Raw genomic sequence first — 55,306 nt, forward strand, 5'->3', positions numbered from 1 at the left:
ATCAAAACTGACATTCAATCAATCAAATAAACCAAAGGAATCCAACACCCAACCAAAAACGATCAGGCGCCGGGAATTGGCATTGACAATGTGCACGCTGTTGAGTTCTCAAAGACCGTACGCACCCAGACTCGACCGGCCGGAAAACCGACCGGATTCATTCCGGGGCAACTTCTCTATCTTAGCACCTCGTTGCACTCGCCCCAAACCGGAGCGGGCTTCGAAGGCTCGAGATCATCTCCGCTTGAGGCCGGCGAGCTGAGCAGCTCAGCCGCACCTTTGGGGTGACGAGTTATTACTTTAGGAGGCGCGTGACGCGAGCTACAAATCATGCCTGCCAGCCGGGCGTGTCGCGCCGAATCGCGCGGAGACGCCCGGCCCGATCGAGCTCAGCGAGCAGTGCTGATGGCCTCCTGCAAGCGCTGGAGATCGGTGCCGTCTTCACGAATCCCCACCTGGCGACCGCCCACGAGGACCGTCGGCACATACTGGAGCACCACACCGGTCGACCCGATCTCACGGCCTATCGCAGCATCGTTCGCCTGCTGCACCCATGAGTTCCATCGGCCGGCGACTACGGCCTCTCTGACGGGGTCTGGAATCTGCGCCCCGGCAGACTCCGCAATCGCGAGCAGGCGGTGGTTATCGGGCAATGGGGCTGCCTCGTCCGCGGGCTGCGCTGCGAGCACCGCGGAGTAGACCGCCGGCACACGGGCGAGTTGCCCGCTGTCGGCAATCGCAGCGAGCAGATTCATGACACGCGTCGAGAATTCGGTCGCGTCGCCGTGCTTGCCGCTCACGTAGTTCATCGGATGCAGGCGGAGGGTGATCTCGTCGGCATCGATGCGCGCCTGGAGCTCGTGGGACGCTGCGAGATCGAAGCGCTTGCAATAGGGACACGACGCGTCGGTGAAGAGGTCGACGACAACGCCGCCCGTGCCGAGCTGGAATGCGTTGTCGATCACGCCACGAGGCGCAAGAATCTGCTCAGAGACAGAGTCGTCGGGGGCGTCGGCGTGCGGCGTCGGCGTGCAGGCGCTCAACCCGACTGCGACAGCAAGGACGGCCGTCGCAGCAGCCGCCTTTCCCCAGCGAGATCGCAGCGATATAGACATGTCTTGTATCTAAGCATGCCGAACTGGGTGTTCCCCGCGACCCGCCCGGACGGACGACGAAGGGCCCGCCGATGGCGGGCCCTTCGAAGGATGAGAGTGCTGCCTAGAGTGCGTTCACGTCGAGCGGGATGCCCGGGCCGAAGGTCGTCGAGACGGCGCCCTTCTGGATGTAGCGGCCCTTGGCTGCGGCCGGCTTGAGGCGCTGGACCTCGTCGATCGCGACCTTGAAGTTCTCGGCGAGCTGGTCGGCGCTGAAGCCGGCCTTGCCCACGACGAAGTGAACGTTGGCATGCTTGTCGACGCGGAACTCGATCTTGCCGCCCTTGATGTCCTCGACGGCCTTCGCCGGGTTCGGGGTCACGGTGCCGGTCTTGGGGTTCGGCATCAGGCCGCGCGGGCCGAGCACCTTGCCGAGACGGCCGACCTTGCCCATGAGCTCGGGGGTCGCGACCGCGGAGTCGAAGGCGGTGTAACCGCCGGCGACCTTCTCGATCAGCTCGTCGCCGCCGACCTCGTCGGCACCGGCCGCGATCGCGGCCTCAGCCGCGGGGCCCGTCGCGAAGACGATGACGCGGGCGGTCTTGCCCGTGCCGTGCGGGAGGATGACGGTGCCGCGCACCATCTGGTCGGCCTTGCGCGGGTCGACGCCGAGCTTCAGCGCGACCTCGACGGTCGAGTTGAACTTCGCGGAGCCGGTCTCCTTCGCGAGGGTGACGGCCTCGTTCGGGGTGTAGAACTTGCCGGCCTCGATCTTGTCGGCCGCGGCCCGGTAGGCCTTGGACTTCTGTGCCATGTCTGGTTCTCCTTGAGAGAGGGTGGTCGTCGCGCCTGGCCGGCGCTGCCACGAGATGTGTTGAGGATGGTTTCGAGACGCGCGCTACGCGCGCTCCTCAACCATCGGAAGAGTGTTACGCGTCGACGGTGATGCCCATGGAGCGGGCGGTGCCGGCGATGATCTTCTCGGCGGCGTCGAGGTCGTTCGCGTTCAGGTCGACGAGCTTCTCCTGTGCGATGGCACGGACCTGCTCGCGGGTGATCTTGCCGACCTTGTTGGTGTGCGGCACACCCGAGCCCTTGGGAACGCCCGCGGCCTTCTTGATGAGCTCGGCGGCCGGCGGGGTCTTGAGGACGAACGTGAACGAGCGGTCCTCGTAGACGGTGATCTCGACCGGGATGACGTTGCCGCGCTGCGCCTCGGTGGCAGCGTTGTACGCCTTGCAGAACTCCATGATGTTCACGCCGTGCTGACCCAGCGCGGGGCCGATCGGCGGGGCAGGGTTCGCAGCGCCGGCCTTGATCTGAAGCTTGATCAGACCAGTGACCTTCTTCTTGGGAGCCATTGGTTTCCTTCTTTCTGTTCGAGTGCGCTGGCTGCTCGGTGAGCAGAGCGCGCGCTCTCCCGCGCGGCGGACGCCGGCGGTGGACCGTGGAATCTTAGTCGAAGAAGCTGACGGCTTCTTACAGCTTGGTGACCTGGTCGAAGCTGAGCTCGACCGGGGTCTCGCGCTCGAACAGCGAGACGAGGACCGTGAGCTTGCCGCTCTGCGGGTTGATCTCGCTGATGGAGCCGGGCAGGCCCGCGAAGGAGCCCTCCTTGATGGTGATCGTCTCGCCGATCTCGAAGTCGACCTCGGCGGGGATCGCACGGGCCGCAGCCTTCTGGCCCTTCGCGCCGGTGCGGCCGGCCGGGGCGGCCTCGACCTGGACCAGGCTCTTCAGCATGTCGAAGGCCTCGTTGAAGCGCAGCGGCGTCGGGTTGTGGGCGTTGCCCACGAATCCGGTCACACCGGGGGTGTGGCGCACGACCGACCAGCTGTCCTCGTTCAGATCCATACGGACGAGGACGTAGCCGGGGATGCGCACGCGGGTGACCATCTTGCGCTGGCCGTTCTTGATCTCGACCACATCTTCCATGGGGACCTCGATCTGGAAGATGTAGTCCTGCATGTCCATCGACTGGATGCGGTTCTCGAGGTTCGACTTCACGCGGCGCTCGAAGCCGGCGTAGGAGTGGATGACGTACCACTTGCCCGGCTTCATGCGCAGCTCGGTCTTGAATGCCTCGTACGGGTCGACCTCGGCCTCGGCCGCGGCCTCGTCGTCGGCATCCTCAAGGGCGTTGACCACAGCCTCCGCGTCCTCGGAGGTCGGCACCTCGAGTGCCTCGTCGACGACGTGGTCGGCCTCGGGGTCTGACGCCTCAGCGATCGCATCGAGCACCGCGTTCAGGTCGACGTCGTCGCCGTCGGTACCGGTCTCGTGCAGGGCACCGTGCTCAGCGGCATCCACATCGGCCTCATCGACCGCGTTGATGCTGCCCGTCTGCGCCTCGTCGTCTTCGGCCGACTGCTCTGCGGCGGTCGCCCAATCGACGTCTTCGCGCTCACTCTTAGCCACTGCTCACCAATCCATTTCTGTTACTCGGCCTGTCACGTACGGCCGGCAGACCGTCTCACCCGTGGAGGTCAGGAAGCGGGACCCGACCCGAAGGCGAGGAGGACGAGCCACCCGAACAGCTGGTCGAGACCGAACACCAGCGCCATCATGATGATCACGAAGATCAGCACGACGCCGGTGTAGCTGAACAGCTCGCCACGGGTCGGGGTGACGACCTTGCGCAGTTCCCCCATCACCTGACGGAAGAACAGAGCAACGCGCGCGAAGGGGTTACGGCGCTCAGCGCGCTGTCTCTTCGCAATCGCTACGACGTCCTCGCTGGGCTCGTCGATAACTTTTCGGGCCACTCAGCTCACCTTTCACGGGCCGACGCATCGCGCCGGCTTGCAGGGCGGACAGGACTCGAACCTGCAACCTGCGGTTTTGGAGACCGCTGCTCTACCAATTGAGCCACCGCCCTATGGACTGAAATCTGGGCATGGAAAAGCTTGGCAGATTTCAACCACCTCGAACAGTTTAGGTGAGGGGGAAGAGGGGCGCAAAACGAGACGGGTCTCACAGCAGCCTGCGCTCGAGCGCCCACGCGGTGAGCTCGTGCCGCGAGGACAGCTGGAGTTTGCGCAGCACGGCGGACACGTGGGTCTCGACGGTCTTGATAGAGATGTAGAGCTCGGCGGCGACCTCTTTATAGGAGTAGCCGCGTGCGATCAGGCGCATGACCTCGCGCTCGCGGGCGGAGAGCCGGTCGAGCTCCTCATCGGTCTGCGCCTGCTCGCCGGCCGCCGCGCCGAAAGCATCGAGGACAAAGCCGGCCAGGCGAGGCGAGAAGACCGCGTCGCCGCCGGCGACGGTCGCGACGGCGCGGCTGACCTCCGCCCCCGAGCTGCCTTTCGTGATGTAGCCGCGGGCGCCCGCGCGGATCACTCCGACGACGTCTTCGGCCGAGTCGCTCACGCTGAGTGCGAGGAAACGGCTCCCGGGAGCCGTGGGGGCGGCACGGCGGATGACCTCGGCGCCGCCCCCGCCCTGACCGCCCGGCAGGTGCACGTCGAGGAGCACGACCTGTGGCTGGTGCCGGGTCACCGCGGCGACCGCGCCGTCGACGTCGCCCGCTTCGCCGATGACGTGCACATAGTCCTCGAGATCGGCGCGCAATCCGGAGCGGAAGATGGAGTGATCGTCGACGACCACGACGGTGATGGCTTCGGTCACGACTCGTCCCTCCGTCCGACGTCGAAATGCAGGTGCACCTCGGTGCCTGTGCCGCCGGCGCCGCACCCGACGGTCGCAGAGCCCCCGGCGCGGCGCATGCGCCCGATGATCGACTCTCGCACTCCGAGGCGGTGTTCCGGAACCTGCGCGGGGTCGAAACCCGGGCCGCGGTCGCGGATGAAGATGTCGACGGCCGCAGCCGAGCCCTCGATATAGACGGACACGTCACCGCCCGCGTGCCGCGCGGCATTGAGCATCGCCTCACGGGAGGATGCCGCGAGCTCGCCGCTCGAACGCTCGGTGCTCTGCCCGACGGCGACCACGTCGAAGCGGACCGGATAGTCGAGCTCGAGCGCGGCCGCGTAGTCCTTGAGGTCGGTGGCGAGGTCGCTGTCTGCGGTGCCGACGCCTGCATAGAGCCACTCGCGCAGCTCGCGCTCCTGCGCGCGGGCGATCCGGGCGACCTCGCTCGAGGCGCCCGCGCGGTTCTGGATGAGCGCGAGGGTCTGGAGCACCGAGTCATGCAGGTGGGCCGCCATCTCGGCGCGTTCCTCCTCCCGGACGCGCTTGGTGCGCTCGGCCATCAGCTCATGCCACAGCCGGATCGCCCACGGCCCGAAGACCCCGATCGCCGCGAGCAGCACCATGAGGGTGAAGACGAGACCGGCGACCACTCCCCCCGTGCGCTCCCACGAGAGGAGCAGGACCAGCGCGGCGACCAGGCACGCGACGACCCCGACCCAGCGCAGGGGGATGCGGTGCCTGACGGGAGGAGTCGCCGTGCCGGCATCCGTCACCGGGTCCTCGACCGGCACCGTCGCCCACAGCCACGCGTACAGAAGGACGCCCGCTCCGCCGAGCAGGCTCGTGCCGACGAACAGCCAGCGCACCGTGCCGACCTCCCAGCCGAGGTGCCGCGCGAGGCCGACGCTGACCCCGCCGACGACGCAGTCGCGCGGGCGCAGCAGCGGCACGCGACGTGGGGCGGCGGGAAGGGAGCTCATGCTGGAATCAAACCATTGCGCGTGCGACCCTGACCCCTCCGCGCGCGGCTTTTCAGGGTCGGATCAGGGCACCCCCTCATGGCGCCTGGGACCTGCCTGACGGGACCATCGAAGTGTGACGAACCAGACTTCCACCCCCACCTCGCCGCCGAACGCACCCCGGCCGGCCTCCAACCGCTTCTTCACGTGGCTGCGCAGTCTCGGCGTGGTCCGCGCGGACGGCTGGATCGGCGGCGTGTGCGGCGGCATCGCCCTGCGCACCGGGCTCGACCCGCTGATCGTCCGCGGCATCGCCGTGGTGATCGCCATCCTGGGCGGCCCCGCTCTCTTCTTCTATGCGGCCGCATGGCTGCTGCTGCCGGACGCGCAGGGCGAGATCCACCTTGAGCGGATGCTGCGCGGGATCTTCGACGCGCCGCTCATCGGCATCGGCATCCTGGTCGTCCTGACCTTCGTCCCGTTCACGAACGGCGTGTGGTGGTGGGGCGACCACATCACCGCGTCGGCGTGGTGGATCGCGGCGCCCGCGGTCGTGCTGCGCGTGCTGTGGAACCTCGCCGTCCTCGGTGCGATCGTGTGGTTCATCGTGTGGTTGGTGCGGCGGTACCGCAGCACGCCGCCCGGGCAGCGGCCGTTCGCCGCGTCGCAGGCGCCGCAGCCGGACCCCGCTGCCGGGGCTCCGTTCACCGCGACACCTCAGGCCCCAGCGCAGACGGCGTCGGCCGCGCCCCAGGGCGAGGCGACGGCGAGCGCGCCGGAGACGCCGGCCCAGGCATCCGATCAGAAATCGGGCGAGCAGCCGCCGGACGCCCCCTCAGCCCCGGGGGCCGGAGCGACGAAGGACGACCTCAGCGAGTGGCGCGAGCGGTACGACGCCTGGCGTCAGCAGCACCAGGCATGGCAGGAGCAGCAGCGGGCGCAGACGCGTGCGGTGCGCGATGCGCGCAGCGCCGAGGTGCGCGCGCAGTCGCAGGCGCTCGCCGCGCAGCTCGAGCAGAATCGACTCGCGCGGCGCGCGGCGAACCCCCGCCTGGCGGGCTGGGGCGTCGCACTCGTGATCGGCGTCGCGCTCGTCGCCGGCGGCATCGCGGGAGTCATCGCCACGGGCGACGCGGACATCAGCCGCTATGCCGCGCCCATCGGCATGGCCGTCGCGCTCATGGCGATCGGCCTCGGCATGGTCGTCGCCGGGGCGGCGCGACGCCGCAGCGGCTTCCTGGCGTTCCTCGCGATCGCGACCATGGTGATCGGGCTCGGCTCGTTCGGCTGGCCGGTGCACAACGCTCCGGTCGGCTACACCCAGCTGCGCGCAGACCGGGACATCACGTACACGCAGTTCGCCGGCCAGGTCGAGATCGACGCGGCGGCGGCGGATCTCGGCTCGAGCGGCACGCGCGAGGTCGAGATCGACCAGACCTTCGGCGCCGTCGCCGTGTACCTCGGCGATGGGGTGAAGGCGCGCGTCGACGTGACGAGCACGGACTCTGAGGTGCACCCGTACCAGCGCGAGGACGGCGAGATGGAGCCGCAACCCGTGCTGCACCTCGACGCCGCGGACGGCGCGAAGGCCGTGCAGCGCAGCTGGGACAACACCGACGGCGGCACGGCCGACCTCGTGATCGATGTCACGCAGGGGCACGGCGGCGTCTACATCTACCAGGGCGGCGAGCGCCCCGACAGCGGCTTCGGCTACCTCGACTGAAGGACACGAACATGAGCGACAAGAACACCGCACCCACCGCGAAGCTCGATGAGCTGTTCGCGAGCGAGACGGATGCCGGGGCGGAAGGCGCGGCGGTCGGAGATGGCTCTGCGGCACCCGCGCCCACGGCCTCGCTGCCGGCAGCCGAACCCGCGTGGCTCAGCCCGCGGCCGGAGCGGCCTGTGCGGACGACTCCGCGCGTGCGCTGGGCGGGGATCATCTGGGGCCTCGTATTCGCGGCCGCTGGATGGTTCACCGTGTGGACTCTCCTTGCGGAGGATCGCCGGGCGGCGTTCAGCGACTGGATCCTGTCGCTCAGCGGCGGCGGCTGGGCGATCGTCGGTGCGCTGGGGCTCGGGGCGCTGCTGCTGATCATCGGTCTGACCCAAGGGCTCAAGGCGGCCACGCGGCAGCGGAGCTGACGGGTCGGGGACGGGTCTCGACACGCACGCGCTTCGCACGCGCTGCCGATCAAGGGAGGAGAGAGACGGGTGCCTGGTGCCAGGCATCCGTCTCTCCCTTCGCTATGCGTCGCGGCGGAAGGTGCGCGTGCCCACCCACAGCCCCGCGATCACGAAGACCACGGCCCAGAACACCGCCCACATCGTCGGGCCGGTGAAGATGTCGCCGGTGAACGCGGTGCGCAGACCGTTGACGATGTACTTCGTCGGGATCACGTCGGAGAGCGTCACGAGCCACTGCGGAGCACCGGTCGCGGTGCTGATCGGCAGCATGATGCCAGAGAGCAGCATCACCGGAAGGGCGATGCTGTTGAGGATCGGGGCAAGGGCGTCCTCGCTCTTGGTCGACAGCGCGAGTGCGTAGGACGCCGAGGAGCACGCGCCGCCGAGCAGCATCGTGATGACGACGCCGAGGATCATTCCGGGGATCGACCCGTCGAGCCCGAAGGCGAACGCCAGCGCGATCAGGATGACGGACTGGACGCCGACGAGCGAGACGTCCCGAAGGACGCGGCCGAGGAGCAGCGTGGTCCGCGGCGCAGGGGTCACGCGCTCGGCCTCGACGACGCCCTCGCGCCATTCGGAGACGAGGCCGAAGCCCGCGAAGAGGGCGCCGAAGAGTCCGAGCTGCAGCAGCAGGCCGGGGACGAAGAAGGTATAGGCGTTCGTCGTGCCGATCTGCGCGGCGAGCGGCTTGAGCAAGGGGCCGAAGAGGACGAGGTACAGCACCGGCTGGGCGAGGCCGATGATGATCCAGACCGGATTGCGCAGATTCTGACGCAACTGACGGCGGTAGACGATGGCGGTGGTGGCGAGGGCAGACATGTGTGGTCCTTAGGCGTCGCGGAGGGAGCGGCCGGTCATGGTGAGGAAGACGTCGTCGAGGGTCGGGCGGCGCACCTCGATGGAGGCGAGCGCGACACCGGCGGCGTCGAGGGAGCGCAGCAGCCCGGGCAGCTCCTCGCCCGCACTCGGCACACGGCCCGTGACCACGCCGCCGTTGACATCGGTCGCGGCATCCGACGTGATGCGCGCCAGCTGCTGTGCGGCGATCGTGACGTGCGAGGGGTCGCCCAGCACGAGCTCGATCAGGTCGCCGGCGACCTGGCGTTTGAGCGCGTCGGGGGTGTCGGAGGCGACGATCTCGCCGTGGTCGATGACGAGGACGCGGTCGCAGAGCGCGTCGGCCTCGTCGAGGTAGTGCGTCGTGAGGAAGACGGTGGTGCCCAGGCGGTCGCGCAGGCCCGCGATGTGCACCCAGAGGTTGGCGCGGGCCTGCGGGTCGAGCCCCGTCGTCGGCTCGTCGAGGAAGACGAGCCCGGGGTCGTGGACGAGGCCCATGGCGATGTCGAGGCGGCGGCGCTGGCCGCCGGAGAGCGTCTTCGGCTCGCGGTGCCAGAGCCCGTCGAGGTCGAGCTGCTCGAACAGCTCGCGGCCGCGGGCCTCGACGCGGGTGCGGTCGAGGCCGTACATGGCGCCATGGTCGACGATCTCCTCGCCGGCTTTGACGCCGGACATCGCGGTCGAGCCACTCTGGCTGACGTAGCCGATCGAGCGGCGCACGCCGACGGGGTCGCTCTTGAGATCGTGGCCGGCGACCGTCGCGGTGCCGTGCGTCGGGGTGAGCAGGGTCGTCAGCATGCGCAGGGTCGTCGTCTTGCCGGCGCCGTTCGGGCCGAGGAATCCGACGATCTCACCGGACTCGACGTCGAGGTTGACGCCTTTGACGGCTTCGACCTGCACGCGCTCGCGGCCGCGTCGGGTGGTGAAGGTGCGGGCCAGGCCGCGGGCGTGGATCATGGGGCATCCTTTCGCTATATCGCGATATATCGCGTTTAAGATAGCGAGGCGAGGGCTGGGGCGCAAGAGGATACGCGGCGCCCGCTGGTCGCGAACGGCCCGCTTTCCGAGAGAGGGCGCGCCATATGCGACCACGCAGGGGGCCATTCGCGACCAATCGGCGCGGTGAGGGAGGGCGATGAGGAAAAGGACGATGGGGAAAGGACGATGGGGAAAAGGGTGGTAGGGAAAGGGCGGTGGTGAGAAGGGCGGTGGGCGGAACCGGACGAGGGCGCGTCAGAGGATGACGGGCTCTGGCTGCAGGTTGATGCCGAAGTCGTTCGAGACGCGCGCCTGGATGAAGGTGGCGAGCTGGACGATCTCGCGCGCGGTCGCTCCCCCGCGGTTGGTGAGGGCGAGGGTGTGCTTGCTCGAGACGGCAGCACGCGAGCCGGGCAGCGCGAAACCCCGGCCGATGCCGCTGTGCTCGATGAGCCACGCGGCGCTGAGCTTCACGAGCACCGGCCCGTCGTCGGGCTGATCGGCCACGGGCCAGCGGGGCGCATCACCCGGCAGTGCGCGCGCGAACGACTCGGGCACGATCGGGTTGGTGAAGAAGGACCCCGCGCTGAAGGTGTCGGCATCGGATGGGTCGAGCACCATGCCCTTCGAGCGGCGCAGCGCGATGACCGCGTCGCGCGCCGCGCCGAGCGAGACGCGGGTGCCGAGGTCGACTCCGAGGGCTGCCGCGAGTTGGGCGTAGGCGATCGGGGCGCCCTCGGCCGAGGCATCCGTGCCCGCCTGCATCAACTTCAGCTCGACGGCCGTGATCAGGCCCTGGTAGCCGTGCTTGAAGATCGAATCGCGATAGCCGAGGGAGAGAGCGGATGCCTCGAGCCGGCGCACCTCGAGGGACTCGGCGTCGAGCACCTCGACGGCGATGAGCGACGTGCCGACCTCCTGCCCGTAGGCTCCGACGTTCTGCACCGGGACGGCGCCCGTCGAGCCGGGGATGCCGCTCAGGGTCTCGATGCCCGCCCAGCCGTTGTCGACAGCGACGCTCACGACGTAGTCCCACGGCTCACCCGCCTGAATGCGCAGGCGCACCTCGCCTGTAGGCGCGTCGAGGCGCTCGATGCCGCGGGTCGCTACGCGCAGCACCGCACCCGCGTAGCCCTCGTCGGGGGCGACCGTGTTGGAGCCGCCGCCGAGGATCAGCCACGGCTCGTCCTGCGACCAGAGTTCGCGGGCCACATCGATCAGCTCGGCCTCGGCCTCGGGCGCGAAGAACGCGGCCGGCACCCCGCCGACGTGCAGGGTAGTGAGCTCGGAGAGCGCAGGGGTCGCGTCGGTCACAGGCGGACGACGACCTGGGACTTGCCGAGCACCGTCTGCTCGCCGACGGTCACCGTCAGGTCGATGCGCGCCTGGCCGGCCTCCTCGTCGAGCTTGCCGACCTTCGCGACGACGAGGATCTCGGCACCGTTCTCGGGGTCGACGACGACGGGGCGGGTGAAGCGGACCTGGTAGTCGAGGATGCGGCCCGGGTCGCCCAGCCAGTCGGAGACCGGCTGCACCGCGAGGCCCATCGTCAGCATGCCGTGGGCGAGCACGCCCGGCAGACCGACCGATGCCGCGACGTCATCGCGGTAGTGGATCGCGTTGAAGTCGCCCGAGGCGCCGGCGTAGCGCACGAGCGAGTCTCGCGTCAGGGGGAAGGCCGCCTGGGCGACGACGTCGCCGACGGTCAGGGTGCTGATGCTGTCGCTCATGTCAGTCCTCCGCTCGCACGACGAGGGTGGAGATCGCGGTGACGACGTGGCCCCCGGCGGCATCCGTCACCACCGTGTCAGCCGTGATCATCGCATTGCCGCCGAGACTCTTGACGCTCGTGACCGTGAGGCGCCCCGTGAGCTCGTCGCCGGCGACGATCGGGCGCGTGTAGCTGAAGCGCTGGTCGCCGTGGACGACGCGGCTGAAGTCGATGCCCGCGTCGGGCTCGGCGAGCAGCTGGTCGAGGGTGAGCTGCTGGATCACGATGGGGAAGGTCGGCGGGGCGACGACGTCCGCATAGCCCGCGGCCTGCGCCGCCGCCGGGTCGAGGTTCACGGGATTCGTCGCGAAGACGGCACGGGAGAACTCGCGGATCTTCTCGCGGCCCACCAGATAGGGCGCGGTCGGCTCGAGCGTGCGGCCCTGGATGTCGGGATTGATCGGCACCTGGAAAGCCTAACGAGGGTTCTATGAGATCTTTCCGGACAGCTGGGCGCCCTTTCACGCGAAGAGCCCCCTGCCAGGCAGGGGGCTCTTGTCGGGCGAGGCGGGCTCAGGCCGCGGCATCCATCGGGTCCCAGCCCTCTGGTAGCGGGGCGATCGACTCGATGGCCGAGGCGATCTCGACGGCCGTGCCGGTCTCAGCGGCATCGCGGATGCCGAGCAGCACGTCGAGGACATGCGCGGCCACCGCGCCCGATGCGCGCTCGGGAACACCCGCGCGGATCGCACGCAGCAGCTCGACGACACCCGTGCCGCGCCCGTACGCAGCACCCTGCGCCGGGATCGTCTCGGGCTCTGCCTGCCCATAGCGCCACAGTGTGCTGTCGCCGTCGAACATGTTCGGGTCGGGCAGGCTGATGGTGCCCTCCGTGCCGTTGATCTCGACGAACCCCATGCGGGGCAGCGCGTGCTGGAACGAGAACGTCGACTGCGCGGAGCGGCCGGCCCCGAACTCGATCAGCGCCGCATGGTGCGTGGGCACCTCGACCGGGAAGCTCTCGCCCGCGCGCGGACCGCTGCCGATCGTGCGCGTCTCGCGCGACTTCGACGAGACGGCCTGCACGCGAGTCGCCGAGCCGAAGACGTGCACGAGGGTGGTCACGTAATACGGGCCCATGTCGAACAACGGCCCCGCGCCCGTGGCGAACAGGAAATCGGGGTTCGGATGCCACGCCTCCGGCCCCGGCACGTGGAACATCGTCGTCGCGGTCAGCGGCTCACCGATGTCGCCGCGGGCGATCGCCCGCAGTCCGGTCTGGATGCCGGCGCCGAGTACCGTGTCCGGGGCACAGGCCACGCGCACGCCGGCTGCCGCGGCCGCGGCGAGCAGCTCCGCCGCCGAGGCGTGGTCGAGCGCGACGGGCTTCTCGCTCCAGACGTGCTTGCCTGCGGCCACGATGCAGTGCCCGATCTCGGTGTGCACGGCCGGGATCGTGAGGTTCACGACCAGCTCGACATCCTCACGGGCCAGCAGCTCGTCGACCGTGCCCGAGTGCGGCACCCCGTACTTCTCGGCCTGTGCGGCGGCGCGGTCCAGCAGGACGTCGGCGATGAACTTCACCTCGACCTCGGGGAACCGGGTGAGGTTCTGGAGGTACTGGTCGGAGATGACTCCAGCGCCGATGATGCCGACGCCGGCGCGCTCGGACGTGCTCACGCGGTCACCTCGGCGTCGTTCGCCGCGAGCCACGCGAAGGACTCGGCGATCCCGTCGAACACGTCGCCCCGGTAGGCGTCGAACTCGACCACGCGCAGCGCCTGCGGAGCGGCGGCGAGGATCGCCGCGACGTCGAGGTCGCCCTGACCGGCCGGGGTCTGGTTCTCGAACGCCGCCTTCAGCGCGTCGGGCACGATCAGCGCGCTCTCGCTGCTGGGCAGCACGTCGCGGATCGCGTCATCGATCTTGCCGTCCTTGACGTGGATGGCCGCCACCCGGCCCCCGAGGGAGCGCAGCAGCGCGGGGACGTCCGCACCGCCGACGGTCGCCCAGAAGGTGTCGACCTCGAGCTTGACGGCAGGCTCGAGCTGCTCGACGAACAGCTCGTAGACGGGGCGGCCGTCGACCTTGTTCGTGAACTCCCACTGGTGGTTGTGGTAGCCGAAGGCGAGGCCGCGGGCGGATGCCTGCTCGCTCAGCTCGTTGACGCGCTCGGCGATGCGGCGCACGTCGTCGGCGGTCTGCCAGCGGTCGGTCGGGATGAAGGGGTCGATGACGAGCGACATGCCGAGCTCGGCGGCCGCGTCGAAGATCGCGGACGCGTCCTCGGCGTCGATCACTGGGGCGTGGCCGGTCGGGGCCGTGACACCCGCGGCGCCGAAGGCGCGCGTGAAGTCGGCGGTGCGCTCGTGGAACGCATACGGCTCGACGTGGGTGAAGCCGATCTCGGCCAGGCGTGCGACGGCGGCGTCGACGTTCTCGGCGACGGCGTCGCGCACTGAGTACAGCTGGACGGACGTAGGGGACACGGTTGCTCCTTTACGGTGTTTCTTGCGGTGACGTGAGGCGGCGGGGGCTCGATCCCCCACGACCTCGAGAACGGGGTGGGCCGATGCCTGAGCGTCGCCGCCCTACGATGGCGGCATGAGCGACGGCGACCCCAGCGGCGGAAAGCACGCGCGCGGACCGTACTCGAAGGGCATCGCCCGCCGCCACCAGATCATTCGCAACGCTATCGAGGAGTTCGCCGAACGCGGGGTCGACGGCACCTCGCTGCGCACCCTCGGCGAGGCGATCGGCGTGTCGCACGCCACGTTGCGCCACTACTTCGCCTCGCGCGACGAGCTGCTCGTCGAGGTCTATCGGGAGCACGAGGAGCGTGTGACGGCCGGAGCCGGCTTCGAGGGCGGGGCTGTGGAGACGATCGCCGCCAGCGCCGAGCGCAACCGCGCGATCCCCGGACTGGTGCGCCTCTATGCGACGCTCGCGACCGATGCGCTGCAGGAGGCGCATCCGATCTCCACGGAATTCATCGGCGCCCGCTTCCGGCAGCTGCGCGCAAGCCTCGCCGACAGCATTCGGGAGGGGCAGGATGCCGGGAGGATCGCGCCGGACATCGACCCGGTCGACGCCGCGGCCCTGATCATCGCGGCTTCCGACGGCCTGCAGGTCCAGTGGCTCCTCGCGCCGGACGAGGTCGACGTGCGTCGCTCCCTGACGCTGCTCGAACGGCTCTTTCCCGGATCCTCGGACACCAGCCGCTGAACGGCCCCGCGCCCCTGTAGCGCGGGCGGCGGCGCCAACACGCATCCATCCCGCCGACACCGGGGAGGCGTGCATCGGATTCCCTTTCGCTGCGCTGCGTCTCCGCGGCGCTGAGGCGCGCACCGGGATGGACATGACCTCACGGTCAGGTACGATCATAGCCGCAAACCCTGCCACTGTATGGTTTTTCCCTGACTCAAGGAGGCGTCATGACTTCGCCCGGACCCATCTCGCCGTCGGATCCCCTTCCGGCCGCCGCTCCCCTCACCCAGCCCATCGCGACCACCCTGGTCGGTCCGAGGTATCAGGTCGGCCTGTTCCTCGCCCAGTTCGGCCTGTTCGCCGCCCTGCTCACGCCGGTCATGGTGAGCATGCAGCTCAAGGCGCAGCAGATCGACCCGGCCCACCCCGCCACCGTGATCGGCACCGTGCTGCCGATCGGCGCCTTCGGGGCCCTGCTCGCGAATCCGCTCGCCGGCGCGCTGTCCGACCGCACCCGCACCCGCTGGGGCCGGCGACGCCCCTGGATGATCGGCGGCATCGTGGTCTTCCTCGGAGCCCTCGCGTGGATCGCGTTCGCGGACAGCACCATCGAGCTGATCTTCGCGTGGCTGCTCGGCCAGGTGGCGGCGAACGCCGCGTTCGCCGCGCTCACGGCGAGCTTCGCCGACAACGTTCCGGAGATCCAGCGCGCCCGCTCCTCCAGCGTCATCGCCCTGGCACAGAACATCGCCATCCTCGCCGGCACCTACCTGTCGGTGTTCCTCGTCTCCCAGCTGCCGCTGCTCTTCATCATCCCCGGCATCGTGGCGGTCATCTTCATCGTCGTGTACGCCGCTGTCTGCCGCGACGAGCTGCCGGAGTACCCGCTCAAGCGCTTCACTCTGGTGAACATCGTGAGCTCGTTCTGGACCAACCCGTTCAAGAACCCCGACTTCGGCTTCGCCTGGTGGTCGCGGTTCCTCATCATCTTCGCGACCTTCATGTTCACCACCTACCGGCTGCTGTACATGGAGGACCACATCGGCCTCAGCACCGCGAAGGCGACCTCGGCGATCGCCTTCGGCGTGCTGCTCTACACGATCGTGCTGATGGCCGCAGCCGCGGTATCCGGCTGGCTCTCCGACAAGCTGGGGCGCCGCAAGATCTTCGTCGGCGGATCGACCGCACTCACCGCGCTCGGCCTCATCGTGCTCGCGCACAGCTCGACGGTCGGCTCCTTCTACGTCGCCGAGGTGATCATGGGCGCCGCCTATGGCATCTACTCGGCCGTCGACACCGCCCTCGTCGTCGACGTGCTGCCCAACGCCGACCGCCCGGGCAAGGACCTCGGCGTGCTCAACATCGCGAACGCGCTGCCGCAGTCGCTCGCACCTGCATTAGCGGCCTTCCTGCTGGGCGTCGGCTCCGCCACCCAGCAGAACTACACGCTCATGCTCTGGGGCGCGGGCGTCGCCGCCATTCTCGGCGCGCTCGCGATCATCCCGGTCAAGAAGGTGCGCTGAGCCGCAGGACTTCAGCTTAAAAGATGAGGGGCCCCGGTCGCATGACCGGGGCCCCTCAGGAAGTTGTGGTGCCTACTGGCAGCTGTCGCACTGCAGCAGGTCCATCGGGTCGACGGGAACCGCGTAACCGCCGACGGTGTCGTTGCTCTCGTAGTCCATGGTTGCCCCCTCGAATCGAAGCTTATGTGGTGAACACTCGGGGCTGCGAGCCCCTTCCGCGTGTGCGGTAGGAACACTATATATCCGGAATTACACGAATGTCATGCCACTAGATGTGGTGTTTCCAGGATTTTTTCTTCCACAGTGTTCAACACAGCTTGCCCACACTTTCATCCACAACCAGGATCCGCGGAACCACTGACATTCAGCGGGGTTCTGCACAGGGAGAGGGTCTCGATACGCGGCCTTCGGCCGCTACTCGACCAGCAGGCTCGTCGGCGTGTCGGGAGGACTACTCCGCGGAGAAACCGCCCGTCACCGAGAACGAGCCGTCGAGTGCGAACGGGTCGCTGATCCGGCTGGAGCGGTCGGTGACGGCGACGCGGGCGGCGAACTCCCGGCCGGCGCGCGCGATGCGGTCGGGGAGGGTGGGCAGTGAGGCATCCGTCTGGCCCGCCCAGTCCTCAGTCGCGGCGTACACACCGGTCGGCAGCACGTCGGCATGCATATAGGTGAGGACCGGGCGCATGGCGTAGTCGAGCACCTGCGAGTGCCGCGGCGAGCCGCCGGTCGCGCCGATCAGCGTCGGCAGGCCGGTCAGCGCGCTCGGCTCGATCACGTCGAGGAACGACTTGAAGAGGCCGTTGAACGACGCGTTGAAGACCGGCGTCACGATGATGAGGCCGTCGGCGCCCGCGACCGTCTCGATCACCTCGGCGAGCTTCGGGCTGGGGAATCCGGTCACCAGGTTGTTGGTGACGTCCTTCGCGGTGTCACGGAGTTCGAAGACGGATGCCTGGGCATCGGTCTCGAACTCGTCATGAAGCGCCTCGATCGCGGCCGCCGCGAGGCGGTCGGCGAGCATGCGCGTCGAAGAGGGGGCGCCGACGCCGGAGGCGACGACGGCGAGCTTGCGGGTGGGCATTGGTGTCCTTTCGGGAAGAAGGGTCTCGATACGCGCTGCGCGCTACTCGACCGACGGGGGCGCTGCGCGCTACTCGACCAGCGAGGCGGGGGCGTTCTGGTAGGGGGAGCCATCGGTGAGGTTGTCGCCGCGGTTCGCGCCGGGGCGGAACTCGCGCGGGCCGCCGTTCGCCTCGACGAGCGACCCGTGGGTCGGCACGTCAGGCACGCCGGGGGCGCGGCGGGCGTCGAGCTCGCGGCGCAGCACGGGGATGACCTCCTCACCGAGCAGGTCGAGCTGCTTGAGCACGGCCGAGAGCGGCAGGCCGGCGTGGTCCATCAGGAAGAGCTGGCGCTGGTAGTCGCCGACGTACTCACGGAAGCCGAGCACCTTGTCGATGATCTCCTGCGGGCTGCCGACGGCGAGCGGCGTCTGCTCCGTGAACTCCTCGAGGGTCGGGCCGTGGCCGTAGACCGGTGCGTTGTCGAAGTACGGCCGGAACTCGCGCTTCGCGTCCTGCGAGTTCTTCGCGAGGTACAGCTGGCCGCCGAGGCCGACGATCGCGTCCCTCTCCTCGCCGTGGCCGTAGTGCGCGAAGCGCTGGCGGTACAGCGCGATCATGCGCTGGGTGTGGGATGCCGGCCAGAAGATGTGATTCGCGAAGAATCCGTCGCCGTAATATGCCGCCTGCTCGGCGATCTCCGGGCTGCGGATCGAGCCGTGCCACACGAAGGGCGGCACGCCATCGAGCGGGCGCGGCGTCGAGGTGAAGCCCTGCAGCGGGGTGCGGAAGTGACCCTCCCAGTCGACGACGTCCTCACGCCACAGCCGGTGCAGCAGCGCGTAGTTCTCGATCGCGAGCTGGATGCCGGAGCGGATGTCCTTGCCGAACCACGGGTAGACGGGGCCCGTGTTGCCACGGCCCAGCATCAGGTCGACGCGCCCGTCGGACACGTGCTGCAGCATCGCGAAGTCCTCGGCGATCTTCACCGGGTCGTTCGTCGTGATGAGCGTCGTCGCCGTCGAGACGACGAGGCGCTCGGTCTGGGCCGCGATCGCCGCGAGCAGCGTGGTCGGCGACGACGAGAAGAACGGAGGATTGTGGTGCTCGCCGATGGCATAGACATCCATGCCCACCTCCTCGGTCTTCTTCGCGATCGCGATCGCGGCCTTGATGCGCTCGGCCTCGCTCGGCGTCACGCCCGTCGTCGGGTCGGGCGTGATGTCGCTGACCGAGAAGAGCCCGAACTGCATTGATGAAGAGGACATTGCCCGCTGCTTCCGTTTCGTCTGTGGGGCCGGTTCCCGGCCGGCCATTTCCATACGTTTGCATAGAACTGCGAGTACGGCAGTGATATTCCCACCCCGGCGCCCGACCTCGGTGTCGGATTGCGACGTCCCCCGATGCGGCGGCTTGCCCCGCGCCGCTTGGTCTGTTGTGCTGAGAAGGCGAGCGATCCTCGCGCCCCCTCCTGACGGGCGTCCCACTGCCAACCCCCGCGGCGGGACGTTCCGACGGAGGCGGATTCCCACCACCCGTTGAGTTCCTGCCATCTGTCAGTTAGCCTGCCCCTGATCCGTCACGTTCAGGGGGGAATGGGAATGGAATCCGATCGGCGCGCACCGTCGTGGCTCAAAGCCACGATTCGCGGTGCCCTGATCGCGGCCGCCGTCGGCGGCGGATTCTTCGTTCTCTCCCAGGTGCTGGCGCCGTCTGCGGCGCACGCGGACACCGTTTCGGTCTCGGCCCCGTCCGGCACCGACGACTCGCTGCTCGGCCCCGTCCTGCAGGGCGTCGGGTCGACGCTCGGAGCGGTCACGAGCACCGCAGACGCAGCGGTCGGCAGCGTGAGCCCGGTCGTTCCGGCCGCGACGTCGACCGTCTCGGCCGTCGTCTCGACGGCGGTGAACGCCCTTCCCGCGCCCGTGCAGGCGCCCGTGAAGCAGATCACCGCCCCGGTCGCCGCGACCGTCACGCAGGTCACCGCACCGGTGACGAAGACGACCTCGGCCGTTGCTGCGGCGAAGCCGGTCTCGTCGGTTCTCGGCGCGGTCTCCGGCACCGTCGACGGCGTCGTCGGCGACGTCGAGACAGTCCCGATCGTCGGCGGAGTCGTGAACGAAATCGCCGGTCAGAAGCCGATTTCAACCGTCACCGCGCCCGCGGGCGCAGGACTTGACGACACGGTCTCCACGGTGTCCGGCGTGGTCGGCACGACCCTGACCCAGACCGGCGACGCGCTTGGCAGCAATCTCAGCGGGGATGGCTCTGGCGGGGCATCCGTGCCCGTCGTCAGCGGTGCGCTGCCGAGCAGCGCCGACCCGAGTTCACTCGACGAGGCGACCATGCCCTCGAGTGCGAGCGCGCCTGCGCCTGCGACCGCGCCCACCACGCCTCAGGCGACGAGTCCGTTCGGCCCGCTGCGGGGCGCTGCGCCGGATCGGTACAGCGCTGTCGCGTCGCCGGGTGAGCTCGCACAGGCATCCGTCACCCCGGCATCCGTCAGCGGCGCTGTGCCGTCCGGCCTGCCCGCCGGGCCGCTGTCGCCTCTCTCGGGGCTGAGCGGCTCCGGGGCGAGCGCCTCGGCCGGCGGGTCCTCAGGTGGCGGCGGGCCGACGCAGCTTGCCGGCGCGCTCAGCGCCTTCGACTTCTCCGCAGTCGGTGCGGGGCTCTCCTCCCTCGTCGACGGTGATGCCCTGCCGGCATCCCCCGTCTTCGAGCACGACTCCTCACCTGACTAGGTAGGGCGCAGTCTGCCCGCTTGCCCTCGCGGCGAGCGCGTGGCGGACAGACGCGTCCTTTGGAGCGCCGTCTCTAGCGGTGCTCCCTCCTACCCAGTCAAGGAGTTCTTCCATGAAAGCCAATGCCGTGAGGGCGCTGTGGTTCGCAGTCGCCCTCGGGGGTCTGACCCTCATAGGGGCCGCAGCGGCGAATGCCGCAACAGACGACCCGACCACCTCAACTTCAGATGCGTCCAACGCGTCGGGCACCGATCTGGTCTCGTCGCTCGTGGACAACAACGGGCCGGTCGATGCGACCGCGGGCGACACCGTGCTCGACAGCGTCGTCGGCGCCGACACCGCCATCGCTCCGGTGACCAGCGCGGTCGACCAGGCGACCGCAGGCACCGCGATCCCGACCGTCGTGGACAGCGCCGTGGGTGCGGATTCCGCAGCAGCAGACGTTCCCGGTGACGGCAGCCTCGTGGACGGCGGCACGGTCGGCGACGCCGCCACCAACGTCGACAGCGTGCTGAACGCGGCCACCTCGGGCGGGGACGTCGCCGGCGCCGTGACCGACACCGTGTCGGATGCGGTCTCGGACGTCAACACGACGCTGAACGACGCGCAGGCCGACAGCTCGCAGCTGCTCGGCGACACGGGCGTCGTGCCCACCGCGACCGACAACGTCTCGAACGTGGTCGGCGATGTGCTGGCGGGCGACCCGGCTTCGGCTGGGGACGACCTCGGCACCACGGTGAACGACGCGCTCACGGGCACGGCGGATGCCATCGACAGCACCGGCCTCGCCGACGACGCCCTCGCCGACACGCTCGGCACGACGACCGCGACGAGTTCGGACCCCGGCACCGACACGGTCGCGGGCGACGACGTCGCGAATGCGCTCGCCCCGGTCACGGACACGGGCCTCACGGACGCCACCTCTGCGCTGCTCGGCGGCGCCGACACGACGCCGCTCGAAGACCTCACCGGCCCGGACAGCCCCGTCGACACCCTCGCCGGCGACGACGTGCTGGACCCGCTGCTCGGCTCGGACAGCGAGCTGCCCGCCACGCTCTCCCCGGTGACCGACACCGCTGACACCCTGACCGGCACGACGGCCACCACGGACATCGTGGATGCCGCGCTCGGGCAGGACGGCGGGCTGAACGACGTCGCCGGTGACGGCACGCTGGTCGAGGGGGGCCTCGTCGGCGACGCGGCCGCCAACACCGACGCCGTCATCAGCGACCTCGCGAACGGCGACCCGGTCGCCGACGATCTCGGCACCGACGTCGACGGCGTGGTGAACGACCTCACCGCCACCGGGCAGGATGCCGCGGCGAACGTCACCGATCAGGTGTCGAACGGCCTGGTGTCGAACGCTCTGGGTGACACCGCCCAGACGCTCAACGACCTGCTCACCGGCGGCGATGTCGCCGGCGATGTGTCGCAGACGGTTCAGGACGCTGGCAGCAACACCGCTGATGCCCTCGACTCGACCGGCCTGACGGACGACGCGGCCACCGACCTGCTCGGTGACAGCGACACCGCCGGCGGGACGACGGCTCCGGCCGGCGGCGCCTCTGCCGTGACGGCCCCGGTGACCTCGGCGCTGGGCCTCGACGACGGCGTCGTCGACTCGCTGCTCGGCGACGACAACGTCGTTGACCAGCTCACGGACAACGGCAATGTCCTGGAGGATCTGACCGACCCGGGCACCGTGCTCGACCAGGTCGTCGGTGACCCCGTGGTCGACCCGATCCTCGGCTCGGACAGCCCGCTCGACCCGCTGACCGGCGACGACTCGCCGATCGCGGACGTGACCGGCGACGATTCGGCGCTCAACGACATCGCCGGTGACGGCGCGCTCGTCGAGGGGGGCCTCGTCGGCGACACGGCCGCGGACACCGACGACATCCTCACTGACGTCGAGTCGGGCGGAAACCTCGTCGGTGACCTGACCGACGCGGGCGGCCTGCTCGACGACGTGGTCACCGACACGGTCGGAACGGTGAACGATGCTCTCGCGGGCGCCGATCAGACCCTCACCGATGCCGCGGCGGCGCTGCAGTCCGACGATCCGGTCGCCGCTCTGCAGGACGTCGTGAACTCGGACGTGACCACTCGGTCGGGCCTGCTCGACCCGGTGCTCACCGACGTTCTCGGCGACTCTGACGCCGGGACCACGCCGGGCGGCGGCACCAACCCCGGCGGCGGGACCGACCCGGGCACCGGAACCAACCCCGGTGGCGGCACGAACCCGGGCACCGGAACCAACCCCGGTGGCGGCACGAACCCGGGCACCGGAACCAACCCCGGTGGCGGCACTGGAGGTAACGGCGGCACCGGCGGCACCGAGACGACCGGTCTGATCACCGGCGCCGGCGCTCTCGCGGCGCCGCTCACGCTCGACCAGGCCGCAGCCGCGGTCGCGGCGGGCAACCTCGCCACCACCGGCACGAACATCGGCGGCGCACTTGCGTCCGCGCTCGCGCTGCTGATGATCGGTGCAGTCGCACTGCTGCTGCGCCGGAAGGAGCGGACCGCCGGCACTCCCCGCCGGTAACCGCGTCCCTTGACTGGGGCCGACGCGGTCAGGCACACCCCGCCTGACCGCGTTGGCCCCAGCGCGCTCCCGCGAGGGCGACGTCGATGACGGCGGTCAGGATTGCAGGATCGAGATGATGTTGCCGGACGGGTCGCGGAACCATCCGATATCCGGCCCCTGGTTTGCCTCTTTGCCGCGGACGATGCCGTTTTCGTCGTGCGGCAGTCCCTCATAGCGCTCGAGCTCGATGCCGGCCGCCTTGAGCTCGGCCGCCGCGGCCGTGATGTCATCGACCTCGAAGTTGAGCGCGGTATATCCGGCCGGCGTGAACGCCGGCGACTCGTAGACGAACAGCGTGCCGCCGCCTGGCAGCTCGAGGGTGAGCCCAGCGGGGCTCTCGTCGATGGTCAGGCCGAGCTTGCCGCCGTAGAACTCCCTCGCTGCGGCGAGGTCGTCGACGCCGAGGCCGCTGAATGCGGCCGTGGATGTCAGCATGATGCTCCCTTCCGCCGGTCAGTTTGCCGTGCGGCGGGAGTTGCCGGAAGAGGGAGGGGTCTCGATACGCCGCTTCGCGGCTACTCGACCACCGGAGCGGGACGAGCGCTTCTTGTCGACGCTGCGGCGCAGCGCCTCCATCAGGTCGACGACCTCGGCGCCTTCCCCTTCGTCCTCCTCCGGCTCCTCGCCGAACGTCGCCGCGGTGTCGATGTCGTCGCCCTTCTTGAGCTTCGCGTCGATGAGCTTCTGCAGTTCCTCCTGGTATTCGTCCTTGTAGTCGGCGGGGCGGAAGTCGCTCTCGAGCGACTTCACGAGGGAATCCGCCAGCTCCTGCTCTTTCGGGGTGACGCGCGGCGGCTTCGCGAGCACCGAGAAATCGGCATCCCGCACCTCGTCGCCCCAGAGCAGCGACTGCAGCACCATGACGCCGTCCTCGTGCACGCGCAGTGCGCCGAGATGCGTCTTGTTGCGCAGCGCGAAGCGCACGATCGCCGTGCGGTCGGTGCGCTCAAGCGTGCGCCGCAGCAGCACGTATGCCTTGACGCCGCCCTTCTCGGGTTCGAGATAGTAGCTGCGCTCGAAGGTGATCGGGTCGAGCTGATCCGAGGGCACGAACTCGACCACCTCGACGTCGTCGCGGCTCGCCTCTGGCAGCGACTCGAGATCGTCCTCGTCGAGCAGCACCGTACGGTCGCCCGAGTCGTAGGCACGGTCGATGTGCTCGAACGGGATCACCTTGCCGCACACGTCGCAGCGGCGCTCGTAGTGGATGCGGCCGCCGTCCTTGTCGTGCACCTGGTGCAGCGCGATGTCGTGGTCCTCGGTCGCCGTGTAGATCTTCACCGGGACACTGACGAGACCGAAGGAGATGGAACGCTTGCCGATTGCTCGCATGGATCCATCTGGCCCAGGCATCCGTTCGCCGTCAAGGCCCTGGAAGCAAGCCGGACGCGCACGTAGCCTGCGCGCGTGGCCAAGAAAAACGAGCAGATCGTCCAGGTCGAGGGGCATCGCCTCACGCTGAGCAACCTCGACAAGGTGATGTACCCGGAGACCGGCACCACGAAAGGTGACGTGATCAGGTATTACACCGAGGTCGCGCCGTACCTGCTGCCCTATGCCTCTGGACGCCCTGTGACACGCAAGCGCTGGGTGAACGGGGTCGGCGAGGCCTCGAAGCCGGGCATGGTGTTCTTCCAGAAGGACCTCGGCGACGGGGCGCCCGACTGGGTACCGCGGCAGGTGATCCACCACAAGGATCACGACAACACCTACCCGCTGGCGGGCGATGTCGCGACGCTGACCTGGCTGGCGCAGATCGCGGCGCTCGAGCTGCACGTGCCGCAGTGGAGATTCACGGATGCCGGCCAGCCCGGCAACCCGGACAGGATGGTGCTCGACCTCGACCCCGGCGAGGGCGTCGGGCTGCCCGAGTGCGTCGAGGTGGCGAAGCTCGTGCGGGCGATCCTCGACGACATGGGGCTCTCGTCGGTGCCGGTGACGAGCGGAAGCAAGGGGATTCACCTCTATGCGGCGCTCGACGGGGCATCCACCTCTGATCAGGTGTCGCAGACCGCGCACGAGCTCGCCCGCTCGCTCGAGGCCGACCACCCCGACCTCATCATCTCGACGATGAAGAAGGCCGACCGGCGCGGCAAGGTGATGCTCGACTGGAGCCAGAACAACGCGTCGAAGACGACCGTCACGCCGTACTCGCTGCGCGGGCGGTCGCGACCTTATGTCGCGATGCCGCGCACCTGGGGCGAGATCACCTCGGGGCGGCTGCGGCAGATCGAGTTGCACGAGGTGATGGGGCTGATCAAGAAGCGAGGGGATGTCGCCGAGCCTCTGCTGCCGCGGGGTGCCGACAAGCTCGCGACATACCGCAGCAAGCGGGATGCCGGGAAGACGCCAGAGCCCGTTCCGGAGGGCGAGCCACACCCCGGCACGGGGCATTCCTTCGTCATCCAGAAGCACGCAGCGAGCCGGCTGCACTACGACTTCCGCCTCGAGCACGACGGCGTGCTCGTCAGCTGGGCACTGCCGAAGGGCGTGCCGGAGCCCGGCGAGAAGAACCACCTCGCCGTGCACGTCGAAGACCACCCGCTCGAGTATGCGAAGTTCGCCGGCGACATTCCCAAGGGCGAGTACGGCGGCGGGCACGTCGACATCTGGGACCACGGCGAGTACGACGCCGAGAAGTTCCGCGACGACGAGGTGATCGCCGTGCTGCACGGGCAGCCGCACGGCGGGCTCGGGGGCGGGCCGGTGAAGGTCGCGCTGATCGCGACGCATCAGGGCGGGGATGAGAAGAACTGGCTGATTCATCGGATGCGTCTCGCGCACAACAGCGACGACCCAGTGGGTCGTCGCGCGCGAGACGCCGAGCGGGCTGCGCCCGCGAGGCCAAAGCCGCGGAAGACGGGTGGCTCGCAGCATCCGTCTCCCAAGAAATCCAAGCGCGAGTACAAGCCGATGCTCGCGACGCTCGGCAGCGAGCGCACGGTGCCGGAGGACGACATCGCCGTCGAGATGAAGTGGGACGGGGTGCGCGTGCTCGCGTATGTCCGCGACGGGAAGACGCGGCTCGTGAGCCGCAACGGCATCGACATCACGACCACCTACCCCGAGTTCGGCTCACTCGCCGAACGACTCGGCGGTCACGACGCGGTGCTCGACGGCGAGGTGATCGGCGTCGACGAGCGTGGCATCCCCGACTTCGGGCTGCTGCAGCAGCGCATGCGCCTCACAAAGCCCGCCGACGTCGCGCGAGTCGCGAAGGACGTGCCCGTGAAGTTCATGCTGTTCGACCTGCTCGAGCTCGACGGCAGGGACATGACGGGCGAGCGCTATGACGAGCGGCGACGGATGCTGGAGGAATCCGTGCGCTCCGAAAACGACGTGCTGGTGCCGCCCGAGTTCGACGGCACGGTCGCCGAGGGTCTGGAGCGGGCGCGCGAGCTGCGGCTCGAGGGCGTCATGGTGAAGGACCCGTCTGCGCCGTATCGGGTGGGGAAGCGCTCGGAGGGCTGGCTCAAGGTGAAGCTGCACCGCACGCAGGAGGTCGTCGTCGCCGGGTGGCGGCCGGGCAACGGGCGGCGTGCGGGCTCGGTCGGGTCGCTGCTGCTCGGGATTCCCGGGAAGGACGGGCTGCACTATGTGGGCCGCGTCGGAACGGGGTTCAACGACCGGGTGCTCGATGAGCTGACGGCGCTCGCGAAGAAGCAGGCGCGGAAGACGACGCCCCTCGTCGACGTGCCGCGCGCCGACGCGAGCGACGCCCGCTGGATGTCGCCGACGCTCGTCGGCGAGGTGGAGTTCGCCGAGTGGACGCGGGACGGGCGGCTGCGGCAGCCGTCCTGGCGCGGGCTGCGCCCCGACAAGTCGCCGTCAGAGGTCGTGCGCGAGTCATAGCGTCGCCGCTTTCGGGCCTAAACGAGCGGTTTTGGGCCCGAAAGCGGCGACGCAAGGTCGAGGTCTGGGGACGGAGCCTGGTGGCGGTGGATGGGGCCCGTCGCCTGGGCGAGCTCGGCGCCCGAGCCGCCCCAGCGGGCGGCGATGATCTCGGCGGCGATCGAGATCGCCGTCTCCTCAGGGGTGCGCGCGCCGAGGTCGAGGCCGATGGGGCTGCGCACGCGGGCGAGCTCGGCCGCGGTGAGCCCCGCCTCGAGCAGGCGCCGCTCGCGGTCGTCGTGAGTGCGGCGCGAGCCCATCGCTCCGATGTAGGCGACCTGGGGCCCGCGCAGCGCCGTGGTCAGCAGCGGCACGTCGAACTTCGGGTCGTGCGTCATCACGCAGATCACGGTGCGGCCGTCGATGCGGCCGGCCTCGATCTCGCCCTCGAGGTAGCGCGCCGGCCAGTCGACGACGACCTGGTCGACGTCGGGGAAGCGGGCGGGGGTCGCGAACACCGGCCGCGCGTCGCACACCGTCACGCGGTAGCCGAGGTAGGTGCCGAGCCGCGCGAGCGCCGACGCGAAGTCGATCGCGCCGAACACGAGCATGCGCGGCGCGGGCGCGAAGCTGTTCACGAAGACCCGCATGCCGGAGCCCATGCGCTCGCCCTCTGGCCCGAAGCCCAATGTCTCGGTGCGGCCCTGCGCCAGCATCCCCCGCACATCGTCGCCCACCCGCATGTCGGCGACGGGCGAACCGAGGGTGCCCTCGACCGAGTCGGGCCGCACGATCAGCCGCAGCCCGACCCGCGCGGGGTCGGGGTGCTCGATGACGGTCGCGACCGCGACGGGGCGGTCCGCGTCGAGATCGGAGGCGACGGATTCCAGCTCGGGGAATCCGGCGCGTGAGACCGGCTCGACGAAGACGTCGATGATGCCGCCGCAGCTGAGCCCGACGGCGAAGGCGTCGTCGTCGCTCACCCCGTAGCGCTCGAGCAGAGGGGCGGCGCCGGCGATGGCATCCGTCGCCAGCTCGTAGACCGCGCCCTCGACGCACCCGCCCGACACCGAGCCGGCCGCCGCGCCGTCGGCGGTGACCAGCATGGCGGCGCCCGGATCGCGCGGCGCGGAGTTGAAGGTGCGCACGACCGTGACCAATCCGGCGGTCTCGCCCGCCCGCCAGGCCCGCAGCAGCGGGTCGATCACATCGCGCATCTGCCTGCCTACTCCTTCTTCTCCCGATGGAACATGGAACCGATCGCGCCGGCCATCAGCGACGCGCCGTTGATCGCGCCGCCCGCGGTCTCTCCGCTCGAGGCGTCGCCGCCTGCGAGCATGCTCTGCAGATTGTTCGCGAACACCTTCATGATCTGCTGCGCGACCGTGTTTATCACGCCCTTCCCCATCGCCGCCGCCTTGCCCGACAGCGCGAGGTCGCCGTGCACGACACCTGTCGTCACTCCCCCATTCTCGGTGAGGGTGACCGTGGCGGTGCCCTCGGCGGTGCCCTGGCCCGCCTTCTCCTGCCCCTTGCCCTTGAACGTCGCGACGTGGGCCGCGTCGTCGCGCGAGACCAGCTCGATCTGGCCGCGGTACTGCATGCTCAGCGGGCCGACCTTCACCTTGACGAGGCCGCGGTACGAGGTGTCCGAGAGCTTCTCGGTCAGCTCGGCGCCCGGGACGGCGCCCGCCACCCGCTCGACGTCCATCACCGTCGCCCACACCTCGTCGATCGGCGCCTCGACCGTGAAGCTGCTGTCCAGATCCATCACTCAGTCCTTCTCTTTCGATATGGTTCGTCGGCCGCGATGACGCGGACGAGCTCGTGCAGCGCGGCGAAGCTGTGCCCGCTCACGAAGGCGTCGCAGTAGGGCAGCGCCGCGGCCATGCCGCCGGTGAGCGGCCGGTAGCCGGGCGCGGCCTTGCGCGGGTTCACCCAGACGATGCGGTGCGCAAGGCGCGCGAGCCTGGCCAGCTGGCGCGCGATGTCGGCGGGGTCGTCCTGCGCCCAGCCGTCCGAGATCACGACCACGACGGCGCCGCGCGCGGCCCCGCGCCTGCCGTACTCGTCGATGAACGAACGGATGCCGTCGGCGAGGCGCGTGCCGCCGGCCCAGTCCTCGGCGCCGCCGGTCGCCCGCTCGAGGGCGAGGTCGGGGTCGCGCACGGTGAGGTGCCTCGTGAGCCGGGTCAGCCGCGTCGCGAAGACGAACGCCTCGGCGCGGCTCGTGATCACCGCCGCCTGCATGAAGGAGAGGTACGCGCGGGTGTAGGGCTCCATCGACGCGGAGACGTCGCAGAGGATCACGAGCCGGCGCGGCGTGGGCCGGGGCGTCGTGCGCAGCAGTCTGACGGCGTCACCGCCCGTGCGCCGCGCCGCGCGCACCGTGCGGCGCAGATCGAGGCGGTCGCGCTCGTGCGGGGTGCGGCGCTCGCGCCGTCCCGGCCGCAGCGGCGTCGCGAGCACGAGCGCCTCGGCGAGGCGGCGCATGCGGGCCAGCTCGTCGGCGGCGAGGGCGGCGAAGGACGTCTCGTGCAGCCGCTCCTCCCGGCTCGCCGCGAGCAGCACGGCGTCGGTGCGAGCCGGGTCGTCGTCTGCCCCGTCGCCGTCGCCGGGCGAGGCCGGCGGGGTCGGGCCGTCGCTCGTCTGGCTCGAGCTCGGGGCGAGCGGATGCCAGTCGATGGCGGCCCGGCGGCGGATCGTGTCCGAGCTCGGCGCGTTCGGGTCGCCGCGCGAGTCGCTCAGGTCGACGGCGCCGCCGAACACCGTGTCGAAGACGGCGTCGAAGCGCGGCAGCTGCTCGTGCGCCGTGACGAAGACGGCACGGCTCGCCCAGTACAGCTCGCCGCGGGTGCGCGGCGGGATCAGCCTGAGCGCCTCGACCAGCCAGGCCGAGCGGTCCGGCGTGACGGGCAGGCCCGCGCGGCGCAGTGCGGCGGCGAAGGCCACCGCGAAGGCCGCGGTGTCGACCGCGAAGGCGCGGGTGTCGGCGGCGGCGTCGGGTTCAGGCATCCGTCGTCACCAATCGCTCCGCCCCGAGCGCCGCGACCGACTCGAAGTCGTCGCGATTCTTGATCACCGCGCCCCAGGTGAGCGCGACGGATTCCGCGTCGAGCCGGTTCACGCCGAGCATGGTGAACGCCGAGACCCATTCGATGAGCTCGGCGACGCCGGGCGGCTTCACGAGGTCGAGCGCACGCAGCCTCGCGATCGCCGCCGCGGTCTGCACGATGAGGGGCTCGGATGCCGCCGGCACCCGGTGGCGCACGATGTCGAGCACACGGGCAGGCTCCGGGAAGTCGATCCAGTGGTAGAGGCAGCGGCGGGTGAGGGCGTCGTGCAGCTCGCGCGTGCGGTTCGAGGTGAGGATGACAATCGGGCGCTCCGCGCCCCGGATGGTGCCGAGCTCGGGCACCGTGACGGAGCCCTCCGCGAGCGCCTCGAAGGTGAACGCCTCGAACTCGGCGTCGGCCCGGTCGATCTCGTCGAGCAGCAGCACGGCCGGGCGCGGGCCGGGGTGCTCGATCGCCTGCAGCAGCGGCCGGCGCAGCAGGTATTCGGAGGTGAAGAGGTCGTCGTCGCCGAGCGGTGCCTCGCGCGCCTCGGCCAGGCGGATCGCGAGCAGCTGCCGCTGGTAGTTCCACTCGTAGAGCGCCTCGCCCGCGTCGATGCCCTCGTAGCACTGCAGCCGGAACAGTGGAGTGTCGAGCAGGGCGGCAAGCGCCTTCGCCGCCTCGGTCTTGCCGACTCCCGCCTCACCCTCGAGCAGCAGCGGCTGGCGCATCCGCACCGCGAGGAAGAGCGCCGTGAGCAGGCCGTCGTCGGCGAGGTACCCGCCCGCGTCGAGCCCCGCGGCGAGTGCGGTGCGATCAGGAACCAGCGTCTCGACGGCGGCCCCGGCAGACGCGCTCACAGCGACGCCGCCAGCAGCGCGCGATAGTCCTCTTCGTCGTCGACGTCGCGCGGCACGGGGCCGGGAACCCGCACCCGGGCGACGGCCGCGCCGAGCCGGTCGACGAGCTTCCACACCCCGCGATCGCCGCGCAGCATGCCGAGTGCGGGGAACGTCGCGCGGGACAGGACGAAGGGATGCCCGATGCCGTCGTCGTAGCGCGTGACGGCGATCGGCGCGGCGCCGCGGCCCTCGAGCACGGCGGCGATCGTCTCGGCGCGCACGCCTGGCTGGTCGCCGAGCAGCATCACGGCGCCGTCGACGTCGTCGTGCACCGCCCGCACGGCGGCCGCGATCGACGACGAGCAGCCGCTCGTGTAGTCGTCGTTGAGCACGAGCTCGAAGCCGCCGGTGTCGACGGCGGCACGCACCTCGTCGGCGTAGCCGCCGAGCGCGAGGATGCGCTGCTCGAACGGCACGCCGCGGGCGAGGTCGAGCACGGCGTCGAGCAGCAGCCCGTCGCCGTAGGGCAGCAGCTGCTTGGGCCGGCCGAGGCGGGACGAGCCGCCTGCCGCCAGCACAAGCGCTGCGAAGCGCGCGTCACGCGGCGGCATAGGCGCTCGGATCGCTGAGGAACGCGGACTTGCAGCCGTCGGAGCAGAACCACACCGTCTGGTCGTCGATGTCGGCGTGCGGGGTCGGATCGGCGGCGACGACCGTCATGTGGCAGACGGGGTCGGTTGCGGTGGTGGGAGAAGCGGATGCCGGAGCCGACGTGCTTTCGCCAGCGCCTGTCGTCGCCCTCATCTGCACGAGCTGCGCGAGCACCCCGAGGGCGATCTCGGCCGGAGCCGTGCCGCCGAGCCGCAGCCCGGCCGGGGTGTGCACGCGCTGCCGCAGCTCGTCGGGCACGTTGAGCGAGGCGACCACCGCCGCGCCGCGCTTGCCGCTCGCGACCAGGCCGATATACGGGATGCCGGCCGTGAGGGCGCGCTCGAGCGCGGGCTCCTCGCCCCTGCCGTGCGAGGCGACGATGAGTGCGGCATCCGTCTCACTCGGCTCCCAGGACTCGCCGTCGACCAGCTCCATCTCGAAGCCGGCGTCGGCGCCGAGGCGGGCGAGCGCCTGCGCGACGGGCGAGCCGCCGACCACGACGACGTGCGCCGCGGGCACGATCGGCTCGAGGAACACGTCGATCGATCCACCTGACAGGCAGGGGTTGTGCACCTCGACCGCGCCCTCGGACTCGGTGCGGCCCACGTCGCCCGGCCGCACCTGCAGCAGCACCGGCTCACCGGTCTCGAGGGCGTGCAGGCTGAATTCGCGCACGGATGCCTCGACACACGTCCCCCCGACGAATCCGGTCATCGTGCCGAGCGCGTCGACGACCGCGACGTCGCCGGCGCGGGCGCTCGTCGGGTGCTGCGTGCGCACCACGGTGGCGCGCACGAAGGCCTGGCGCTGCTCCTCGAGCTCGCGCTGCCGGGTCGTCACCGCCGGGATCGCCGTCATACCGGTGCCTTCGCGTGCCCCTGCATCGCGTCCCACACGCGAGCCGGCGTGCAGGGCATGTCGAGCGCCGTGACGCCGAGCGGGCGCAGCGCGTCGATGACCGAGTTGACGATCGCGGCGGGCGAGCCGACCGTGGCGGACTCCCCGATGCCCTTCGCGCCGATGGGGTGGTGCGGCGAGGGGGTGACGGTGAAGCCGGTCTCCCAGTCGGGCACCTCCATCGCCGTGGGGATCAGGTAGTCCATGAACGATCCGCCGAGGTTGTTGCCGTCCGAGTCGAACTCGATGATCTCCATGAGCGCCATGCCGACGCCGTCGGTGAGGCCGCCGTGCACCTGCCCCTCGATGACCATCGGATTGATGCGGGTGCCGCAGTCGTCGACGGCGAGGAAGCGGCGCACGGTCACCTTGCCGGTGTCCTTGTCGATGTCAGTGACGCAGAAGTAGGCGCCGTAGGGGTAGGTGAGGTTCGGCGGATCGTAGGTGACCTCGGCGTCGAGATTGCCGTCGACGCCCTCGGGCAGCTGCATGGTGCCGTGGGCCGCCAGCGCGATCTCCTGAATCGTCTTGCCTGCACTCGGGTCGCCCGTGACGAACCACCGGCCCTTCTCCCACTCGAGGTCCTCTGGACGGGTCTCGAGCATGGCGGCGGCGATGAGCCGGGCCTTGTCGCGCACCTTGCGGGTGACGAGCGCGACGGCCGCGCCGCTCACCGGGGTCGAGCGGCTGCCGTAGGTGCCGAGGCCGAAGGGGGTGCGGTCGGTGTCGCCATGCACGACCTCGATGTCCTCGGGCGGAATCCCGATCTCCTCCGCGACGATCTGCGCGAAGGTCGTCTCGTGCGCCTGGCCCTGCGATTGCACCGAGATGCGCACGACGGCCTTGCCCGTCGGGTGGATGCGCAGCTCCGCCCCGTCCGCCATGCCGAGTCCCAGGATGTCCATGTGCTTCCGGGGGCCGGCGCCGACCCCCTCTGTGAAGAACGAGATGCCGATGCCCATGAGTTCACCGCGCGCCCGCTTCTCCTCCTGCTCGCGGCGCAGCTCGTCGTAGCCGATGAGCTTCATCGCGTGCCGCATGGTCTTCTCGTACTCGCCGGAGTCGTACTCGAAGCCGGCCTTGTTGTCGTAGGGGAACTGCTCTGGCCTGATGAAGTTCTTGAGCCGCAGCTCGGCCGGGTCCATGTCGAGCTCGATCGCGAGCCGGTCGATCATGCGCTCGACGAAGTACACCGCCTCGGTGACGCGGAAGGAGCAGGCATACGCCACACCGCCCGGCGCCTTGTTCGTGTAGACCGAGGTGACCTTCCCGTAGACCGCCTCCCAGGTGTAGCTGCCCGGGAACAGATTGAAAAAGCCCGCGGGGAACTTCGTCGGCTGGGCGACCCCGTTGAACGCGCCGTGGTCGGCGAGCACGTCGGCACGTAGGCCGAGCAGCTTCCCGTCCCGGGTCGCCGCGATCTCGCCCTGCATGATGTAGTCCCGCGCGAACGACGTCGACATGAGGTTCTCGCTGCGGTCCTCCATCCACTTGACCGGATGCCCCGTCACGATCGAGCCGACGATGGCGAGCACGTAGCCCGGGTAGATGCCGACCTTGTTGCCGAAGCCGCCGCCGATGTCGGGAGAGATCAGGTGGATCTTGTGCTCGGGGATGCCGGAGACCATCGCGATCACGGTGCGGTGCGCATGCGGCGCCTGGCTCGTCTCGTATAGCGTGAGCTCGCCCGAGACGGGGTTGAAGTCGGCGACCGCGCCGCAGGTCTCCATCGGCGCGGGATGCACGCGGGGGTACACGACCTCCTGCTTGACGACGACCTCGGCGGTGTCGAAGACGGATGCCGTGGCATCCTTGTCGCCGCATTCCCAGTCCTGGATGTGGTTGTCGGTGCGGCCCTCGAGGTCGTCGCGGATCAGCGGCGCGTCGGGGTCGAGCGCGTGCCGCGCGTCGACGAGCGGCGGCAGGATGTCGTACTCGACGTCGATCGACTCGAGCGCGTCGCGGGCGGCGTAGCGGTCGTCGGCGATGACGAACGCGACCTCCTGCCCCTGGAAGCGCACCTTGTCGGTCGCGAGCACGGCCTGCACGTCGTAGGAGAGCGTCGGGATCCAAGCGAGCTTGAGCGGCTCGAGGTCCTTGCCGGTGAGCACCGCGCGCACGCCGGGGCGGGCGAGCGCCTCGCTCACGTCGATCGAGACGATGCGCGCGTGCGCGACGGGCGCGCGCAGGATCGCCCCGTGCAGCATGCCCGGCAGCACGACGTCGTCGGTGTAGTTACCTTGCCCGCGCACGAAGCGCGGGTCCTCCTTGCGCTGCAGCCGGCCGAAGCCCACCGGGCGGTCGGCGTCGGCCGCCGCGTGGTTGTGGGCATGCCCGCGGCCGTGCTCGTAGCCCGACTGCGGCTGCGACCCTGTCTTCGGCTCGTCGATGATGGTCATGCGTGCGCCCCCTCGGTCTCGAGCTGCCCGTTGGTGGGGCCGGCGCCTGCGGCATCCGTGCCCCCGTGCTCTGCCGCCCACTGCACGGCCCGCACGATCGTCGCGTAGCCGGTGCAGCGGCAGATCTGCCCAGAGATCGCCTCGCGGATCTCGCCCTCGCCGGGGTTCGGGTTGCGGTCGAGCAGCGCACGGCCCGTGAGCATCATGCCCGGGGTGCAGAAGCCGCACTGCAGGCCGTGCTCCTCCATGAAGCCCTGCTGGATCGGGTCGAGCTGCCCGCCCTGCTCGAGGCCCTCGACGGTCCTGATGCTGTGGCCGTCGGCCATCGCCGCGAGCACCGTGCACGACTTCACCGGCTCGCCGTCGAGCTGCACGACGCAGGTGCCGCAGTTCGAGGTGTCGCAGCCCCAGTGCGTGCCCGTGAGGCCGAGGTCCTCGCGCAGGAAGTGCACGAGCAGCACGCGCGGCTCGATGTCGCGCTCGACCTCATTCCCGTTGACCGTCATCGTCACATGCATCGTCATGCGCACCCCTTATTCAAAGCGTTCCGCCGCTGGCGGCGGCCTGGATTCTCTCGATGGCCCGCCTCACAACACGCTGGGTGAGCACGTCGGCGAGGTGTCGCTTGTAGTCCTCCGAGCCGCGCTGGTCGGCGATCGGCTCGGCGGCGCGCGCGGCGGCCTGCCCGGCCTGGGCGATCAGCTCGTCAGACGGATGCCGGCCGCGCAGCACCGCCTCGGCATCCGTCACCCTCGTCTCGACCCCCACGGCGGTCAGCCCGATCGCGACGTCCTCGATGGCTCCGTCGTCGCCGAGCGTCACGGCGGCGCCGGCCGCTGCCACGGCCCAGTCGCCGACGCGGCGCTCGACCTTCTGGTAGGCGCTTGAGCTGCGCTCGCGGATCGGCAGCCGCACCTCGGTGAGCATCTCGTCGAACTCGACCGCGGTCTCGTAGGGGCCGCGGTGGAAGTCCTCCATGCCGATCACGCGATCGCCGTTCGCGCCGTGGATGACCGCCTCGGCGCCGAGCACCGTGCAGACGGTGGACAGGTCCTCGGCGGGGTCGGCCTGGCACAGCGAGCCGCCGATCGTTCCGCGGTTGCGCACGACGGGGTCGGCGACGACGCGCTCGGCATCCGTGATGATCGGGAAAAACGCGCGCACCTCGTCGGACTCGAGCAGCGTGCGGTGCCGCGTCAGCGCGCCGATGCGCAGCCGGTCGCCGTCGCGGCGGATGAAGTCGAGGTCATCGAGCGCGTTGATGTCGATGAGCCACTCGGGCCGCGCCAGGCGCAGCTTCATCATCGGCAGCAGGCTGTGGCCGCCGGCGATCAGCCGGGCGTCCTCGCCGTATCTCGCGAGCAGCGCGACCGCCTCGTCGACGCTCGCCGCCTTCGCGTAGTCGAACGGCGCCGGAATCTGCATGGCGGTCCCCTTTTCTCGCGGCATTGCGAACGGGCGTCGGGTCGGCCCGCTGCGGCATACATTGCCCCCGGCGTGAGGGAGTGTCAACATCGACATAAGCGAAGGGTTATCAGGCTGTGGCAATGACGCTGAGCCAGCTGCGGACCTTCGCCCTCGTGGCCCGTCTCGGGTCGCTCCGGGCCGCCGCAGCCGCTCTCGGGATCAGCGAGCCGGCGGTGTCGTCCGCCGTGGCCGCGCTGCGCGCCGAGTTGCGCGACCCGCTGTTCACGCGCTCGCCGACGGGCATCACGCTGACCCCCGGCGGCCGAGCTCTGGCCGAGCGGGCGGGCGAGATGGTGGGTCTCGCCGAGGCGACCCGGCGCGACGTCGCGCATGCCGGGGCGTCGGAGTCGGAGCTGCGCGTGCTCGCCACGGCCGCCTTCGCCGAGCACGCCGCGGGGCGGGTCTTCGATCTGTTCGGCAAGGCGCGCTCGGGTGCGGTCGACGTCATCGTCGAGGCCGCCGACGACGTCGCCACCCTGCTGCGCGAACGGGCCTACGACATCGCGCTCGGCGCGCGGCCCGCGCTCGCGGCGAGCACCGGGCTCGAGCTCGTGCCGTTCTTCAAATACCAGCGCATCATGGTCGCCTCGGCGCGGCATCCGCTCGCCGCCGTGCGCGGGCCCGTGCCGATCGGCCGGCTGCTCTCCGTGCCGTGGTTCGCCGGGCCGGGCAGCTTCGAGCCGTCGACGGAGGAGGGGCGCTGGTTCGGCCGGCTGCCCGCGCTTCCCGAGATCGTCGAGTTGACGAGCGAGACGGATGCCCTTGCCGCGGTCGCCGGCGGGGAGGGCGTCATGCTGGCGCTGCGCCATGTCGCCGGGCGCCGGGTCGCGGAGGCGGGGTCGGGGTCCGAGGGCGCCGGGGGCGCCGACCTCGTGCGGCTGCCCGTGGCGGACACCCCGATCACCGGCATGTGGTGGGCGACGATGCTCGACGGGGGCCGCGCCCCGGCCGAGGCGCGCCTGCTGCAGCGCTTCGTCACGACGGCCGGGGCGACCGCCGCCATGGTCTCGCCGACGGGCTCGCGCGGTCTGTCCCGCCGGGGCAACAAGTTCCACGTCGCGCTGTGGAGCTGAGCCTCCGGCCGCGCCACAGCTGCGGATCCCCGCGCCTCTGACCGCAGGCGTGCTCATCCGGAGCTATAGCGCGGTGCGCAGTCGGTGTGAGAATCGAGGGATGGCCGACCTCGCGCGCTACTCCCGCCAGCTGATGCTGCCCGGCTTCGGCGCGGGCGGGCAGACGGCGCTCGGGCAGGCGCGCGTGCTCGTGATCGGCGCCGGCGGCCTCGGCAGCGCGGTGCTGCCTCAGCTCGCGGCCATGGGCGTAGGCACGATCGGCATCGTCGACGAGGACGTCGTCGACGAGACGAACCTGCACCGGCAGACGCTCTACGCTCCCTTCGACGTCGGCGCACCCAAGGCTGCGCGGGCCGCGGCGCGGCTGCGCGAGCTGAACCCCGAGGTGACCGTGCGCGCTCACCTCGACCGGCTCTCATCGGCGAACGCGCTCGAGCTGTTCGGCGCCTATGACCTGGTGATCGACGGCAGCGACAACTTCCCGACGCGGTACCTCGTCGACGACGCGGCGACCATTACCGGCATCCCGTCGGTGTGGGGCGCCGTGCACCAGTTCGGTGGCCAGGTCGGCGTCTCATGGGACGCCCAGGGACCCACCTATCGTGACCTCTTCCCCGTGCCGCCCGAGCCGGGCACCGTGCCGTCGTGCGCCGAGGCCGGCGTGCTGCCGTCGGTGTGCACTGTGGTCGGGGGTCTGCTCGTGTCAGAGACCGTGAAGCTGCTGACGGCGATCGGCTCGCCGCTGCTCGGGCGCGTGGTCGCATACGACGCGCGGTCCGGCGGTTTTCGTGAGCTTGCGTACGAGCGGGACCCCGAGCGGATGCCGGTGACCGAGCTCATCGACTACGAGGTCTTTTGCGGAATTGCCATGACTGAAGAAACGGATGCCACTGCCATGACCCCCTTGCCCGACGACACCCCCGACGAGATCTCGGCCGAGGCCCTAGCCGCGCTGCGCGACGCCGGCGAGGCGATCCAGCTCGTCGACGTGCGCGAGCCGTGGGAGGCCGAGCTCGCGTCGCTTCCCGGCGCGATTCTGATCCCGTCGCGGCAGCTCGCCGCGCGCTGGAACGAGCTCGATGCCGCGGCACCCACTGTCGTCTACTGCCACTCGGGATATCGGTCTGCGGTCGCGCGGGACCAGCTGCGACAGCTCGACTTCGAGTCGGTCACCTCGCTCGCCGGCGGCATCGACGCGTGGTCGCGCGAGGTGGATGCGTCGGTTCCTCGCTACTGAACGCCGCGCGCTGCGCAAAACTCCGGGGCGATCGAGTACCGGTGGGCGTGTATCCGCGGGAAACCGCGGCTCGAAGAGGGCTCCCGCCGCATCTTCCCGGAGTTTTGCGCACAGCGCGCCGCTGCTCAGCCACCGGCGAAGGGCGGGAGCACGTCGACCGTTCCCGAGACGGCCGTGTCGCGCGCACGGCGCACGATGCCGCCCACGAGGAACGACCCCGAGCGCAGAACCCGCTGCATCGGCTCGCCGTAGCGCTCGACGAGCGCATCCTGCAGCGCGCCGAGCGTCGCGGGCTCTACGGCGAGCGCCTCGCTCTCGACGCCGGTCGCCTCGGCCGCCGCCGCGAAATACCGGATGGTGAGTTCAGCCACCGATCGCCCCCATCGACCGCACGGGCGGAGCGAAGTCAGGCAGCGAGATGCCGTGCCCGGCCTGCTTGTTCCACATCGCCGCGCGCCAGAACTCGGCGATGTCGGCATCCGTGCACCCACTGCGCAGCAGAGCGCGCAGATCGGTCTCGTCGTCCCCGAACAGGCACGAGCGCACCGTGCCCTCCGCGGTGATGCGAGTGCGATCGCACGCCTCGCAGAAGGTGCGGGTGACCGAGGCGATGATGCCGAGCGTGGCGGGACCACCGTCGACGAGCCACTCTTCGGCAGGCGCCGACGGGTCGTCGCGGCCCACCTCGGTGAGTTCGAAATGCTCGCTCAGCACCGCGATGAGGTCGGCCGCCGTCACCATGTGGTCGCGGGCCCAGTTGTGGTCGGCATCCAGCGGCATCTGCTCGATGTAGCGCAGCTGCGCGCCGATCTCGAGCGCCCACGCCAGCAGCTGCGGCGCGTCGGCGAGCGTCTCGCGCATCATCACGGCATTGAGCTTGAGCGGCGAGATTCCGGCGGCTTTGGCGGCACGGATGCCGGCGAGAACGGATTCCAGCCGATCGCGCCGCGTCAGCTTCGCGAAGTGCTCGGGGTTCACCGTGTCGAGCGAGATGTTGACGCGGTCGAGGCCCGCCGCGAGCAGCTCGGGCAGGCGGTGGTCGAGGCCGATGCCGTTGGTCGTGATCGAGAACTCGGCGCTCGGCGCGGCGGCCCGGCTTGCGGAGATGATCTCGGCGAGATCAGCCCGCATGAGGGGCTCGCCGCCCGTGAAGCGCACTTCGCGCACCCCGAGCTCGCGCACGCCGACGCCGACGAGGCGGCCGATCTCGGCTGCGGTGAGCAGGTCGTCGCGGGCGATCGCGGGCAGGCCCTGCTCGGGCATGCAGTAGGTGCAGCGCAGCGAGCACTTCTCCGTCACCGAGACGCGCAGGTCGCGAGCGATGCGCCCGAAGCGGTCGATCAGCTCGGGGTTGTCGGGACGACCCGCGGTCGACGGCCGCTCGCGGGGGTCGCGCCGCAGCTGCGGCATCCCCAGCGCGATCGACGTCATGTGGGCCACGATAACCCGGCGTGCGCGGGATTAGCCTGGGGCGCGTGACCGAATCGCGAACGGATGATCTCGACAGGCTCGATCTGGCGGCCGCACCCGAGGTCTTGGCAGCGATCAGTGCCGACCCCATCACGATCGATGGGGTAGAGGCATTCGTGCGGGCATCCGTCAACGGCGCCGTCGTGAGCTTCGCCGGGGTCGTGCGCGACCACGACGGCGGCCGCGATGTGAGCGCGCTGGAGTACCAGGCGCACCCAGAGGCCGAGCGGTTCATCGCCGAGTGCTGCCGCGAGGTCGCGGCGTCGACGGGGCTGCGGGTCGCGGCCGTGCACAGGGTCGGCGCGCTCGAGATCGGCGACACGGCACTCGTCGCCGCCGTCGCCGCCCCGCACCGGCGCGAGGCGTTTGCCGCCTGCACCGAGCTCGTCGAGCTGATCAAGCAGCGGGTGCCGATCTGGAAGCGACAGCGCTTCGCCGACGGGGTTTCCGAGTGGGTGGGGCCGTAGGCGGCTACACCACCTCGTAGGTGCCGTCGAGGCGGGCGCGGGCGAGCACGTGGCCCGCGAGTGCCGCGACCACCTGGTCGAGCGTGAAGCTCTCGGGCAGCTCGAGGCGAGTGTCGATCGCGAAGAGCTGGAACACGTAGGAGTGCGGCCCATGCGAGCGCGGCGGCATCGGGCCGCCCCAGCCGCGGCGTCCCATGGCGCCCTTGCCGTGCCGCAGCCCGGCGACCGAGCTGGGGTGGGCGAGCCCGTTCTCGGGAATCCTCCGGAGCTCTGGCGAGACCCCCACCGTCAGGGCGTGGGTGGCGGGCTTGCCCATCGGGACATCCGGGTCCTGCACGATCAGCACGAGCTCGGCGGTGCCGGCTGGCGGCGCGGTCCACTCAAGGGCGGGCGAGATGTCCGCACCGAAGAGCCGGCCCTTGTGCTTCTCGGGGATGGGCGCGCCGTGCTCGAACGCCGGGCTGCTGAGCGTGAAGCTCTCGGGCGCCTGCAGCTCGGGGCGCGCCCAGACGAGGGTGTGGTGGCCGGCGCGGCGATTCCGCAGAGCACGGCCGAGGGGGTTGGCGGGCATGGGCTACTTTCCTTCCGTAGGAGCTGTGCGGGCAGGTGTGCGCAGAGCACCGTCGAAGACGGAGAGCATGACGGCGACAACACCGACGCCGATCATGATCCAGGCGATGAGGTGCACTCCCCGGTCGCTCACCGCCTGGTGGAACACGATTCCGGTGATCGCCGACGAGGCGATCGAGCCGAGATAGCCGAAGGTGCGGAACAGCCCAGACGCGACGCCGAGTTGGTCGCCCACGGCCTGCGTGTACAGGGCGATCTGGTTGCCGCTCGACGCCGTGCCGAGCGCGACGCCGAAGACGAGGGTGATCACGACGATCCAGACGATGCTCGTGCTCGAGGTCAGGAACAGCACGCCCGCCGCGCCCGCCAGGGTGCACAGGGCGGCGACGATGACGGGCCCGCGCACCAGGTTGCGGCGCGAGATCGGCGCGACCACGACGCCCGAGACGATGCTCATCGGCAACAGCAGCAGGCCGGCGGTGAACGCCGACATTCCCCGCCCGACCTCGAGCCACTGCGTGATGCCGTACAGCACGATGTAGACGCACAGCGCGACCAGCGCGAAGCGCAGGTACGTGCGCGTCAGCGCGGCGTTGCGCACCAGCAGGCGGACGTCGATGAACGGATGCGTCGCCCGCAGCTCCCAGAGGGTGAGGGCTGCGAACAGGATCACGGCGGCGCCGAGCACAACCCAGTTGGGTGTCTGCAGAGAGAACAGGAACACGAGCAGGGCCGTCATCGCGAGCGCGAAGCCGATGATCCCGGTGAGGTCGATGCGCGAGACGACCTCGCGCAGGTTCCGCGGCCCCTGCTGGGCCGGGTCCCGCGGAATCCAGATCAGCGCGGCGGCCAGCGCGATGAGCGCAACCGGGACGTTGACGAAGAACACCCAACGCCAGCCCGCGGCCTGCACCAGGATGCCGCCGATGGGCAGGCCGAAGGCGGCGGTCGCGATGCCGGCAATCTGCAAGCCGCCGAGCACGCCGCCCGGCGGCTTCTCCAGGCCCGCGCTCGCTGCGCGGCGCTGAATGAGCATCATCGCCGACGGATACGCGCACGAGGTGCCGAGGCCGATCAGCACGCGCGCGATGAGGAGCGCCAGCAGATTCGGCGCGAAGCCGCCCACGAGGCCGCCGAGCAGCACCAGCACAATGCCGACGACGAAGACCCGGCGCGCGCCGAACACCGCCGCCATCTTGCCCGCCGTGGGCTGCGCGATCGCGCTGGCGAGGTAGAGCGCGGTGACGAGCGACGCGGTCTGGCCGACCGAGACGTGCATGCTCGCCGCGATCGGCACGAGAGCCGTCGCGATCATCGAGCTGTTGATCGGATTCAGCGCGGATCCGATGAACAGCGGCGTGGTGAACCGCCACGAGAACGGCGTGCCGGGGGCCTCTTCGGCCCGCGGTGCGATGGCTGCCGGCATCCTCGCCCCCCAGTTGATTAGGTATACTAAAGACTTCTTTTAGGTATACTAATCATTTATGGATGCCGAAGCAAGACTGGGCGCGCAGGTGCGCTCGACGGTGGGGCGCCTCTACCGGCGCTTTCGCAGCGAGCGGCCCGACGGCAGCCTCGGCGACGCCGCCCTCGACGTACTGACGCACCTGCAGAAGACCGGGCCGCAGACCCTCACGCAGCTCAGCGAGCGCGCCGGCGTCTCACCGGCGTCGATGAGCCAGAGCGTGAACCGGCTCACTTCGGCGGGCCTCGCCGTGCGCACTCCCGACCCGGGTGATCGCCGCAAGGTGCTGTTCAGCACCACCGCCGAGGGTGACGAGCTCGCGGCCTCGACCCGCTCCCAGCGGAACGCGTGGCTCGACTCACGGCTGCGCGAGCTCAGCGCCGAGGATCAGGCCACGGTCGCGAAGGCGTGCGAGCTGCTGGATGAGATCACGGGGGCTTAGGCCGCGACCCTTTCGAGACGCGCACAGGGCGAGAAGGGTCTCGATACGCCGGCTTCGCCGGCTACTCGACCAGCGTGGCGGCCGGCAGCTTGGCCAGGGCGTCCTCGACCGCGACCCACGAGAGCATCGCGCACTTGACACGGGCGACGTAGCGCGAGGCTCCGCCGAGCACGACGGCATCGCCGAGCAGCTCCTCATCGCCGCGGGCCGTGCCGCGCGAGCGCATCATCTCGCGGAACTCGTCGATGCGGTGCGTGAGGTCGGCGGCGGGCAGGTCGACGACGAGATCCGAGAGCAGCGAGGCGGATGCCTGCGAGATCGCGCAGCCGTGGCCCTCCCAGCTGATCGACTCGACGCGGTCGCCGGCCGCGTTCACGTGCAGCTGCACGGTGACCTCGTCGCCGCAGGTCGGGTTGAGCTGGTGCGATTCCGCCGCGGCGCCCTCGCGCAGCCCGAAGTGGTGGGGCGCGCGGGCGTGATCCATGATCGTCTCGCGGTAGAGGTCTTCGAGGTCGTCGCTCACCCTCTCAGGCTACGTCGCGCGCGCGCATCCTGTCTGGGATCAGTCCCGGCGCTCAGTCCCCCGACAGCGCCTGCGAGACGCCGTGGGCGGCGGCCTGCAGGTCGGCGCCGGCCCCTGCCGCATCACCCGCGGCCACGGCCTGCTGCGACTGGGCCAGGAACGCGTCGGCCGCGGACTTCTGGTCCGCCGTGAGCGTGCTCGAGGCATCCGTATACCGCTTGAGCAGTGTGCCGGCCTGCCCGATCTCGGCCACCGGTGTCTTGGGGGTGACGGCGAGCGCGACGGCCACGGCGTCGTCCAGCGAGTTCACCTGTGCGACCGACGTCGCGGTCGACCGCGGAGCGGGCGCGCCCACCTGGGCCTTGGGCGATCCGACGCCCGTGCAGCCCGCGAGCGCGAGCGCTCCGGCGAGCGCCAATGTGACCACAATGGGGGACGTTTTCCTCACGGTGCCACGTTATCCGCAGGGCGCGGCGTGCTGAAAGGATCGTTACATGAGCGACTCACTCGTGCTCGGCCTCGACACCTTCGGCGATGTTCTCGAGGACGACAGCGGCCGGCTGAAGACGTATGCCGCCAGCATCCGCGACATCGTCGAGCATGCCGTGATCGCCGACCAGTCCGGCGTCGACGCGCTCACGCTGGGCGAGCACCACCGGCCCGAGTTCGCGATCAGCTCGCCCGAGATCGTGCTCGCCACCATCGCCGGCCGCACCTCGCGCATCCGACTCGGCACCGGGGTCACGGTGCTGTCCTCCGACGACCCCGTGCGCGTGTTCGAGCGCTTCGCGACGCTCGACGCGGTGTCTCACGGGCGCGCCGAGGTCATCATGGGGCGCGGCTCGTTCATCGAGTCGTTCCCTCTCTTCGGCTACGACCTCGCCGACTACGAGCTGCTCTTCGAGGAGAAGCTCGGGCTGTGGGCGAAGCTGTTGACCGAGCAACCCGTCACCTGGCGCGGCAAGACGCGCGCGCCGCTCACCGACGCCGACGTCTACCCCAAGACCGAGAACGGGCTGACGACGTACGTCGGCGTGGGCGGGTCACCGGAGTCCGTGGTGCGCACGGCGCGATACGGATTCCGGCTCATGCTCGCGATCATCGGTGGGGCGCCTTCCCGGTTCCGGCCCTATGTCGACCTCTACCACCGCGCCGTCGCCGAGCTGGGTCAGCCCGCCCTGCCGATCGGGGTGCACTCCCCCGGCTTCGTCGCCGACACCGACGAGGAGGCGAAGGAGCTGCTGTTCCCGCGCTTCAAGAAGGTGCGCGACCGGATCGGCGCCGAGCGCGGCTGGGCCGGAGAGGTGACGCGGGAGCACTTCGAATACGAGGCGGAGTCAGGCTCGGTGTACGTCGGATCGCCCGAGACGGTCGCGCGGCGCATCGCCGCCACCGTGCGCGAACTCGGCGTGCAGCGCTTCGACCTGCTGTACACCTCGGGCTCGGTGCCGGCCTCGGCCGCGGCGCGCGCGGTCGAGCTCTACGGCACGAAGGTCATCCCGATGGTCCGCGACATCCTGAGTTCCTGAGCGCCGAGACGCGCGAAAACGGGGTTTTCGTTCGAAATAAGCCCGTTTACGCGCGTCTCGGCGGCGGCTACGCGGCTACGCCGGCTGGGGCACGGATGCCGCAGGCGGGGCGAGCTTCGAGGCCGGAACCACCCGGCCCCGCGCCACCGCCAGGGTCGTCGCGGCGAGCGCACCGAGCAGCCAGAGCACGAGCCCGACGACCGAGCCGGCAGACACCGCGGTGCCCTGCACGACGGCCTCGACGAGGTGCTGCGCCGGCACGATCGGCGTGAAGGAGGCGAGCGTCGACATGAACTGCGGCGCGGTGCCGACGAGTGAGGTCGCGAGCCCGAGCAGGATCACGAGCAGCGAGACGAACCGCCCCGTGCCGCCGAACACCGCGACGAGCGCCTGGTTCACCGCGGCGAAGGCGACCCCGGCGAGGGCGCCGACCCCCGCGAGGCCGAGCCACCCCGCGGCGTCCAGCTGCAGCAGGGGCTGCAGGGCTCCCGCGACCGCGACGCCCTGCACGACGCCGATCAGCCCGGGCAGCACGAGCCCACGCAGCGCGACGGCGATCGACGAGCGCGGTGAGCCGAGCGCGGTCACGGTGACGGGCCGCAGCACGATGAAGCACGCGAGCGCGCCGAGCCAGAGGGCGAGTACCCCGAAGAGCGGGGCGGCGAGCGCGCCGAAGCCGGCGGACGCCGCCGACTTCACGCCGACCGGGGTGGCGACCACCTTCGAGAGGTTGGCGCGTTCGGCATCCGTATAACTCGGGATCGACTTCACGGCGGTGCCCAGCCCATCGGCGAGCTTCGTGGTGCCGTCGGTGTACTGCTTGACGCCGTCGGCGAGCTGCGCACTGCCGTCTGCCGCCTGCGTGCTGCCGCTCGCGAGCTGCTGCGCCGCAGTGGCGGTCTGCGACAGCCCGGACGACACCTGGTTCGCGCCGCCCGCGAGCTGCTGCGCGCCGCTGGCACTCTGGGAGAGTCCGGATGCCAGCTGCGAGGTGCCCGTCGCGAGCTGATCGGCGGCCGACGAGAGCTGCGAGATCGCCCCCGGCAGCTGGGCGAGCTGTTGTACCTGACCTGATGCCTGCTGCAGCCCGGCGCCGAGCTGGGCGAGCTGGCCCGGCTGGAACGCGCCGGTGAGCTGGGTCAGCGCGCCCGAGAGTTGTGCGCACGCGGTCTGGTCGCCGGCGGTGCAGCCCGCGATGACCCCGGACGATTGCAGCTTCTCCACCGTGTCGACGACTTGCGAGCCGCCGCTCAGCCCCTGGCCGAGCTGCGCGAGCTGTGAGAGCTGGGCGGTCTGCGAATTCAGCTGGTCGAGCCCCGATGCGAGCTGCTGCGCCCCCGAGGCCAGCGGCTGCGCGCCGTCGGAGAGCTGCTGCACCCCGCCGGCGAGTCCGCTGACGCCGCTCGCCACACTCGAGGCGCCCGACGCGAGAGGGGTGAGCCCGTCGGCGAGCTGCCGCTGGCCGGAGGCGAGCTGCGCCTGCCCGTCGGCTGCCTGCTGCGCCCCCGAGGCGAGCGACGACCCCTGATCGGCGAGTTGCTGAGCCCCCGAGGCCGCCTCGCCGAGCTTGTCGCCGAGGGTGTTGAAGCCGAGGTAGACGTTGTCGAGGTACGACGCCGTGAGCTGGTTGCCGAGCATCGACGCCGCGGTCGTCGCGATCGTCTGGCTGATGGTCTGGTCGAGCAGCTTCGAGGAGTCAGAGGTCTGCACCTGGATCGTCGCCTTGCGCGCGGTCGCCGCGTCGGCCGTCGAGGTCGCCGCCGCCGAGAAGTCCTTCGGGATCGTGATGACGGCGGTGTACTTCCCGCTGTCGAGGCCGTCTGCGGCGTCCGTCTTGTCCGTGATGACCCACGAGAAGTTCTGCCCAGCCTTCGCCGAGCCCGGCTTCACGGTGCCCACGAGGCCCGACGACAGCTCGCGGCCGAGCGGCACGGTCTGGCCGTTCAGCTTCACGGGCTGGTCGTTGTTGACGATCGCGGCCTGCATGCGGTCGAGCCGATCCTGCGGGTTCCACAGCGCCCACACGAGGATGCCCGCGATGACGAACGGCACGAGCACGATGCCGACGATCGAGACGACGGAAAGCCCGCGTCGCGAGCTGACGCGCTCGGAGAACTGGGTGAGGAAGGTCACGGGGTCACCTCTGCGAGGTCGCTTTCGAATTCGGTGGATGAGACGGATGCCGGCAGCAGGGCCTGTGCCCGCGACGGCCGGGTCGTGCCGATCAGCACGGTGACCGGCGCCCAGCCGTCGCCCCCGGCGACGAGCTCGGCGATGGTGCGCCGCAGGCTCTCGATCGCGACGGGGTCGCTGAGGCGATCCGCGCCGTCGATCGCGACGAGCTCGACGCCGGGGCGCAGTGCGGCGAGAAGACGGGCGACCGAGGCATCCGTCTCGATCTCGACATAGGCCGAGCGCCTGCGCACCGCGCCCGCCCTCTCGGGCAGCACGTGCCCGAGCACCTTGAGCGTGCCCGAGTCGGTCTTGGCGCGCCCAGAGGCGGCGAGCATGATCGCGCGCACCGCGGCGGGGTCCGAGGCGGTGATGACGGATGCCGCACCGCGCGGCACCCGCGCCGAGAACCCGTCGAACACGGGGCCGCGCGGGCTGTCGAGCCCCACCTCGTCGGCCGCAAGGGCCAGGTCGCTGCCCGGCTCCGGCCAGTCGGCGAGCGCGAGCTCGCGCTCGAGTCCCTCGCCCTCCATGTCGAACCTGGGCAGGGCCCGGTCGAGCCACTTCGGCAGCCGCCAGGCCCACTCGCCGAGCAGCGCGAGCACGGCCGGCACGAGCGTCATGCGCACGAGGAACGCGTCGACGAAGACGCCGACCGCGAGTCCGAGCGCCATCGGCTTGATGGTCGAGTCACCCTCGGGGAAGAACGCGGCGAAGACGCCGAACATGATGATCGCCGCTGCGGTGACGACCTTGGCCGAGCCGAGGAATCCGGTCTCGACGGCCTTTCTCGCGTTGCCGCGATGCACCCACTCCTCGCGCATGCGGCTGACGAGGAAGACCTCGTAGTCCATCGCCAGGCCGAAGAGCACGCCCATCAGGATGATCGGCAGGAAGGAGATGACCGGCCCGGTCTGCTCGACGCCGAGAATGCGGTCGCCCCAGCCCAGCACGAACACGGCCGAGACCGCGCCGAGCGACCCGACCACGCTGAACAGGTAGCCGACCGTCGCCTTGATGGGCACCGCGATCGAGCGGAACACCATCGCGAGCAGGATCAGCGAGAGACCCACGACGAGCGCGCCGAACGGCAGCAGGGCGCCCGCGAGCCGGTCGGAGACGTCGATGCCGAGTGCCGTGAATCCGGTCACCGAGATCGTCACGCCGTACTTCTGCTGCAGGTGCGGGCGCAGGTCACGGATGTCCTGCACGAGCTGCGAGGTCGCCTCGCTCGTCGGCGCGCTCTTCGGGATGACCTGGATGATGCCTGTGTCAGCGGTCGCGTTCGGGGTCGCGAGCGGCACCGCCGCCACGTCGGGCAGCTTCTTGATCTCGGCGGCGAGGTCGTTCATGAGGCCGACGGGGTCGTTGCTCGTGACGATCGTGCCCGTGACGATGAGCGGGCCGTTGTAGCCGGGACCGAAGTGCTCGCTGACGAGGTCGTACGCCTGACGCGCGGGCGACGAGGCGGGCAGCTGGCCGGCATCCGTCAGATCGAGGCGCAGCTTGCTCGCCGGGAACGCGGCGAGCGCGAGGATGCCGGCGACGACGACGATCGTGACGACGGGCCACTTCGTGGCGGCGCGCACCCAGCCGAGGAAGAAGCGGTTGGGCTTGGGCGCTTCATGCACGACAGTGACGGATGCCACGTCAGAGCTTCCTGCGCCGGCCGACGCCGCTCGCGCCGCGGCCCGTGCCGCCGTGCGCTGGGCCCGCCTCGACGGGCGGCCGAGACGTTCGCCGCAGAAGGCCAAGAGCGCGGGCACCATCGTCAGCGACATCAGGACCGCGACCGCGATGCCGAGCGCCGCCGCCGCGCCCATGGTCGTGAGGAACGGGATGTTCGCGACCGCGAGCCCGAGCAGCGCGATGATCACCGTCACGCCGGCGAACACGACGGCGGAGCCGGCGGTGGCGAGGGAGCGTGCGATCGACTCGCGGAACTCCATGCCGTGCCGGCGCTGGTCGAGGTGCCGGCTGATGATGAACAGCGCGTAGTCGATGCCGACCGCGAGGCCCAGCATGAGCGCGAGCAGGGGCGTGGTCGAGGTGATCGGGCTGAACGCGGTGAGCAGGTAGATCGCGGCCGTCGAGATGCCGACGCCGAGCAGGGCGGAGAGCAACGGCAACCCGGCGGCGAGGAACGAGCCGAAGGTGACGATCAAGACGACGATCGCGATCACGAGGCCGATGCCCTCGGTGGCCGAGACGGCGGGAAAGCTCGTCGAGAACAGCGACCCGCCCAGCACCGCCTGGCTGCCGTCAGGCAGCGATTTGCCGAAGCTGTCGGCTGAGTCCTGCAAGGCGTCCTTCTGAGCGTCGGTGACGTTCGTCTCGCTCTCCGACATCTGGATCGAGATGATGCCGGCGCGCCCGTCGTCGGAGACGAGGCCGCCGTTCGCGTCGAACGGCGAGGTCGCGGAGGAGACACCTGGCAGCTTCGCGAGGGCGGTCGCCTCGTCGGCGATGACCGTCTTGAACGCGGCATCCGTCACCTTCGACCCGTCGGGCGCGACCACGACGAGCTGCGCCGATGCGCCCGAGACCTGCGGGAAGGTGCGGCCCAGCTGGTCGAGCGCCTGCTGCGCCTCGGTGCCCGGAATCGACACCGAGTTGTCGAAGCCCTTGTTGAACAGGGCGGCGCCGCCGCCGATGAGGGCGAGCAGCACGATCCAGCCGACCAGCACGACCCACCGGAAACGCGTGATCCAGCGACCGAGCGCGTAGAGAACGGATGCCATCCGCGAGCCTTCCTGCCTGACTACCCCGCCCGATACACGGGTGTATCGAACTCCCTGCGCCTAGGTTAGCCGTTCGATACACTGGTGTATCGGGGAGTTCGCTGAGAGGATGGTGCGGTCATGAGCACGGCCGAACAGCCCGCTGCCGCAACGTCGCGCAGCCGCGAGCACACGCGCGAGAAGCTGATCGACGCCGCCTTCGAGGTGTTCGCCGAGGTCGGCCTCAACGCCGCCTCGGTCGAGCAGATCACCGAGCGCGCGGGGTTCACCCGCGGGGCGTTCTACTCCAACTTCGACAGCAAGGTCGAGCTGTTCTTCGCGATCGCGGACGACAAGTACACGCGGGCCTCGGCGGGACTCCAGTCGGGGGTCGACGCGATCCTGGCCGAGGCGCTTCCGGTGGGGCATCCGATCACCGCCGACGCGCTCGAGACCATCGTGACCGGCGTGCTCGGCCTCACCGTCGTCGACTCGAAGCTCGCGCTCTTCGAGTCGGAGTTCGAGGCGCTCGCGCTGCGCGACCCCGAGATCGCCGTGCGCTATGCCGGGCACACGCGCGCGGTGATCGCCGGCGTCGCCGCGCTGCTCGAGGCGGCGCTCAGCCGCATCGGCGTGCGCTTCCGGCTGCCGCCCGAGCAGGCGACGCGTCTGTTGATCACGGCCTACACGGCGGCGATGAAGACGCACCTGCTCGCCGGCGGCGGCGACCAGCCGAGCGCCGCGGACCTCGGCGACGTGACGGCGCTAGCTCTCGTGCTCACGGAGCGGATGCCAGACAGCTGAGCGTCCCGCGAGCCCCGGTTCGGCACCCAGCGGAAGGGTGCGCCTGCGAGTCATCGCCACTTTCTGCGGCATGCGAGCGCGGGAGGCCGCGAGAAGTGGCGACGGCTTCGGGGCGGGGACGGATGCCTGAGGCATCCGTCACCTCGTCACGACTACGCGTGCGTGACCGAACGCACCGCCTCGGCGAGCGCTGCCGTCAGCTCGGCCGCGGTCAGGCGCGGGCCATAGCCGGGGGTGCCGCGCTCGATGCGCCAGCTCTCGGCCGGGCTGACCTCGACCGCGTCGTAGCCGAGCTCGTCGTAGAAGCGGCGGGTGAAGTCGCGCGCGTCGGCGTAGTCGCTCGCGAGGGCGAGGGCCCGGCGGTTCGGGTCGCCGGCGGGCAGGCCCTGCACCGGGATGTGCTTCCAGTTGATGTGGTTGAACGCCTTCACGACGCGCGAGGTGGGCAGGTGCTCCTGCAGCAGTCCGGTGGTCGTCGCCCGCTCTTCGTCGAGCGCGGCGATGCGACCGTCACGCTGCTCGTAGTAGTTGTTCGTCTCGAGCACGATCTTGCCCGCGAGCGGCGCGGGGTCGACCTGCCAGATGTTCTTCAAAGGGATCGAGACGAAGGCGATGTCAGCGGCAGCGGATGCCTCAGCCGCCCATGCCGCCCGGGCATTCGGGCCGATTTCCGCCACCAGATCGGCGAGCGTCTCAGGGGCTCGCGAGTTGCTGACGACGACGTTGTAACCGAGCTGGGCCGCGAGGCGGGCGACGGTGCCGCCGATCTGACCGGCACCGACGAATCCGAGAGTTGTCATGTTCGCGGCAACCCCGCCGAGCGCGAAGTCATTCCGCCGGTGTTCCGCTGCGGCGGTCCGTTACGAATTGAGACCACTGTGCTTTGCCCGCGCACGAGCGCCACGTACCTTCGAGTCACCGAACCACGGAAGCAGGTGAACCCATGTCCCGCACGATCTCGTCGACAGTCCTCCCGATCCAGCGGGCCATGGCGGGCGCCACGCCGCGCGCCTGGCAGGACGGCCTCGTGGTCGAGGCATCCGGTTCGCTGCTGGCCGTCGCGTTCCTCGACGGCACGGTCGCCGAGCTGCGCGTCTTCGACGCGGTCGGGCTCAGCGCGGGCGAGCCCGTCGCCTACCACCCCGTCGCCGAGATCCTCGACGCGGGGCGGGTCGCGACGACGGCGCGGGCGGCGTAGCTCCGAGCGTTTCGAGACGGATGCCTACGGCATCCTCCTCGACGATCGGGGGTCAAGCCACCTGGGCCATCATGGCCTCGCACTTCATGACCATGTCGTCGCAGGCCATCGCGCAGTAGCGGCAATGCTCGGCCATGTCGGCGTGCATGCGGCACTCGGCGGCGCACGCCTTCCCCATCGTCATGCAGGCCATGAGCATCGCCTTCATGACCTCCATGTCCATGCCGGCGGGGCGCATCATCATGCGCATCGTGGCGTCAGCCATGTCGGCCATGTTCGAGCACATCGCGGTGCACTTCGCCATGTCCATCTCGGTCATGTCGGCGCCCGCGCACATCGTGGCGGCCATCGAGCAGGCGTTGAGGGACTGAATGCAGTCCTGCATCGCCATCATGTCCATCGGCATGCTGCCCATGGGCATGGACTTCATCATTTCCATCGTGTCCACGTCGGTCTCCCGCATCTCGTGTCGTCGCCGGTTGAAGAACTCGCTACGTTACGAAATGTTACGGGGCCAGCGGGCGCTCCGCATCGAATTCGGCGATCAAGTGCCGCACGACGGCGCGCAGATCGCCGCCGGCGGCGTGCGCCGCACGCAGCTGCCGCTGATATCCGGCCCCGACGGCGAGGATGTCGTGGACGCCGGCGAGCTCGGTCAGGCATCCCAGGTCCGCCGCGATCGGCTCGAGCACGGGCAGCAGCTCGCGCAGGTGCTCGCGCACCGTGAGCTCGCGGGCATCGGCGTCCGAGATCGTGATCACGTCCATTCCATAGCGCGCGGCGCGCCACTTGTTCTCGCGATGGAACCAGGGCGGCAAGGACCGCAGCTGCTCGCCGGCGTCCAGCCGCCGCGAGATCCACTCGACGAGGCACTGCACCAGCGCGGCGATCGCGGAGAGCTCGAGCGGGTTGCTGACCGCGTCGCACGCCCGCACCTCGATCGTGCCCCAGCGCGGCGCCGGGCGCACGTCCCAGCGCACCTCGGTGACGTCGTCGATCACCCCCGTGTGCACCAGATCGGCGACGTACCGCTCGAAGTCCGCCCAGTCGCCGAGCGCCCACGGCAGGCCCGCGGTCGGCAGCTGCTGGAAGACCAGCGCCCGGTTGGAGGCATACCCCGTCTCCTCCCCCGCCCAGAACGGGCTCGAGGCCGAGAGCGCCTGAAGATGGGGCAGATAGGTGGTGAGCTCGTCGACGATCGGGATCACCTTGCGCACATCGTCGACCCCGATATGCACGTGGATGCCCCAGATCATCATGTTGCGACCCCACCACTGCGTGCGCTCGACGAGGGTGTGGTACCTGGTCTTCTGCGTGATCTGCTGGTCGTTCCAGCGCGCGAACGGGTGGCTGCCCGATGAGAGCAGCACGACGTCGCGCAGGTGGGCGGCCATGCGCACCGTGTCGATGCGCAGCCTCAGGTCGGCCACGGCGTCGGCGACCCGGCTGCGCGGCTCGCTGATCACCTCGACGGTGTTGGTGAGCAGCTCGCCCGTGATCCCGAGATGCGCGCCGAGCTCGTCGAGGATCGCCGGGGCGGCGGGAACGAGGTCGCCGGTGCGCGCGTCCGCGAGCATCAGCTCCCATTCGAGCCCCACCGTCGAGCGCCCTGAGCGCGCGAACGAGATCGTCATCAGCGCCGCATCACCCTGCGCGCGAGCCAGTTGCCGAAGAACTGACCCAGTTGCACGATCACGATGATCACCGCGACCGTGACGTAGATGATCGGGTAGTTGAAGCGGTTGAGCCCGTACTGGATCGCGAAGTCGCCGAGGCCGCCGCCGCCCACGGCTCCGGCCTGCGCGGACATGTCGACGAGCGCCACATACACGAAGGTATAGCCCAGGATCAGAGGCCCGAGGCCCTCGGGGATCAACACCGTGAAGATGATGCGGGCAGGGCTCGCCCCCATCGACCGCGCCGCCTCGACCACGCCCGGGTCCACCGCGACGAGGTTCTGCTCGACGATGCGGGACACGGCGAAAGCCGCCCCGAGCGAGATGGCGAACGCGGCGCCCTGCACGCCGAGGTAAGTGCCGAGCACCCTGACGGTGAGCGGCTCGATCGCCACGATGAAGATGATGAACGGCACGGGGCGCACGATGTTCACCACGACGTTCGTCACGAGGTTGGCCGTGCGATTCTCGAGCAGGCGGCCCGGCGCGGTGGCATAGAGCAGGATGCCGATGCCGAGGCCGATCACCCCGGCGACGATCAGGGCGACGAGCACCATGACGAGCGTCTGCCAGATGGCGCCGTAGAACGTCGGCAGGTCGGTGATGAGGTCGGTCATTCCGCGTCCTCCTCAGCGACGACGACGCCGTTCACACGCAGCGCGGCGAGCGCGGCATCCGTCGCGGCGTCTGACCCGATCAGCTCGTAGGTGAGTGACCCGATCGGCTTCTCCTGCAGCTCGCTGATGCCGCCGTAGACGATCTCGCCCGAGACGCCGTGCTCGGCGAGCGTGCTCGCGAGGAGCCCCGCGAAGCCGCGGCGGTCGGGCACCTTCACGGTGACGAGCCGGCCGGCGTGGGAAGCCCGCAGCCGCTGCAGCGTCTCGGCCGAGGGCCGGTCGCGCAGCACCGTGGCGACGAACCGCGCGACCGTGGGCGTCGACGGCGAAGCGAAGACGTCGTACACGTTGCCGAGCTCGGCGAGGCGGCCGCCGTCCATGACGGCGACGCGGTCAGCGATCGCGCGGATCGCATCCATCTCGTGGGTGATGACGACGATGGTGACGCCGAGCTCGCGGTTCACCTTCTTGAGCAGGGCGAGCACGTCGGCCGTCGTCTCGGGGTCGAGGGCGCTGGTCGCCTCGTCGGCGAGCAGCAGCTTCGGATCGGTGGCGAGCGCGCGGGCGATGCCCACCCGCTGCTTCTGCCCGCCGGAGAGCTGGTCGGGATAGGCGTGGGCGCGGTCGAGCAGCCCGACGAAGTCGAGCAGGCGCGCGATGCGCCGATCGCGCTCCGGCTGCTTCACCCCGGCGAGCTTCAGCGGGTAGCCGACATTGCCCGCCACGGTGCGCGAGTTGAACAGGTTGAACTGCTGGAAGATCATGCCGATCTCGCGGCGCACCGCCCTGCGCCGCTTCTCGGGCAGCGCGGTGAGCTCGTCGTCACCGACGAACACCCGCCCCGTCGTCGGCAGCTCGAGGGCGTTGATCAGGCGCACAAGCGTGCTCTTGCCCGCGCCGGAGTAGCCGATCACGCCGAGGATCTCTCCCTGGATGACATCCAGGGAGAGATCCTGCACCGCCGTGACCGGGCCGGCCGGGCTGGCGTACGTCTTGCTGACGCCCTCCAGTCGGACCAGTGCGTCGGTCATGCTCAGCCCTTGGCCGCCTTCTCCTGCTCCTGCGTCTTCGCGAGCAACGTCTGCAGCTCCTTGGCGCTCAGGTCGCTGAACACGGCGCTGCCTCCGTTCACGTCCTGCACCGACTTCTCGACGCTCGGGTCGAGGTAGAGGGCCGCGAGCTCCTGGTAGAGCTTGTTGTCCTTGTCGGCTGCGCGGGCCACGAACACGTTGACGTAGGGCTGCGCGGAGGGGTCGCTGGGGTCGTCCTTCGCGATGATGTCGGTGTTCGGCAGCTTCGCGTCGGTCGCGTAGTTCTTGTTCACGATCGCAGCCTCGACCGAGCCGGACTGCAGGGCGCGCGCGGTCTGCGCGGCATCCAGGGCCGTCACCTTGATCTTGGAGGACGTGATGTCGTTCACGGTCGAGAACGGCGAGCCGCCGTCCTTGAGCTCGAGCAGGCCGGCCGACTGCAGCACCAGCAGGCCGCGCGCCTCGTTGATCGCGTCGTTCGGGATCGCGACGGGCGCGTCTGCGGGCAGCTCGGAGGGGGTCTTGTACTTCGTCGAGTACAGCGGCAGCGGGTAGATCGCGGTCGGTCCGATCGGCTGCAGGTCGTCGCCGCTCGTGTTGTTGTAGTCGGCGAGGTACTCG

At 70.2% G+C, this 55,306-nt stretch carries 55 protein-coding genes and 1 tRNA gene (1 of these 56 cut by a window edge); 14 read left to right on the top strand and 42 right to left on the bottom strand.

Annotated elements, in window-relative coordinates:
- Positions 1 to 389: 389 nt before the first annotated feature.
- The 8 genes from ABD708_RS18285 to ABD708_RS18320 form a co-directional block, all read right to left on the bottom strand.
- Positions 390 to 1,115: a DsbA family protein gene (locus ABD708_RS18285; protein ID WP_344757197.1), complete on the bottom strand. Its 726-nt coding sequence runs from the start codon at positions 1,113 to 1,115 to the stop codon at positions 390 to 392.
- A gap of 103 nt (positions 1,116 to 1,218) precedes the next feature.
- Positions 1,219 to 1,908 carry a 50S ribosomal protein L1 gene (gene rplA, locus ABD708_RS18290; protein WP_344757199.1) on the bottom strand — a complete coding sequence of 230 codons (690 nt, stop codon included), beginning with the start codon at positions 1,906 to 1,908 and terminating at the stop codon, positions 1,219 to 1,221.
- 115 nt (positions 1,909 to 2,023) lie between these two features.
- Positions 2,024 to 2,455: a 50S ribosomal protein L11 gene (gene rplK, locus ABD708_RS18295; RefSeq protein WP_120789538.1), complete on the bottom strand. Its 432-nt coding sequence runs from the start codon at positions 2,453 to 2,455 to the stop codon at positions 2,024 to 2,026.
- A 118-nt stretch (positions 2,456 to 2,573) separates the two neighbouring features.
- The gene (gene nusG / locus ABD708_RS18300) at positions 2,574 to 3,512 is read right to left on the bottom strand and encodes a transcription termination/antitermination protein NusG (RefSeq protein WP_344757200.1); all 939 of its coding nucleotides are present in this window, start codon (positions 3,510 to 3,512) and stop codon (positions 2,574 to 2,576) included.
- A 68-nt stretch (positions 3,513 to 3,580) separates the two neighbouring features.
- On the bottom strand, positions 3,581 to 3,859 hold the full coding sequence (gene secE, locus ABD708_RS18305; RefSeq protein ID WP_344757201.1) for a preprotein translocase subunit SecE: 279 nt from the start codon (positions 3,857 to 3,859) through the stop codon (positions 3,581 to 3,583).
- 40 nt (positions 3,860 to 3,899) lie between these two features.
- Positions 3,900 to 3,972: transfer RNA gene (locus tag ABD708_RS18310), tRNA-Trp, on the bottom strand.
- 95 nt (positions 3,973 to 4,067) lie between these two features.
- Positions 4,068 to 4,724, bottom strand: a complete 657-nt coding sequence (locus ABD708_RS18315) for a LuxR C-terminal-related transcriptional regulator (RefSeq protein ID WP_344757202.1) — start codon at positions 4,722 to 4,724, stop codon at positions 4,068 to 4,070.
- Complete coding sequence (locus ABD708_RS18320) at positions 4,721 to 5,728, bottom strand: ATP-binding protein (protein WP_344757203.1); 1,008 nt, start codon at positions 5,726 to 5,728, stop codon at positions 4,721 to 4,723. The genes ABD708_RS18315 and ABD708_RS18320 overlap by 4 nt, the downstream gene beginning before the upstream one ends.
- A gap of 115 nt (positions 5,729 to 5,843) precedes the next feature.
- Between ABD708_RS18320 and ABD708_RS18325 the strand changes: the two genes are divergently transcribed.
- Together ABD708_RS18325 and ABD708_RS18330 are read left to right on the top strand one after the other, a co-directional pair.
- Entirely contained in the window at positions 5,844 to 7,430 is a 1,587-nt protein-coding gene (locus ABD708_RS18325; protein WP_344757204.1) for a PspC domain-containing protein, read from the top strand.
- 11 nt (positions 7,431 to 7,441) lie between these two features.
- Positions 7,442 to 7,852 (top strand): hypothetical protein, encoded by a 411-nt coding sequence (locus ABD708_RS18330; protein WP_344757205.1) that lies wholly within the window; start codon positions 7,442 to 7,444, stop codon positions 7,850 to 7,852.
- A 102-nt stretch (positions 7,853 to 7,954) separates the two neighbouring features.
- Here the strand turns inward: ABD708_RS18330 and ABD708_RS18335 are convergent, their stop codons facing one another.
- The 7 genes from ABD708_RS18335 to ABD708_RS18365 form a co-directional block, all read right to left on the bottom strand.
- A complete protein-coding gene (locus ABD708_RS18335; RefSeq protein WP_344757206.1) occupies positions 7,955 to 8,716 on the bottom strand; it encodes an ABC transporter permease in 762 nt (253 codons plus the stop codon).
- A 9-nt stretch (positions 8,717 to 8,725) separates the two neighbouring features.
- Positions 8,726 to 9,691: an ATP-binding cassette domain-containing protein gene (locus tag ABD708_RS18340; RefSeq protein ID WP_344757207.1), complete on the bottom strand. Its 966-nt coding sequence runs from the start codon at positions 9,689 to 9,691 to the stop codon at positions 8,726 to 8,728.
- Positions 9,692 to 9,967: 276 nt separating this feature from the next.
- Positions 9,968 to 11,026: a UDP-N-acetylmuramate dehydrogenase gene (locus tag ABD708_RS18345; RefSeq protein ID WP_344757208.1), complete on the bottom strand. Its 1,059-nt coding sequence runs from the start codon at positions 11,024 to 11,026 to the stop codon at positions 9,968 to 9,970.
- The gene (locus ABD708_RS18350; RefSeq protein ID WP_344757209.1) at positions 11,023 to 11,442 is read right to left on the bottom strand and encodes a MaoC family dehydratase; all 420 of its coding nucleotides are present in this window, start codon (positions 11,440 to 11,442) and stop codon (positions 11,023 to 11,025) included. The genes ABD708_RS18345 and ABD708_RS18350 overlap by 4 nt, the downstream gene beginning before the upstream one ends.
- Position 11,443: 1 nt before the next feature.
- Entirely contained in the window at positions 11,444 to 11,890 is a 447-nt protein-coding gene (locus ABD708_RS18355; RefSeq protein ID WP_344757210.1) for an FAS1-like dehydratase domain-containing protein, read from the bottom strand.
- Between the two features lie 106 nt (positions 11,891 to 11,996).
- Positions 11,997 to 13,103 carry a Gfo/Idh/MocA family protein gene (locus tag ABD708_RS18360; RefSeq protein WP_344757211.1) on the bottom strand — a complete coding sequence of 369 codons (1,107 nt, stop codon included), beginning with the start codon at positions 13,101 to 13,103 and terminating at the stop codon, positions 11,997 to 11,999.
- A complete protein-coding gene (locus tag ABD708_RS18365; RefSeq protein ID WP_344757212.1) occupies positions 13,100 to 13,912 on the bottom strand; it encodes a sugar phosphate isomerase/epimerase family protein in 813 nt (270 codons plus the stop codon). Before ABD708_RS18365 ends, ABD708_RS18360 begins: the two co-directional genes overlap by 4 nt.
- A 115-nt stretch (positions 13,913 to 14,027) precedes the next feature.
- Between ABD708_RS18365 and ABD708_RS18370 the strand changes: the two genes are divergently transcribed.
- Together ABD708_RS18370 and ABD708_RS18375 are read left to right on the top strand one after the other, a co-directional pair.
- Positions 14,028 to 14,648: a TetR/AcrR family transcriptional regulator gene (locus tag ABD708_RS18370; protein ID WP_344757213.1), complete on the top strand. Its 621-nt coding sequence runs from the start codon at positions 14,028 to 14,030 to the stop codon at positions 14,646 to 14,648.
- A gap of 209 nt (positions 14,649 to 14,857) precedes the next feature.
- The gene (locus ABD708_RS18375; RefSeq protein WP_344757214.1) at positions 14,858 to 16,153 is read left to right on the top strand and encodes an MFS transporter; all 1,296 of its coding nucleotides are present in this window, start codon (positions 14,858 to 14,860) and stop codon (positions 16,151 to 16,153) included.
- Between the two features lie 451 nt (positions 16,154 to 16,604).
- On the opposite strand, the gene ABD708_RS18380 is transcribed toward ABD708_RS18375, so the two are convergent.
- Together ABD708_RS18380 and ABD708_RS18385 are read right to left on the bottom strand one after the other, a co-directional pair.
- Positions 16,605 to 17,237 carry a CE1759 family FMN reductase gene (locus ABD708_RS18380; RefSeq protein WP_344757215.1) on the bottom strand — a complete coding sequence of 211 codons (633 nt, stop codon included), beginning with the start codon at positions 17,235 to 17,237 and terminating at the stop codon, positions 16,605 to 16,607.
- Between the two features lie 69 nt (positions 17,238 to 17,306).
- Complete coding sequence (locus ABD708_RS18385) at positions 17,307 to 18,470, bottom strand: LLM class flavin-dependent oxidoreductase (protein ID WP_344757400.1); 1,164 nt, start codon at positions 18,468 to 18,470, stop codon at positions 17,307 to 17,309.
- 348 nt (positions 18,471 to 18,818) lie between these two features.
- Between ABD708_RS18385 and ABD708_RS18390 the strand changes: the two genes are divergently transcribed.
- Together ABD708_RS18390 and ABD708_RS18395 are read left to right on the top strand one after the other, a co-directional pair.
- Complete coding sequence (locus ABD708_RS18390; RefSeq protein ID WP_344757216.1) at positions 18,819 to 19,958, top strand: hypothetical protein; 1,140 nt, start codon at positions 18,819 to 18,821, stop codon at positions 19,956 to 19,958.
- A gap of 112 nt (positions 19,959 to 20,070) precedes the next feature.
- The gene (locus ABD708_RS18395) at positions 20,071 to 22,506 is read left to right on the top strand and encodes a beta strand repeat-containing protein (protein ID WP_344757217.1); all 2,436 of its coding nucleotides are present in this window, start codon (positions 20,071 to 20,073) and stop codon (positions 22,504 to 22,506) included.
- Positions 22,507 to 22,602: 96 nt separating this feature from the next.
- On the opposite strand, the gene ABD708_RS18400 is transcribed toward ABD708_RS18395, so the two are convergent.
- Both ABD708_RS18400 and ku read right to left on the bottom strand, forming a co-directional pair.
- Positions 22,603 to 22,983, bottom strand: coding sequence for a VOC family protein (locus tag ABD708_RS18400; RefSeq protein ID WP_344757218.1), 381 nt, complete (start codon positions 22,981 to 22,983; stop codon positions 22,603 to 22,605).
- An 18-nt stretch (positions 22,984 to 23,001) separates the two neighbouring features.
- Positions 23,002 to 23,901, bottom strand: a complete 900-nt coding sequence (ku, locus tag ABD708_RS18405) for a non-homologous end joining protein Ku (protein WP_344757220.1) — start codon at positions 23,899 to 23,901, stop codon at positions 23,002 to 23,004.
- A 54-nt stretch (positions 23,902 to 23,955) separates the two neighbouring features.
- Between ku and ABD708_RS18410 the strand changes: the two genes are divergently transcribed.
- A complete protein-coding gene (locus tag ABD708_RS18410; RefSeq protein WP_344757221.1) occupies positions 23,956 to 26,400 on the top strand; it encodes an ATP-dependent DNA ligase in 2,445 nt (814 codons plus the stop codon).
- Positions 26,401 to 26,417: 17 nt separating this feature from the next.
- On the opposite strand, the gene ABD708_RS18415 is transcribed toward ABD708_RS18410, so the two are convergent.
- Genes ABD708_RS18415 through ABD708_RS18455 form a run of 9 tightly spaced genes read right to left on the bottom strand, consistent with a single transcriptional unit; the run spans position 26,418 to position 35,649 of the window.
- Complete coding sequence (locus tag ABD708_RS18415; protein WP_344757223.1) at positions 26,418 to 27,596, bottom strand: XdhC family protein; 1,179 nt, start codon at positions 27,594 to 27,596, stop codon at positions 26,418 to 26,420.
- Positions 27,597 to 27,604: 8 nt separating this feature from the next.
- Complete coding sequence (locus ABD708_RS18420) at positions 27,605 to 28,150, bottom strand: SRPBCC family protein (RefSeq protein WP_344757225.1); 546 nt, start codon at positions 28,148 to 28,150, stop codon at positions 27,605 to 27,607.
- Positions 28,150 to 29,394, bottom strand: coding sequence for a vWA domain-containing protein (locus ABD708_RS18425; protein WP_344757227.1), 1,245 nt, complete (start codon positions 29,392 to 29,394; stop codon positions 28,150 to 28,152). Before ABD708_RS18425 ends, ABD708_RS18420 begins: the two co-directional genes overlap by 1 nt.
- Positions 29,387 to 30,295: an AAA family ATPase gene (locus ABD708_RS18430; protein ID WP_344757229.1), complete on the bottom strand. Its 909-nt coding sequence runs from the start codon at positions 30,293 to 30,295 to the stop codon at positions 29,387 to 29,389. The genes ABD708_RS18425 and ABD708_RS18430 overlap by 8 nt, the downstream gene beginning before the upstream one ends.
- A complete protein-coding gene (locus ABD708_RS18435) occupies positions 30,292 to 30,888 on the bottom strand; it encodes a nucleotidyltransferase family protein (protein ID WP_344757231.1) in 597 nt (198 codons plus the stop codon). Before ABD708_RS18435 ends, ABD708_RS18430 begins: the two co-directional genes overlap by 4 nt.
- Complete coding sequence (locus ABD708_RS18440) at positions 30,875 to 31,786, bottom strand: XdhC family protein (RefSeq protein WP_344757233.1); 912 nt, start codon at positions 31,784 to 31,786, stop codon at positions 30,875 to 30,877. The genes ABD708_RS18435 and ABD708_RS18440 overlap by 14 nt, the downstream gene beginning before the upstream one ends.
- Complete coding sequence (locus ABD708_RS18445; protein ID WP_344757235.1) at positions 31,783 to 34,224, bottom strand: aerobic carbon-monoxide dehydrogenase large subunit; 2,442 nt, start codon at positions 34,222 to 34,224, stop codon at positions 31,783 to 31,785. Before ABD708_RS18445 ends, ABD708_RS18440 begins: the two co-directional genes overlap by 4 nt.
- Positions 34,221 to 34,748 (bottom strand): (2Fe-2S)-binding protein, encoded by a 528-nt coding sequence (locus ABD708_RS18450; protein ID WP_344757237.1) that lies wholly within the window; start codon positions 34,746 to 34,748, stop codon positions 34,221 to 34,223. The genes ABD708_RS18445 and ABD708_RS18450 overlap by 4 nt, the downstream gene beginning before the upstream one ends.
- A gap of 13 nt (positions 34,749 to 34,761) precedes the next feature.
- Positions 34,762 to 35,649 carry an FAD binding domain-containing protein gene (locus ABD708_RS18455; RefSeq protein WP_344757239.1) on the bottom strand — a complete coding sequence of 296 codons (888 nt, stop codon included), beginning with the start codon at positions 35,647 to 35,649 and terminating at the stop codon, positions 34,762 to 34,764.
- A 122-nt stretch (positions 35,650 to 35,771) separates the two neighbouring features.
- Between ABD708_RS18455 and ABD708_RS18460 the strand changes: the two genes are divergently transcribed.
- Positions 35,772 to 36,764 carry a LysR family transcriptional regulator gene (locus tag ABD708_RS18460; protein ID WP_344757241.1) on the top strand — a complete coding sequence of 331 codons (993 nt, stop codon included), beginning with the start codon at positions 35,772 to 35,774 and terminating at the stop codon, positions 36,762 to 36,764.
- 100 nt (positions 36,765 to 36,864) lie between these two features.
- Positions 36,865 to 38,001, top strand: a complete 1,137-nt coding sequence (locus ABD708_RS18465; protein WP_344757243.1) for a ThiF family adenylyltransferase — start codon at positions 36,865 to 36,867, stop codon at positions 37,999 to 38,001.
- Between the two features lie 125 nt (positions 38,002 to 38,126).
- On the opposite strand, the gene ABD708_RS18470 is transcribed toward ABD708_RS18465, so the two are convergent.
- Both ABD708_RS18470 and moaA read right to left on the bottom strand, forming a co-directional pair.
- Positions 38,127 to 38,372, bottom strand: coding sequence for a MoaD/ThiS family protein (locus tag ABD708_RS18470; protein ID WP_344757245.1), 246 nt, complete (start codon positions 38,370 to 38,372; stop codon positions 38,127 to 38,129).
- Positions 38,365 to 39,432 carry a GTP 3',8-cyclase MoaA gene (moaA, locus tag ABD708_RS18475; protein WP_344757247.1) on the bottom strand — a complete coding sequence of 356 codons (1,068 nt, stop codon included), beginning with the start codon at positions 39,430 to 39,432 and terminating at the stop codon, positions 38,365 to 38,367. Before moaA ends, ABD708_RS18470 begins: the two co-directional genes overlap by 8 nt.
- 113 nt (positions 39,433 to 39,545) lie before the next feature.
- Between moaA and ABD708_RS18480 the strand changes: the two genes are divergently transcribed.
- On the top strand, positions 39,546 to 39,938 hold the full coding sequence (locus tag ABD708_RS18480) for a molybdenum cofactor biosynthesis protein MoaE (RefSeq protein WP_344757402.1): 393 nt from the start codon (positions 39,546 to 39,548) through the stop codon (positions 39,936 to 39,938).
- A gap of 4 nt (positions 39,939 to 39,942) precedes the next feature.
- On the opposite strand, the gene ABD708_RS18485 is transcribed toward ABD708_RS18480, so the two are convergent.
- Positions 39,943 to 40,509, bottom strand: a complete 567-nt coding sequence (locus ABD708_RS18485; RefSeq protein WP_344757249.1) for a YbhB/YbcL family Raf kinase inhibitor-like protein — start codon at positions 40,507 to 40,509, stop codon at positions 39,943 to 39,945.
- Between the two features lie 3 nt (positions 40,510 to 40,512).
- The gene (locus ABD708_RS18490) at positions 40,513 to 41,934 is read right to left on the bottom strand and encodes an MFS transporter (protein WP_344757251.1); all 1,422 of its coding nucleotides are present in this window, start codon (positions 41,932 to 41,934) and stop codon (positions 40,513 to 40,515) included.
- Positions 41,935 to 41,992: 58 nt separating this feature from the next.
- On the opposite strand from ABD708_RS18490, the gene ABD708_RS18495 reads away from it, so the two are divergent.
- On the top strand, positions 41,993 to 42,415 hold the full coding sequence (locus ABD708_RS18495; RefSeq protein ID WP_344757253.1) for a MarR family winged helix-turn-helix transcriptional regulator: 423 nt from the start codon (positions 41,993 to 41,995) through the stop codon (positions 42,413 to 42,415).
- A 61-nt stretch (positions 42,416 to 42,476) separates the two neighbouring features.
- Here the strand turns inward: ABD708_RS18495 and sufU are convergent, their stop codons facing one another.
- The gene (gene sufU, locus ABD708_RS18500; RefSeq protein WP_344757255.1) at positions 42,477 to 42,938 is read right to left on the bottom strand and encodes a Fe-S cluster assembly sulfur transfer protein SufU; all 462 of its coding nucleotides are present in this window, start codon (positions 42,936 to 42,938) and stop codon (positions 42,477 to 42,479) included.
- Positions 42,939 to 42,990: 52 nt separating this feature from the next.
- Positions 42,991 to 43,386, bottom strand: coding sequence for a hypothetical protein (locus ABD708_RS18505; protein ID WP_344757257.1), 396 nt, complete (start codon positions 43,384 to 43,386; stop codon positions 42,991 to 42,993).
- A 46-nt stretch (positions 43,387 to 43,432) separates the two neighbouring features.
- Between ABD708_RS18505 and ABD708_RS18510 the strand changes: the two genes are divergently transcribed.
- Positions 43,433 to 44,467 carry an LLM class flavin-dependent oxidoreductase gene (locus tag ABD708_RS18510; RefSeq protein ID WP_344757259.1) on the top strand — a complete coding sequence of 345 codons (1,035 nt, stop codon included), beginning with the start codon at positions 43,433 to 43,435 and terminating at the stop codon, positions 44,465 to 44,467.
- Positions 44,468 to 44,542: 75 nt separating this feature from the next.
- Here the strand turns inward: ABD708_RS18510 and ABD708_RS18515 are convergent, their stop codons facing one another.
- Positions 44,543 to 46,600, bottom strand: coding sequence for a YhgE/Pip family protein (locus ABD708_RS18515; protein WP_344757261.1), 2,058 nt, complete (start codon positions 46,598 to 46,600; stop codon positions 44,543 to 44,545).
- Positions 46,597 to 49,380, bottom strand: a complete 2,784-nt coding sequence (locus tag ABD708_RS18520; RefSeq protein WP_344757263.1) for an MMPL family transporter — start codon at positions 49,378 to 49,380, stop codon at positions 46,597 to 46,599. The genes ABD708_RS18515 and ABD708_RS18520 overlap by 4 nt, the downstream gene beginning before the upstream one ends.
- Before the next feature lie 120 nt (positions 49,381 to 49,500).
- Between ABD708_RS18520 and ABD708_RS18525 the strand changes: the two genes are divergently transcribed.
- On the top strand, positions 49,501 to 50,163 hold the full coding sequence (locus ABD708_RS18525) for a TetR/AcrR family transcriptional regulator (RefSeq protein ID WP_344757265.1): 663 nt from the start codon (positions 49,501 to 49,503) through the stop codon (positions 50,161 to 50,163).
- 152 nt (positions 50,164 to 50,315) lie between these two features.
- On the opposite strand, the gene ABD708_RS18530 is transcribed toward ABD708_RS18525, so the two are convergent.
- Positions 50,316 to 50,963: an NADPH-dependent F420 reductase gene (locus ABD708_RS18530; protein WP_425553327.1), complete on the bottom strand. Its 648-nt coding sequence runs from the start codon at positions 50,961 to 50,963 to the stop codon at positions 50,316 to 50,318.
- A 143-nt stretch (positions 50,964 to 51,106) separates the two neighbouring features.
- On the opposite strand from ABD708_RS18530, the gene ABD708_RS18535 reads away from it, so the two are divergent.
- Positions 51,107 to 51,361, top strand: a complete 255-nt coding sequence (locus tag ABD708_RS18535) for a nuclease (RefSeq protein WP_344757267.1) — start codon at positions 51,107 to 51,109, stop codon at positions 51,359 to 51,361.
- A 52-nt stretch (positions 51,362 to 51,413) separates the two neighbouring features.
- On the opposite strand, the gene ABD708_RS18540 is transcribed toward ABD708_RS18535, so the two are convergent.
- The 5 genes in view from ABD708_RS18540 to ABD708_RS18560 are tightly spaced (at most 43 nt apart) and all read right to left on the bottom strand, a layout consistent with a single transcriptional unit that may run on beyond the window.
- The gene (locus ABD708_RS18540) at positions 51,414 to 51,824 is read right to left on the bottom strand and encodes a four-helix bundle copper-binding protein (protein ID WP_344757269.1); all 411 of its coding nucleotides are present in this window, start codon (positions 51,822 to 51,824) and stop codon (positions 51,414 to 51,416) included.
- 43 nt (positions 51,825 to 51,867) lie between these two features.
- Positions 51,868 to 52,995, bottom strand: coding sequence for a glutamate--cysteine ligase (locus tag ABD708_RS18545; protein ID WP_344757271.1), 1,128 nt, complete (start codon positions 52,993 to 52,995; stop codon positions 51,868 to 51,870).
- Complete coding sequence (locus tag ABD708_RS18550) at positions 52,995 to 53,654, bottom strand: methionine ABC transporter permease (RefSeq protein ID WP_344757273.1); 660 nt, start codon at positions 53,652 to 53,654, stop codon at positions 52,995 to 52,997. The genes ABD708_RS18545 and ABD708_RS18550 overlap by 1 nt, the downstream gene beginning before the upstream one ends.
- A complete protein-coding gene (locus tag ABD708_RS18555; RefSeq protein ID WP_344757275.1) occupies positions 53,651 to 54,685 on the bottom strand; it encodes a methionine ABC transporter ATP-binding protein in 1,035 nt (344 codons plus the stop codon). The genes ABD708_RS18550 and ABD708_RS18555 overlap by 4 nt, the downstream gene beginning before the upstream one ends.
- A 2-nt stretch (positions 54,686 to 54,687) precedes the next feature.
- Positions 54,688 to 55,306, bottom strand: the 3' portion of a protein-coding gene (locus ABD708_RS18560; RefSeq protein ID WP_344757277.1) for a MetQ/NlpA family ABC transporter substrate-binding protein. It continues 362 nt past the right edge of the window; 619 of the gene's 981 nt are visible here — the last part of the coding sequence; the start codon falls outside the window, past its right edge; the stop codon is at positions 54,688 to 54,690.

The sequence above is a fragment of the Gryllotalpicola koreensis genome (assembly GCF_039538185.1).
GTDB classification, from domain to species: Bacteria; Actinomycetota; Actinomycetes; order Actinomycetales; family Microbacteriaceae; genus Gryllotalpicola; species Gryllotalpicola koreensis.

Bases quoted from the DNA above. Each gene is read 5' to 3' on its own strand.
- moaA (WP_344757247.1), bottom strand. From the start codon at position 39,432: ATGACGTCGATCGCGCTGGGGATGCCGCAGCTGCGGCGCGACCCCCGC.
- ABD708_RS18415 (WP_344757223.1), bottom strand. From the start codon at position 27,596: ATGCGCGATGTGATCGACCCGCTGCTGCGGGCCTGGCGGGCGGGCGAG.
- ABD708_RS18495 (WP_344757253.1), top strand. From the start codon at position 41,993: ATGGATGCCGAAGCAAGACTGGGCGCGCAGGTGCGCTCGACGGTGGGG.
- ABD708_RS18510 (WP_344757259.1), top strand. From the start codon at position 43,433: ATGAGCGACTCACTCGTGCTCGGCCTCGACACCTTCGGCGATGTTCTC.
- ABD708_RS18550 (WP_344757273.1), bottom strand. From the start codon at position 53,654: ATGACCGACCTCATCACCGACCTGCCGACGTTCTACGGCGCCATCTGG.
- ABD708_RS18320 (WP_344757203.1), bottom strand. From the start codon at position 5,728: ATGAGCTCCCTTCCCGCCGCCCCACGTCGCGTGCCGCTGCTGCGCCCG.
- ABD708_RS18400 (WP_344757218.1), bottom strand. From the start codon at position 22,983: ATGCTGACATCCACGGCCGCATTCAGCGGCCTCGGCGTCGACGACCTC.
- ABD708_RS18330 (WP_344757205.1), top strand. From the start codon at position 7,442: ATGAGCGACAAGAACACCGCACCCACCGCGAAGCTCGATGAGCTGTTC.
- ABD708_RS18485 (WP_344757249.1), bottom strand. From the start codon at position 40,509: ATGCCCGCCAACCCCCTCGGCCGTGCTCTGCGGAATCGCCGCGCCGGC.
- ABD708_RS18465 (WP_344757243.1), top strand. From the start codon at position 36,865: ATGGCCGACCTCGCGCGCTACTCCCGCCAGCTGATGCTGCCCGGCTTC.
- ABD708_RS18435 (WP_344757231.1), bottom strand. From the start codon at position 30,888: ATGCCGCCGCGTGACGCGCGCTTCGCAGCGCTTGTGCTGGCGGCAGGC.
- ABD708_RS18525 (WP_344757265.1), top strand. From the start codon at position 49,501: ATGAGCACGGCCGAACAGCCCGCTGCCGCAACGTCGCGCAGCCGCGAG.
- ABD708_RS18385 (WP_344757400.1), bottom strand. From the start codon at position 18,470: ATGCAGTTCGGGCTCTTCTCGGTCAGCGACATCACGCCCGACCCGACG.
- rplA (WP_344757199.1), bottom strand. From the start codon at position 1,908: ATGGCACAGAAGTCCAAGGCCTACCGGGCCGCGGCCGACAAGATCGAG.
- ABD708_RS18545 (WP_344757271.1), bottom strand. From the start codon at position 52,995: ATGACGATCTCGTTCGCGCGCTCAGGGCGCTCGACGGTGGGGCTCGAA.
- ABD708_RS18520 (WP_344757263.1), bottom strand. From the start codon at position 49,380: ATGGCATCCGTTCTCTACGCGCTCGGTCGCTGGATCACGCGTTTCCGG.
- ku (WP_344757220.1), bottom strand. From the start codon at position 23,901: ATGCCTGGGCCAGATGGATCCATGCGAGCAATCGGCAAGCGTTCCATC.
- rplK (WP_120789538.1), bottom strand. From the start codon at position 2,455: ATGGCTCCCAAGAAGAAGGTCACTGGTCTGATCAAGCTTCAGATCAAG.
- ABD708_RS18375 (WP_344757214.1), top strand. From the start codon at position 14,858: ATGACTTCGCCCGGACCCATCTCGCCGTCGGATCCCCTTCCGGCCGCC.
- ABD708_RS18490 (WP_344757251.1), bottom strand. From the start codon at position 41,934: ATGCCGGCAGCCATCGCACCGCGGGCCGAAGAGGCCCCCGGCACGCCG.
- ABD708_RS18285 (WP_344757197.1), bottom strand. From the start codon at position 1,115: ATGTCTATATCGCTGCGATCTCGCTGGGGAAAGGCGGCTGCTGCGACG.
- ABD708_RS18450 (WP_344757237.1), bottom strand. From the start codon at position 34,748: ATGACGATGCATGTGACGATGACGGTCAACGGGAATGAGGTCGAGCGC.
- ABD708_RS18535 (WP_344757267.1), top strand. From the start codon at position 51,107: ATGTCCCGCACGATCTCGTCGACAGTCCTCCCGATCCAGCGGGCCATG.
- ABD708_RS18395 (WP_344757217.1), top strand. From the start codon at position 20,071: ATGAAAGCCAATGCCGTGAGGGCGCTGTGGTTCGCAGTCGCCCTCGGG.
- ABD708_RS18445 (WP_344757235.1), bottom strand. From the start codon at position 34,224: ATGACCATCATCGACGAGCCGAAGACAGGGTCGCAGCCGCAGTCGGGC.
- ABD708_RS18335 (WP_344757206.1), bottom strand. From the start codon at position 8,716: ATGTCTGCCCTCGCCACCACCGCCATCGTCTACCGCCGTCAGTTGCGT.
- ABD708_RS18420 (WP_344757225.1), bottom strand. From the start codon at position 28,150: ATGGATCTGGACAGCAGCTTCACGGTCGAGGCGCCGATCGACGAGGTG.
- ABD708_RS18555 (WP_344757275.1), bottom strand. From the start codon at position 54,685: ATGACCGACGCACTGGTCCGACTGGAGGGCGTCAGCAAGACGTACGCC.
- ABD708_RS18350 (WP_344757209.1), bottom strand. From the start codon at position 11,442: ATGAGCGACAGCATCAGCACCCTGACCGTCGGCGACGTCGTCGCCCAG.
- ABD708_RS18390 (WP_344757216.1), top strand. From the start codon at position 18,819: ATGGAATCCGATCGGCGCGCACCGTCGTGGCTCAAAGCCACGATTCGC.
- ABD708_RS18460 (WP_344757241.1), top strand. From the start codon at position 35,772: ATGACGCTGAGCCAGCTGCGGACCTTCGCCCTCGTGGCCCGTCTCGGG.
- ABD708_RS18540 (WP_344757269.1), bottom strand. From the start codon at position 51,824: ATGCGGGAGACCGACGTGGACACGATGGAAATGATGAAGTCCATGCCC.
- ABD708_RS18425 (WP_344757227.1), bottom strand. From the start codon at position 29,394: ATGCCTGAACCCGACGCCGCCGCCGACACCCGCGCCTTCGCGGTCGAC.
- ABD708_RS18380 (WP_344757215.1), bottom strand. From the start codon at position 17,237: ATGCCCACCCGCAAGCTCGCCGTCGTCGCCTCCGGCGTCGGCGCCCCC.
- ABD708_RS18340 (WP_344757207.1), bottom strand. From the start codon at position 9,691: ATGATCCACGCCCGCGGCCTGGCCCGCACCTTCACCACCCGACGCGGC.
- ABD708_RS18370 (WP_344757213.1), top strand. From the start codon at position 14,028: ATGAGCGACGGCGACCCCAGCGGCGGAAAGCACGCGCGCGGACCGTAC.
- ABD708_RS18440 (WP_344757233.1), bottom strand. From the start codon at position 31,786: ATGACGGCGATCCCGGCGGTGACGACCCGGCAGCGCGAGCTCGAGGAG.
- ABD708_RS18530 (WP_425553327.1), bottom strand. From the start codon at position 50,963: ATGACAACTCTCGGATTCGTCGGTGCCGGTCAGATCGGCGGCACCGTC.
- ABD708_RS18455 (WP_344757239.1), bottom strand. From the start codon at position 35,649: ATGCAGATTCCGGCGCCGTTCGACTACGCGAAGGCGGCGAGCGTCGAC.